Consider the following 56,902-nt stretch of genomic DNA (forward strand, 5'->3'; position numbering starts at 1 on the left):
ACGCGAACCACTCGACGGCGAGGATCGAAACCAATCCCAGCAGCGGTCCGGCGGCATAGCCCACGCCGATCAGTCCTTCGTGGGTGCCGCCCGCGTCCACCGACTGGTGCCCCACGCTCATCACGTAGTACAGCGCGGCGTAGTAGGTCACGCCCTGTCCGAGTCCGAAGAGGGCCAGCCCGACGAACATGACAGGGGCGTTGGGGGCGAGGATCAGTCCCAGAAACCCCAGCGTCATCGACGCCCCCGCGAACAGGAGCGTGCCCCACCGACCATGCCAGAAGGGCAGTTGCCACATCGCCACGATCGCAGCCACCCGCGCCAGCATCCACGTGGCGGTGAACGCCGTCCGCCAGGTCGGGTCCACGCCGATGGCGCTCATGCGATACGGCATGAGCGGCGAGATCATCGCCACCAGAATGTAACTGACAGGGAGCAGGATGCGGGCCGAATGCAGCAGGTCGGCGTACTCCGGCCCGATCTCCGCTCCGGCGGATTCATCGCCATGCGCCATGGGCCTGGCGTTGAACCAGAACAGCGTGAGCAGCCCGAGCAGGTTGACGCCGCCCAGCACCACGATGGCCCAGCGGGCGTCGCCCCCTTGGCGCATGAATGGAGCCATGAGGATCAGCGAGATGGCCACCGCGCTCGTCCATGCCACGTTCCACAGCCCGATGGCGAAACGCAGACGCGCCCCCGCCTTGCCCGCGGCGAGATATCCTTCGACCACCGGCCAGAAGAACGCGGAAAGCGCGCTGATGGCCATGGTGACGACCCACACGATCCACGAGGCGTCCACGATCGCCACCGAGCACGCCGCCCCCTGCAGTACGATGATTCCTCCCAGCACGGATCGCGGTCTGACCCGCCCTTCCAACGCGCGCAGCATCGTGCCCGCCCCCAGCGCCGCGGCCACGTAGATCAGCCCCACCACCAGGAACAGCAGGAAGTTGTCGAACTCGGTGAACTGGTAGTCCTTCTCGGCGATGAATGGCATGCCGTTCCAGAACACGCCGGTGCTGAACGACGCCAGCACCGTGAGCGACAGGACGGCGGCCACCGGGGTGGGACGGCGGGGCGAGGAGGTGACGGAAGCGGACATCGGGAGCGATGGTAGGCGCACCCGCGCCGTGTTCCGGCGCTGTGGCGCTGCGCCACGGCGCGTTTGCCGCCGCGTTGTCCGTGGGGATGGTGGCCCGTACCATCAGACCGATCGACCCGAGCGGTTCCGGGACGGTCGGGAGATTGAAGTCCGCGTAGCTCAATTGGATAGAGCGCTGCCCTCCGAAGGCAGAGGTTGCAGGTTCGAGTCCTGCCGCGGACGTTGGCGTTGGGGTGTGGCTCGAGGGCAACCACGGAGTTCACGTGACGCTCGCCGACTTTCAGCAGTTCATCCGTGACCGCTACCACGCCACCGATTCACAGCGCGGCCCGGCGGCGACGTTCGTCTGGTTCGCCGAGGAGTTCGGCGAACTGGCCGAGGCCATCGGCAAGCACCAGCGGGGCGACGGCGACCCGGACAATCTCGCCGAGGAGTTCGCCGACGTGCTGGCCTGGCTGGCGACGCTCGCCAACATCACCGGCGTGGACCTGACCGAGGCGATCCGTCGCAAGTACCTGACGAACGGCGGTCCGAAAGGCACGAAGTAGCGCGATCCCGTATCATCCGGCCACGCTTTCCTCGAGCTCCACGCGGGCTCACGCGGTGGATTCATTCTGATGTCGAGAATTGATCGCTGCTTCGCCGCACTTCGCGCCTCGGGACGCACCGCGCTCATGCCCTTCGTCACGGGCGGCTATCCATCGCTTGAGGTCACGCGGCAGGTGCTTCCCGCGCTGGAGAAGGCGGGCGCGTCGATCGTCGAGATCGGCTTCCCCTTCTCCGATCCCATCGCGGACGGCCCGGTGATCGCCGCATCGATGCACGAGGCCCTGCTCTCGGGCGTCACCCCCGCCGCGATCTTCGACGTGGTGAAATCCGTGCGGCCGTCTCTTTCAATGGGACTGGTGGCGATGGTGAGCGCCTCGATCATCCACCGCATGGGCGAGCGTGCATTCATTGAGCAGGCCGCGACCAGCGGGTTTGACGGACTGATCATCCCCGACGCCGACACGATCGGCGGGCGTGATGGACCGGCCGGGTCGCTGGCCGACGCCTCCGCGCGGAACGGACTGAGCTGCTCGTTCCTCATCGCCCCCACTTCCACCGAGCAACGCATCGCCGAGATCGCCTCGCTCTGCTCGGGCTTCATCTACGTGCTGGCCCGGACGGGGCTGACGGGCGAGCAGCGCGAGGCGCCGGAGATCGCCGAGCGGGTGCGGCAAATCCGCCGTCACACGGATCTCCCTGTCGCGGTGGGGTTCGGCATCTCGACGGCGGCCCACGTGGCCGCCGTCACGCGGCACGCCGACGCCGCCATCGTGGGCTCTGCGCTGGTTCGGCGCATGGGCGAAGCCAAGGATCCCATGGGGGCGGCGGCGACCTTCGTCCGTGATCTGTCGCGCGGACTGACGGCCCGCGCCGTCGTCGCCTGATTCCGTTTTCCCCGACCCTGCGTGTTCTCATGCCGTCATTGCCGACCTATCCCGAAGCACTCAGCGCCGCGCTGTCGCTCGTGGAGTCCTCGCTCGGCGTTGAAACGGTTCCGCTGAATCAGGCCGCGGACCGCGTGCTCGCCGAGCCGATCCTTGCCGACCGCGATACGCCGCCCTTCGACCGCGCCATGATGGACGGCTACGCCCTGCGTGCGGCGGAGCTGAAACCCGGCGTGCCGATGCCGGTGGCGGGGGCGATAGCCGCCGGAACAGCGGCGGATGCGTCGATCCCGCCTGGCGCGTGCGTGAAGATCGCCACCGGGGCGCCCGTGCCGCCCGGACTGGACGCGGTCATCCGACACGAATGGTCTGATCGCGCTGACCCCGTACGTTTCACCGTCGGCTCCATCAACAAGGGTCACGCCATTCACCCGCGCGGCGCGGATGCCAGGCGAGGCGACGTGGTGGTCCCCGGCTCGACCGTGCTGCGCCCTGAACACCTCGGCATCGCGGCGGCGATGGGCGCGACGCTGTTGAGCGTGCGCCGCCGCCCGCGCGTGGCGATTCTGACCAGCGGCGACGAGGTCCGCCCGGCGGATGCCACGGTGCTGGATCACCAGATCCGCAACTCCAACGCCCCCATGCTGGCGGATGCCGCGCGTCGCTTCGGCGCGATGGTGACGCACGTTGAGCACGTGCCCGACGACGATGCCCTCACCGCCGCCGCGTTTGAACACGCGCTGGCCCGGTGCGATCTCCTGCTCAGCGTGGGAGGCGTGAGCGCGGGCGAGCGGGATCACTTCCCCTCCGCGTACCGACGGGGGGGCGTCACGATGGCTGTCTCGGGCGCGGCGATTCAACCGGGACGGCCGATCACTGTCGGACGGGCGCCGAACGGCGTCATCGTCGCGGGATTGCCGGGCAATCCTGTGTCGGCGCTGGCATGTGCTCACCTGTTCGTCTGGCCCATCGTGCGTTCCATGCTGGGGCTGGATCCCTGGCTTCGATGGGAAGCGCGAACCCTGGCTCAGCCGGTCACGCCCAATGCGCAGCGACAGGCCTTCCGTCCGGCGCGGCTCAACCGCGACGGCACGATCGCGGTGCCGCGGTGGGCTGGTTCAGGCGACCTGGTTCACACGGGGCAGACCGACGGGCTGGCCGAACTGCCGGTGCAGGTGGACGATGTCCCCACGGGCGCCGCGGTGCGGTTCGTGGCGTGGGCGTCATGAACCTTCGGCGAGGCCGTCGCCGCCGTCTCGGATGCGATTCGCCGCATCCCGAGCGGAACATCAGAGCCCGATCGCCGAGTATCCCGCATCGACGTAGATATTCTGCCCGGTGACGCCCGACCCGAGATCACTCAGCAGGTAGAGCGCGGTGTCGCCGACCTCGCTGCCCTCGATGTTGCGCCGCAGCGGGGCCTTTTTCTGCATCCAGTCGAGAATCTCGCCGAACCCCCCCACCGCCATGGCCGACATGGTGCGCAGGGGCCCGCCTGAAATGGTGTTGACGCGGATCTTCTTCTCACCCAGTTCCATGGCGAGGTAGCGGGCCGCCGCCTCCAGTGCGGCCTTGGCCACGCCCATGACGTTGTAGCCGGGCACGGCCTTCTCCGCCCCGTAGTAGCTCATGGCGATCATGGACCCGCCATTGGGCATGATCGCCGCCGCCCGGTGCGCCATGGCGACGTAGGTGTACGCGCTGATGTCCAGCGCCTGGGTGAAGACCTGTCTCGGCGTGGCCGTGAAACTGCCCGGCTTGAGCCAGTCCTTGTCGGCGAAGGCGATCGAATGGACGAGGAAGTCAATCGACCCGAAGTCCGAGCCGAGTCGCGCGAAGACCTGATCGAGTTGTTCATCGGACGACGCATCCAGCGGCATCAGCCACGGATCGGTCACGCCCAGCGACTCGATGGCCCCGCGGCAGCGACGCTCCATCTTCTCGCCCGGCAGGTGCGTGAACAGGCAGGTCGCCCCATGCTTGAGCAGCGATTGGGCGATGTACCAGGCGTACGACCGCTCGTTGGCGATGCCCACGATCAATCCCCGCTTGCCGTCCATCAGGCCCATTTGCGTGCTCCTGTCTCAGCCCCGCCGCAGCAGGCGGAGTGGACCGCAAGCGTAGCGACGGGCGCCGCCGGGGACCAGCATCGCCCGCCGTGTGCCCCGTGTCTGAGCATCGCTTGACGGCCTGACGGGTCGATGCGGCCGTGGCCGATCGAGCCGCCTTCGACTACGATCTTTTCCTGCCGTTCCTTCGGGGAGTCACCCCCCTCCGTCCGCGGACGACAGGGTTGTCCCCCTTGGATCGAATGGAGATCGAGCACGCGTAGCTCAATTGGATAGAGCATCGGCCTTCGAAGCCGAGGGTTGCAGGTTCGAGTCCTGCCGCGTGCGTTCAAAAACGGGGTTTTCGGGGGGTCCGCCTACCCCGTTCCAACAAGATTCCAACAAACGAAACGGCCCGCCTGTTGGGGCGGGCCGCGTCGGGGGAACGGGCGATGAACCATCGTCCGGGGTCATGCTACCAGCCGTGCCCGTGTCTCGGGGGCCGTCACCGCGTCAAACTCGCCGGGCGTCGGCGCGACGTAGTGCTTCCGACTGACGGTCGGCGAATGCCCGATCCACGCCGCGTACGTCGCCTCAGCGAATCCAGCCATCTTCCAATCGTTCTCGCACGATGAGCGTATCGACTGGTACACCTTCGCCCACGCCGTCAGCCCGGCCCGCTCGATATGGGCTTGTGCCCGTCGCGTCAGATTGAACGCGGGCAGCCCGCACACGGTCCCGCTCGCGTCGTCACCGCCAGCCGCCTCGCGTGCCTCATTCAGCAGCGTGAGCAGGCGCGGGCAGATTGGAACCTCGCGGTAGCGATGCACGGTCTTGGCGTTGCCGACGATGCACACCCGCCGCCGCCCGAAGTCGATGCCCACGCGATGCACCACGCCGTCAGAGTCGGCGGCCTCGCCATCCCAAGGCAGCGATACGGCCTCACCGCGCCGCAACCCGGCGAGCCGTTGCAGGGCGTAGAACACACGCCAGCCGGGCGAATCCACCGCCGACAGAAGCCGCTCGAAGTCGGCCAGCGGCAGGTAGTGATTCGGGCGGGAGTGTCCGGGCGCGCCGTTGAAGTCATCGAATGGGTTGACGTGGATGATGCGCCGCGACTTCGCCCACGCGAAGATGGCTTTGCAGTTGCGAATATGCCCGCGCACGGTTTCCGTCGTGAGCGTGTAGGTCTGCCGCGCTTCGCGTGCCGCCGCCAGCGTGCCCGCTTCCAGTGCCGCGATGAACCGCTCGGCGTCGTCCGCGTCGATGGCATCGAGCCGCCGCGTTGGGCCGAAGTGTTGCGCCATGTACCGGAGCGTCATCGAGTGCTTCGCCAGCGTCGGGCGCTTCAGCCCGTGCGCGCCCTTGCGGTATCCGGTCCCTTGCTCAGAGTGCTTCCGACGGTCGATGTAGAACGGGGTGAACGCTTCCAACGTCGTGGTTTCGAGCCGGTCCCGTGGGGCTTCGCCCGTGCCCAACGCCAGTTCCTTCGCCCGACGTGCGGCCTCGGCATCGCGCGCCGTCACGGTCCCGCCCGTCGCCTTGGTCCGCCCGATGGATTCCTCCCGGTACTTCCCGTTTGAGTCGGGCCAACGCACGATGTAGTACGCGACCACGCGACCATCCTTGAGCCGCTTCGGGGTCTGAATCAGATACACCTTCGGAGTTGTCGTCATGGCAGGGACTCCACCGCGCGCAGCGGGCCGCCGTTGTCGGCGCGGTCCCTGCCAAGGTAGACGCCAACGCGGGCGGCCCGTTGCTCGCGGTTCGGTTGAGTTGTGAGTCGGGGGTTTGGCAGGGACCGACTTGGGAGCATCATCCCACGCCGGGCCGCTTGTGTCAACGGGCTTCGGTCGAGAATGCTGGGCGGCATCCGCCGCACGTACCACGCCGCCGACGATGCCGCGTGCCGCGTTGGGCGTGTCGCCGACGTGCGGGGCCTCGATGATGCGGCGGGCTTGCTGGCGGGCGTCGTGGTCATCGGCGTGGGCGTCGTCACGGTCCACCACTCCCAGCCCGGCGGCCGCGCCCTTCGGCGAGTTCAATCTCCACCTCGCGCAGCCGGTCAACCGCCGTCGTCACCGATTCGGTCATCGTGCGCACCTCAGTGCGCACCTCGATGAGCGCGCGATCGTGGTCCCGCCACGCGACGAATCCAGCGCCGACGATGGACGCGACGATGCCGACAGCGGCAAGGGCGAGTTTCACCCAGTCACCACGGGCAAGCGTGACAACCTCGCACGGGTCCGATGATGGAGAGCGCCGCCGCGTCATGCTTCACCCGCTCCCGTGTCCACCGCCACGGCCTTGCGGGTCCGACGTTGACGACGTGGCCGCGTGGCACGCTTGGGCGTCGCGTTCGCATCGTCGGGCGTCGCCGGGTCCGACGCCTTGGGCGGCATCGTGGCGGGCGTGGATGCCGACTCGGCGGGGGTCGCCTTGGGGGCGGCCTCGGGTGTCGCCGTGGTCGTGGTCGTGGTCGTGACAGCCGCGCGTCCGGGCGGGGGCGGCACGTAGTCCGGGTCGGCCTCGGGGGGGAGTTCGCCCGCTTGAATCATCGCGCGCCGCACGTCGGCCTCGTGGTGATTCATCACGCCTCCGCCCTCGGGCAGCCCAAGTAGCGCCGGATATCCGCGTCGCCGGGCAAGGGTCCAGCATTCGAGCCAGCGTTGAAACTGAGTCGTGTACGCCGCGCGCGCCACCTTCATCGAGTTTTCGAGCCGGGTCCGATGCCGGTTGCCCTCGGGCAGCGATTGGCCTGCCCAATCGGCGCGGAGATACGCCTCGATGAATGCCCGCTCCACCGGTGGCGTCGCGTCCCTGAGCGCGTGCAAGTGCTGGATGGTGTTGGCGTCGTCACTCAGTTGGGCCGCGCTCCACCCCGTCGCCTCCACCCACGCGGAATCGGCCCATACGGCATCGTCGCCGCCGCGCTTCCACCATTCCGCCCATGTCGCCCAGTAACGATTCCGGGCCTCCACCTGTTCCGGGTCCGGCGTGCGCGCGATATCGACGGCGTGATTCATCCGCCAGCGGATGAACGAAACGCCGCCGTCATGGGCGCGCGCTTCGACGTGGGCGGCCCACGCCGCCACGTTCGCCGCGTCGCGCAAGTCACGGGGCATGTCGGCGGTTTGCACGTCCCTGATTCGCCGCCGTTGGGTTGGCGTGAGTCGGGCGAGCGCGCGCGTCCACCGCTCGCGTTTCTTGGCCGGGTCGATGTCATCGCGGTACAAGCCGGGGCAAGCGTCGGTCCACCACAAGCGCGGCAGTTCGTACGCCTGCCTTGGGTCGTCGAGAAACTCGAATGTGCCGGGTCGGTGAACGTAGTCGGGCTGAGCAATGTTCATGCTGGCGTCCCTTCGGTTGAGCCGCGTCACGCGCGGCGGGAAAGTTCCTCATTCAGAATCGCATCGAATCGCGCGATGTCGCCGTATGCGCCTTCAGCGTGGAACCGCTCCACCGCGCGGGCGTGGGCCGCCTCGCGTGCCGCGTGGGCTTCCGAGAATCGGACAGGGGCGGTCCCGGCAAGCGCGGGATGTTCGGCCAAGTCGTCAACGTCCGATGCAGCACGGGGCATCGTGCGGGCCGTGACGGCCTGCCCGCTTGGGGCGGGCTTCGGCGTGGTGCAATGGCACGCGCCGGTCTGCACGTCACAGCCGCAACCGCACGCCTTCCACGTCGCCTTGCCGCGCTTCGCCGCCTCAACGTTGCCGGGGCCGTAGAGCGCGCGCCGCTCGGCCTCGGTTGTCGGCGGGCGGTACAGCACGATCCGCTCGCCGTTGGGGCCGGTCGTGGTGACAAGATGCGAGCCGATGGGCGGCAGTCCGGGGCGTTCGTAGGTTCCGTCGATGGAGTTCTCATTGCTGGTCATGGTCGTTTCCTTCGAGAATCCCGCCCGCCGCGCGCCCTCAGCAGCGGCGAAGGGACGAATGAGCGACGCGACGGCGGGGCGGGGTTGCTTAGCTTGCTGTCGTGTGTACCTCGAATCCGGGGCGCTCGGTTGCCTTCAGTTCCCGCTCGGCGTTCACCACGTCGGCCACGGTCCACGCCGACGCCGTGTCGATGATCTTCTCGGCCATCCAGCGGAGTTTGTCGGGATCAGGCGCGTGGAGAACGGAGACAAGCACGCGCTCCACAAGTTCACCGCGCGACGCGCCGGGCACGTCGGCGATGATCTGACGGGCGTTCAGTGTGTAGAGCGTCAGCAACCGGTTGACGCGGGCGCGCGCCTCGGGCGGCAAGGTCCGGGGCGTCGCCGGGGCGATGCGGTTCACGCGATCCGCCAGTCTCTTGATTCGGCCTCTCAGTTGCATTGTTGAATCCTCCGATGGGGGCTTGCGTTGCAAGCCACTACGATTCCGTCTGCCGCGTCCGACACGCGGGGGCCGCGGGGCCGGTCACGCGACGCGACGCAGCCCAGCGGCACGTCCGCCGCCCTCGTCCAGCCGTCGTTCCATGTCATCGAGCCGGGCGAGAATCTCGGCGTTCTCAACGTCCGCGCCCATTGCGAGAACCGCATGTAATGGCGCGGAGTTGCCCGACTTCAGCGCCTTGAGAACCGCCGCCGCGATAGCGTGCCGGTCGTGGTAGAGTTGCCGCGCAGTCTCGGCCCGAAGTTGACGAACCGCCCACGGCCACGAATACCGCTTGATTCGCGCCCTTGCAGCGGAGTTGCCGGTCGTGAATCGGCCCGTGGTCGCGTCGCGTCCCGACGGTTGAGCGCCGATCGTTGCGGGCGTGTTCTCGGGGTTGTCATTGTTGGAAGTCACGTTGGAATCTCCTGAGAATCCGCCTTGGCGCGGTCACGACGCGGGGGAACCCTCGGCATGGGAATCCGATGCAGCGTCCACGCGCTCAGTCTCGGCACGGGCGAACCGCTCCAGTTCATCGACGTGGAACCTGTAACTCGGGCCAACGCCACGAAGGGGGCGAAGCCGCCCGGCCCGGACAAGGCGATGCAGAGCGCGGGTCGCCGCCGCCGGGTCGCCGGGGTAGTCATCGTCCAGCCGAAGCCAGCGGGCGGCCTCAGCGTTGGTGAGAATCGGCGTTGTCATCGGCCACCCCCTCCCCCCTCGGCGGGGCCAGCGGCGGGCGGGGGTGCAGCCACCTCCCGCGCGTCCACGCAAACCAGCCCGAAGTCCCGCCGCAGCGACTTGAGCGCGCGTCGAAGGTCGATGATGGAGAACCGGACGCCGCCCTCCACGATGATGGAGAACCGGCGGGGCGCGGGCTTCGGTCGGGGGCCGCCGAAGTGGGCCGCGCCAGACTGGCGGATGGGAAGTCTGTCAGCCACGGGGGGGCTCCCCGGTGACACCAGTGACGGCTAGTGACGCCTTTAGCCGTTCGACGCCCACGCGCGGGAAAATCGTGTTCATAGGCGAAGTGCCGTCACCTACTGTCACACCGTCACAGAATCCGCCTTGGCGGGGTCGAAAACGCGGTTTCTGGTGACACCAGCCGTCACCACTGGCGCGCTCGAATCGCACGAATTGCGCGCGTGATTCGATCATTCGACGCCCTCCGTGGTGACACTCGGCAGCGACACGCCGGACCATCCGCGGCGCTTGTTTTCACGGTCTGGGGTTGCACCCTGAGCGCGGAGTCGTTCGTGTACGTCGCGCAGGTCAAGCCGTGCGCCGTTCTCCTTCGCCCACGCCTCCGCCGCCGCCGTGATGCGCGACGACGCCACCCATGCGCCCGGCAGGAAGGTGATGCAGTCGGCCACAAATCGCCCGGCCACGTCCTCGGCCTCGCGGTACGCCGTCGTGGCGAGCAGCACGTCCGACGGGGGCGGGTTGAGTCCGTGCGCCTGCCAGCCAAGGCAGCCGCGAACAAGCCAGTTCACGATGCCGCTCGCCTCGCGTTGGAGTTTGCGCGGCAGCGCCTTGTCCTGCCGATCCTCGGGCACCACATTGGAGAACGGAATGAGCCGCAATCGTCGCCAGACGGCATTGCTCGATTCATCGACGATGGGCCGGTTGTTGGTGACGAGGATGAGTTTGTGCGTGCGCCGAAACTCAAAGAAGTCCTGCCGCATGAATCGCGCTTTGAGCGTCGCGTCACCCGTGGCGCTCTTCACGAAGGCGATGCGTAGATGCTGGTTCGATTCCGTCTCGGATGCAATCACCATCCGCTTGCCCAGCAGGTCCGCGAGTTCCGTAGGATGAGCATCACCGCCGCGCCGCGCCACCAGCAGGCCAGGGGCGGCCACGCCCGCGTAGTCGCCGAGAACGTGCATCACGGCCTCGCACAGCACGCTCTTTCCGTTCGCGCCGACGCCGTGGAAGATCGGCAGGATGTGTTCTGACGTGTCGCCGGTCATCGCCATGCCCAGCAGGCGCTGAACGTACCACGTCAGTTCATCGTGCCCTTGGAGTGTCTCCGCGATGAACCGCTCCCACGTCGGCGCGGTCGCGTCCGGATCGAATGTCACCGGGGCGAGTTTGGTCAACAGGTCGGCGGGGTCATGCGGATGGAGTTCACCAGTTCGTAGGTCGATAGTCCCGCTCTTGCAGTTGAGCAGCCACGGATCGGAGTCGAAAGCATCGACGCCCACCGCGATGCCCGGTTCACTGCGCGCCAGCGTCACCATCGCCGCGATGCGCGACGCCTTCTCACTCTCCAGCGCGTGCCCGAGTAGGTCGTGCCGGTCGCCGTCGGGCAGGTTCACCGCCTCGGCGTACATGGCCGCAATGGTTTCCTTCGCCAGTCGCACCACGGCCTCGGTCGAATCCTCCACCCACCGCGTCCCGTCGAAGATGTACCACCGCCCGGTCTGCGCGCAGAATCGCATGGCGTCGCCGTGCAGGTCCACCATCCGCCGCGCGTTGCCAAGATCGGAAAGATTCGCGCCGTGGTCCGAAGGCGCGGCAGTCGTGGGGTTCACCTTTCGTCGCCCGCTACGCTTGAATCCCGGTCGGTCCTGATTCAGCCGCGCGCCGCGCTCGTGCGCCGCGTGAGCGTGCGCCGACTTCGCCTTGTGTCGCAGTTCTGCATCCGACCACGGGGGCGCGCATCGCGCGTTGTAATGCGTCAGCACGCGCAGAGTTGCCGCCTCGTCCAGCCCGAATCGCACACACTCACAAGCCACCCGATAGGTCGCATCGTGGCCGCCCTCACCCGACACGGCAGGGGGCAGTTTGTCAACGTAAGCCATCGCGCGCCGCTCGGCATCGGCGGGGGTCGCCGCGTTGCTCGGCGCGTGTCCGTTGAATGTCGGATTTGCGGGGGCGAAGTATTCGCCGAGAACATCGGCGATGTTGGCCTCGGCGATGGTCGGGGTCGGAGTTGCGTTCAAAATGTCACCGCCCTTCCCGTGACCGCGAAGTACCGCCCGACTTCGTAGACTTCGATCCAGCCGAATGTCCGCGCCTTCCGCCTGCACGGCCACCGGGGGGGCTTCGTGCCGCGTGCCCAACACTTCACTCCCTCCCCGCTTGGGGAGACTTCGCAGTAACAGCCGCCAAGCCGCGCGATGATGGCGCGCGCTTCCTCCACCACTTCGCCCGTCTCGGGGCAGCGGCAGTCGTCCAAGTCGATCCCGATGTAGGGGTCATTCGGCGCAAACACGTAACCGATGCCCGCCCACGACTCGCCGACTTCGTAAGCGTCTACGACAGCGCCGAAGTCGCCCCACGTCGCCGGGTCGGTCGATGAAGCGCGGCCGCCGTGGATTGAATAGGGCATCTTCACGGGCTTCTCGCCCGGCGTGCGCGGCGGTTCGGCGCGCCACAACACCCATTGCCGCCGCGCCGTCAGTTCGGCGGGGACGCGCTCCAAGTCCTCCAGCGCGGGATGTGCGTAGGCGATGGTCACGCGCGCGCCTCCGCCGCTACAGGTTCGGCGGCCAGCGCGCCGGTCGCCCGGAGCGCGGCCTCGATTCGCGCGCGGGCGGTCGCGTCAAAAGTCTTGGTGTTCCCCACCCACGCGGTCGGCGTGACTCCGCTTCGCTCGATGGCGTGCTCAATCTGCCGCCGGGTCAGCCCGTGCCGCTTGCTGAGTTGTGAAACCGTCACGATGTTGAGCGTGTGTGTCATTGCCCAACACAATGACGCCCGACGCGCGCGCAGACTACACCGCCGCCCCGACTTTCCGGGGGGAAGTCACTTACTTGGTGCAAAAGTCACTTGTCGGCCCGGCGGTACCGGCCTCGGGCAATATCGTGGGCGTGCCGCTCCACGTCCGATGCCACCACCTTGCGCCCTCGCACGCGCCCATCGGGCGGGTCGATGCACGCGAGCAGTCCCGCTTCTACCCATCGGCGGATTGTGCGCGCGCTCACGTTCTTGCGCCCGCTCACGTTTTTGCTCGTTCTTTGCTGCACCAGTGCCGCCGCTTCCTCGAACGTCACCGCCTTGGCGTCCACCACGCGCCCAATCATCCGGGCGATGGTCCGCAGCGCGCTTTCATCGTCCAACGACGTCAGCCCGCCGCGTGCGGCCCGCGTGGGCGGCCTGAATGCCGCCTGAGCCGCACGGGTGAACAGGTCTGACAGGAATGGCCTCGCCGCGTCCATCGCCTTGGCGAGCGTTCTAGACCAGCCCGTGACGGGCTGTAGCGCGGCCCACGTCGTCGCCAGTGCGCCGACAGCCCGCCGCGCTTTGTCGGCGGCCTCGGCGTGGATCGCGTGCGCCAGTATCGACGCGGGGTCATCGTCGCCCGTCGTCAGCGGGATGGATACGCACCAGCCGCGCACCTCGTTGGCGGCATCGTCGAGCCGGTCGAGTAGTTCGCGGAGTTGCGATTCGGTCGGCGCGCGTCGAGTGCGGCGGGGCTTCCGCTTGGGCTTCGCCTTCATCGGCGCGGGCGGGGTCGAGTTGTCCATCGGTCGGTCCTCCGGCGAGCCGCAGCGCGGGAGAGGACCATCGTCCCGCGCCGCGGCACCGCCAAGCGTCGGTAGCGAGCCGACGCCAGTTCAACGGGCCGCCCTCTGGAGTCAACAGGGACGGCCACTCGCAGAGCATAACGCACCAGCCGCCGCGATTGTTGCGGCAACAGGTTGTCCACCACGCAGCGTTTCGAGCCACGTTTGCACCTGAGCCGTGACGAATCGACGGGCCTTGCCGATGCGAACCGACGGCAGACCGTGGGCCTCGCACAGGTGATCCAGTGACTTCACCGCGTCCGCCATGTCGCGTGGATGGCCGTCGGCATCTTCGATGAGTCGAAGGTACGTGGCGGCCTCAACCGCCGTCAGCACGTCGGGCAGCGTGTCGGCACGAAGGGAGTCGGGATTCATCCCGCCAGCGTACCGCCAGTCCGCCCGTTCCAACAAGGATTCCAACAAGGGCGGGGTCCGCGTGCCTTCATCGGCGATACACTCAGGTTGTCGGAAGTGCGTTTGGATGCAGCCACGCGGGGTTTGGGGTCGCCGCAGGGGGTCCGGGTCGGCCTTCGAAGCCGAGGGTTGCAGGTTCGAGTCCTGCCGCGTGCGTTGAGGTCGCTCTCCCAGCCCCGCCCCTGAACGCGGATTCGCCTGGAGAATCCGGCAGGTGGGGGCTTGCTCAAACCGGGCTCGTCTGCTGCAATGGGTGATGGGCTGACCCTCGGGGGGCGATGGGTCGGCTCAGAAAGCCGCCATGCCGCACCTCGAGATTCACAAGGAAGGACGCAAGGGCGCGCGTCTCATCGCGCTGACGCAGGAACCCTGTACGATCGGACGATCGTCCAGCAGCCGCCTGGCGCTGTCGCACTACAGCGTCAGCCGTCATCACGCGGTCATCGAACCGCACGGCGACGGCTACCGCGTGCGTGATCTTGGCTCGTCGCACGGGCTGAAGGTCAATCACGTGCGGACCGAGTCCGCCGACCTGAAGGACGGCGACGTGGTGCGTATCGGTCCGTACCAGATGTTCTTCCGTGTCGGCAGTGCGTCAAGCTCCACCGCCCCACCGCTGCAGGACGATGATGATGACATCCGCGCCAGCTCCGGCGCGCCGGACGCCACGGGCGAACATCTGACCGCGCAGCAGCGCGAGGTGGAGACGCTGCGAACCGAACTCGAGCGCGCCAGGCGCGACGCCGAGCGCGACCGCGCGATCGCGGCGGAGGTGAAGGGGCTGGAAGCACGGGCCCGCGCGCTCACCGAGGACGTGAACTCGCTCAAGGCGGAACGCGATCGGGCGCTGGCGGAGATGGAGCGTGCGCGAGAGGAGCTGCTGCTGGTCCGATCGGACCTCGAGCACCATCGCCGGACAGCCGCCGCCGCACAGCAGGCGCTGGATGAGGCGCGCTCCGCCGCCACGGAGCGTGATCGCCAGCTCGCCGCAGCACGTCAGGAACTGGACGAGGTGCGTCGCGGCCTCGGTGAGGCGGCCGAACACGAACGACGGCAACGGGAGCTGAATCAGCGCGTCGAGGAAGTCGAGCGCCTGCTGAAGGAACGCACCGATCTGCTCGATGCGACCAGCGCAGAACGGGACTCCCTGCGTCAGGCCGCTCAGGCCGCGGCCGAGACCGCCGCCCGTCTGGCCGGCGTGGAAACGGAACTGGCCGCTTCGCGCCAGCGCGTGGAATCGCTCACGGTCGAAGCCCGGCGAGGAAGCGAAGCCGCCGCTCAGATCGAGCCGCTGCGCCGGCAGCTGGCGGACGCCGAGTCGGCCTGGCTGGCGTCGCAGCAGGAACTGGAGGCGCAGCGCCAGCGTGCGACGGCCGCCGAGGGCGAGGCGGCCTCGACCCGACTGGTCCGCGAGCGTCTCGAAGAACTCGAAGGCACGCTTGCATCACTCCGGCGACAGTCCGAGGAGATGACCCGACTGGCCGGCGAGCGTCAGGCGCGGCTCGAACAACAGGAAGCCGAATTGTCGTCGCTTCGCGTCGCGGCGGAAGCTCCGTCGGAATCGAACCCGGAGATGGCGCTGCTGCGCGAAGAGGTCGAATCGCTTCGCGCCGGCGCAGAGGCGGCGACGGAGCGAGCCGACGCGGCGGAGCGGCAGGCGGCCCTGCTGCGGGCGGAACTGGAAGAGGCGCTGGCGGCCCGCGCCCAGCTTGAATCGCAGGCGAGCGACCTGGGGGAGCGACTGGCGGGCGTCGAAAACGTGCTGCAACTGGCGCGTCGATCGCTCAACGAGTACGAACATCGCGCTCGAACCGCCGAGTCGCGGGCGGACGAGGCGGCCTCGCGCCTGGAGGAACAGGCGCGCATCCACGCCGATTCGTTCGAGCGTCTCACGCGCGATCGCCAGTCGGCGGTTGAGGAGACGGAGCGGGCGCTGCACGAGATTCGAGCGTCGCACGCGCGGCTGCTCGAACAGCACGAGCAGGACGCCGCCGCGCTGTCCACGCTGCGTGAAACGGTGACCTCGGCGATGGCGGAGAGTGAGACAGCGCGGTCGGACGCCGACGCGGCGCGTCGTGATCTGGCGGCGGCGGAATCCCTTCTGGCCGAGGGCGAGCGACAGCGCGAGGCGCTGCAGGCGGAAATCGGAGCCCTGCGCGCTGGCGCCATCGCGGCGGCGGACCGGATCGCCTCGCTCGAGGCGGAGATCGCGCGGCTCAGTTCGCTGGACGGCGCGGCGCTGCGCGTCGAGTGCGATCGCGCGCAGGCGTCCTTGCTGGAGGCGCTTCGTGATCGTGACGAGGCCCGCGAGCGGCTGCGGGCCATGGACGAAGAAGTCGCACAGCTGCGGCGCGATCGGGACGCCGCCGCCGCCCGGGCTCACGAGGTGTCGGCGCGGTTCGCCGCGCTGGAGGCCGCGCTTCGCGAGGCGCTGGACGAGCGCGATCGCGGCCGGACCGATCTGGCCGCCGCAAGGGCGGAGCGTCAGTCCGTTGAAAACCAGGCCGCCGCGCTTCGACAGCACGCCGCGGCGCTGGAATCGGAGGCCGCCGATCTGCGCTCGCAGTTGGAAGCCGCGGAATCCGCGCTGCTGGACCTGCAGACGTCGGCCTCGCCCGCCTCGGAGGGCGAGTCAAACGAGGAAGTCGCGGCGCTGCGTCTCCGCGTCGAGCGACTGGAGCTGGATCTGCAGATGGCGGAGGATCGTCGCCGACAGGCGGAGCGTCAGTCCACCGCGGTGCTGCAGGGGCGGGATGAGCTGAAGCAGCGCATCAAGGAGCTGGAAGCCGCCCGTGCGGACCTGCAGCAGCGCGCCAAGGCCGCCCTCACGGAGCTGGAATCCACGCGCCAGGCGCTGGCCCAGTCGCGCCGCGAACTGCAGGAGAACCAGGCGATGCTGGTCAAGCAGCTGCTGAATCTGGAATCGACCGACGACATTGAGACGGTGGTCGTGGAGATGACGCCGGAGGAACTCGCCCGCGCCAGAGCCACGGGCGCCACGGTGGTGGAGCTCAACGTCCCGCGCGGATGACGCCGCGGGGTTGGGCGCGGCGTCGCATCGGGCTCAGCCGGCGGCCTTGTAGAACGGCAGCCCGCACACCGTCGCCGGGGCGTTGAGTTTCTCCGTGTCAATGGTGAACGTCGCTCCCTCGGCGCTCAACGCGGCGTCCACGTACGCCATGGCGATCGACTTCTCCAGCGTGGGGCTCCAGCATCCGCTGGTGATGAATCCGACTTCGGCTCCGTGGTGCATCACCTTCATGCCCTGCCGCGCGGCCCGCTTGCCTTCGAGAACCAGCCCGACCAGCTTGCGCCTCGGCCCGGCCTTGGCGATGGTCTGCAGCGCGTCCTGACCGATGAAACGTCCGGCCTCCGGGTTGTCCTCTCCCTTGTTGAGCTTGATGGCGAAAAGCAGCCCGGCGGAGACGGGATCGAGGTGCTCCTCGATTTCATGGCCGTAGAGCGGCATGCCCGCTTCGAGCCGCAGCGAGTCGCGTGCGCCCAGCCCGCAGGGCTTGATGAGATCGGGATCGGGCGAGTTCTTCATCATCATGTCCACGGCGCGATTGGCGAGCATGGTGGGCAGGATGACTTCCACGCCATCCTCGCCGGTGTACCCGGTGCGAGACACCAGCACCTTGGCCAGCAGAAGATCCTTCGTGGTGAATCGGTATCGCTTCAGCGCCGGAATCTCGCTGGAGAACTGGGCGATCAGGCCCATCACCTTCGGCCCCTGCAGGGCGATCATGGCGGTGGACTGCGTTTCATCCTTCACCTTGAAGACCAGGTCGCCGCGCACGCGCTCGAAGTGATCCAGCAGCTTGAGCCGGTTGCTGGCGTTGCAGACCATCAGGAACTCGCTCTCGGCGATTCGGTAGATGAGCACGTCGTCGCGGCAGCCGCCCTGCTCGTTGCACACCAGCGAGTAGCGCACCATGCCGGGCTGCATGTCGATGATCTGGCGCGTGCAGAGACGGTCCAGGAACCGCCGGGCGTCGCGTCCGGTGAAGCGCACGCGGCCCATGTGCGACACGTCGAACATGCCGCCGCTGCGCCGCGTCTGGTGATGCTCCTCGATGATGGAGCCGTAGCGGATGGGCATCTCCCATCCGGCGAAGGGCACCATCTTGCCGCCGTGATCGAGGTGGTACTGGTGGAAGGGCGTGCGCAGCAAGGGGGCGTCGGCGACGGAGGCGGTGGTGCTCATGCGGGAAGGATACGCCGGGGGAGCAGCCGATCGAGGATCAACCCCCTTCCGCGTGTCCGTTCTGCGTCACCGCGTCCGGCTCAACGCACGCGCACAGCCGAACCTCCTCGTCTTCATCCATCGTGGCGTACCCCAGCCCGATGAGCGCGTTGAGGGCCGCCTGCTGCTCGGCGGCCTTCTTGGATCGCCCCCAACTGGACGGAAACCGCTGGGCTCCCACCTCCACGCAGATCTCGAAGCACTTGGCGTGGTCCGGCCCCTTCTCGTCCAGCAGCAGATATTGCGGCGATATTCCCATGTTCTGCTGCACCAGCTGCTGCAGCACGGACTTGAAATTCTGCTGGTGCCCGGAGCGAACCGCGGAACGGATGAGTCCCTTGACGCCGCCCAGCACGAACGATCGCGTGAACTCCAGACCGGCGTCGAGAAAGAGCGCGCCGATCACCGCTTCGTAGACCCCGGCGCTCAGGGAGCGCGGAATCGCCCCGCGGTTGCTCATTCCCTTGCCGAGCACGATGAGGTCGGTCAACCCCAGATCGTCCGCCACCCGGGCGCAGGTGTCGCGGCTGACGACCGCCGACTTGATCTTGGTCAGGTCGCCTTCCTGCAGCTCGGGGTAATGCGCGAAGAGATACTCGCACACGATCAATCCGAGCACGGCGTCGCCAAGAAACTCCAGCCGCTCGTTGCTCGCCAGCCGGTGGTCGGCGGACGAGGCATGCGTCAGGGCCAGCCCCAGGAGCGAGCGATCGACGAAGGCGCGGCCCAGAATGGACTCCGCCCGGGCGATGAGATCCTGTGACGATGCGATGATTGCCTGTGACATGCGAACCTGCCCCGTGGCCGAAGGACGGCCGAGGTCTGGGAAGCCGGTCGCTGGGCAGGTGGTTCAGACGCCCGATCCCCGCGTGCTCGTCGGACGGGGGCGTCTGAAATACTTGCGCAGCCGGGGCTTCGGCCCCGTGATTCGAGTATACCTCTCCTTCGGACTGATGCGAACGGTCCGTTGAACGATTCACGCCCAGTGGCCTTGGTCCGACGACGGGGATATGCTCTTGGCCCTCCCGGATCGCGTTCACCTCGCCCGGGTTTCTGACGGAGTCGGCCATGCATCATCCGAAACGAGTCAGTCGCATCAAGAAGCTCCGCCAGCACGGCTTCCGCGCCCGCATGAAGACGCGCAAGGGTCGCAACATCATCAACCGCAAGCGGAAGATGGGTCGCCGACTGACCGCCGCCTGAGATCGGTTATCCGCTCACTGGAAGGCGCTTCATGGCGCCGGAACTCCCACGCCACGTCGTCTTCATCGGAATGCGGGGTAGCGGCAAGACGACCATCGGCCGCCTGGTGGCGGAATCGCTGCGAATACAGTTCTCGGACCTCGACGACCTGGTTCTCGCATCCCTCCACAGGCCGAGTGTCGTGGATGTGTGGAACAGGTACGGCGAGCGGACTTGGCGCCAGGCGGAAGCCCATTGCCTGAGAATCGACCTCAACGCTCCCCCGCACGTCCTTTCCATCGGGGGCGGAGCGCCGACGTTCGCTGATTCTCGCGCGATGCTCGCTGACGCCCGACGTGCAGGAAAGGCCTGGTTCGTCCACCTGATCGCCCGGCTGGACGTGCTGGCTGACCGCATCCGAAGCGGGAACGACCGCCCCAGCGTTACGGGTGATGACCCGGTTGACGAGCTGGCGCGGCTGCTGGACGCCCGCCTGCCGATCTACGAATCCCTGGCGGACGTGACAATCGACACGTCCGACGGATCACCGCAGGATGCGGTTCGGGCGATTCTGTCGCGCCTGGGTCTCACCGCCGTGTGACGCGATTGCCTTGGCGCCTCATCGTCGCCGATGAGTGTACGCTTCATGGCGACCCTGTCCCGTGCGCCGATCGCTACACTGACACGCCATTGTTTCTCCCCCGTCCGTTTGACCGGGTTCGCGCGATCATGGACCAGCGTCAGGCACGAAAGCGCGTCGAGGAGCTCCGCGAACTGCTCGCACGGGCGGATCGGGCGTACTACGTCGACGCCGCGCCGTTCATGGCCGACTCGGAGTACGACGCGCTGATGCGGGAGCTCAAGGAGCTGGAGGCAGCCCACCCCGAGCTCCACGACCCCAACAGCCCCAGTCAGCGGCTCGGCGACCGCCCGGTGGAGGGCTTCGTCACGGTGGCGCACACCGTGCCGATGATGTCGATTGACAACACCTATTCGGTCGAGGATCTGCGTGCATGGTATCGGCGCGTGCTCAAGGGACTGGAACTGGAGGACAACGGCCTCTTCCCCGGCGGCGCTCAGGTTCCCCTCTACTGCGACCCCAAGGTGGACGGCGTCGCCATCAATCTGCGCTACGAGAGCGGTGAACTGATCCGGGCGGTGACGCGCGGCGACGGAACCAGGGGCGATGACGTGACCGCCCAGGCGCGCACCATCCGCGCGATTCCTCTGCGGCTTGGAACGTGCGATCCGCCGGTTCCCGACGTCCTGGAGGTACGGGGCGAGATCTTCATGCCCAACGCCGAGTTCGAGCGCATCAACGCGGAACGCGAGGCCGCCGGCGAACCGGTCTTCGCCAACGCCCGCAATTCCACCGCGGGCACGCTCAAGAACCTCGATCCCCGCGTGGCGGCGGCGCGTCGGCTGAGCTTCGTCGCTCACGGGCGGGGTGAGGTGTCCGGCTGGGACGATCTGGAGCGCAGCAGCCAGTTCTTCCGACGCATCCAGACGATCGGCATTCCGGTCAGCCCGCTGGCGCACGTGTGCGAGACCATCGACGAGACCATCGGCGTCATCGAGTCGTTCGCGGCCACACGCCACTCACTGCCCTACGGCGTGGACGGCATGGTGGTGCGGGTGGACCGCTTCGACCAGCAGGAGCAGCTGGGCGTCACCAGCAAGGCGCCCCGGTGGTGCATCGCCTTCAAGTATCCCGCCGAGCAGGGCGTCACCCGGCTGCTGAAGGTGGACTGGCAGGTGGGCAAGAACGGCACGCTCACGCCCAGGGCCACGATGGAGCCGGTGTTCCTCGCGGGCACCACGGTGTCGCACGCCACGCTGCACAACATCGAGGAGATTCGCCGCAAGGACATCCGCGTGGGCGACCGCGTGGTCATTGAGAAGGCGGGCGAGATCATCCCGCAGGTCGTGCGGGTGCTCGCCGATGAGCGCTCGGGCCGCGAGCACGTCATTCACCCGCCGAAGGAGTGCCCGGAGTGCGGCGGCCCAACCGAACAGGACGGGCCGAAGCTCTTCTGCGTCAACCCTGAATGCCCGGCACAGTTCCGCGAGAAGCTCAAGTGGTTCGTGGGCCGCGGGCAGATGGACATCGACGGCATGGGCGAGAAGCTCGTGGATCAGCTGGTCGACGCCGGGCTGGTGCATCATTTCGCCGACATCTTCGCCCTCACGCGTGAACAGGTGCTGGGGCTGGAGCGCATGGGCGACAAGTCGGCGGACAACCTGATGCGGGCCATCGCCGAGGCGAAGGGGCGCGGACTGACGCGCGTCATCGCCGGGCTGGGCATCCCGCAGATCGGCGCGTCCGCCGCCAAGCGGCTGGCGAGGCGGTTCCGCAGCGCCGACGAACTGCTGGCGGCGTCCGCCGACGACATTCTCGCGCTGGAGGACTTCGGCCAGATCACCACCGAGATTCTCCACGGCTGGCTGCACTCCGAGGCGGGGCGCGACGCGTTCCGCCGCCTGGCGAAGGTCGGGGTGGATCTGACCTCGCATGACTGGCGCGACCCCGGCGCCGTGGTCGATTCTCCCTTCGCGGGCAAGACCATCGTACTGACGGGAACGCTGGAAAACTTCGAACGCCGTGCGTTGCAGGAGAAGCTGGAGGCGCTCGGGGCCAGGGTGAGCGGCTCGGTGTCGAAGAAAACGAATCTGGTCATTGCCGGTGAGTCCGCGGGTTCGAAACTCGACAAGGCGCGCGAACTGGGGGTGGAGGTGTGGGACGAGTCGCAACTGCTCAAGGCGCTGGGGCGGGCGGGCTGACCCAGGGAGAGATCATGCAGAACGTCGAGTTCAAGGCGGAACTCCGCGATCCGGAACTGGCCCGCGCCCAGTGCCGGCTCATCGGCGCGGGCCTGGTCGGCACGTTCCGCCAGCAGGACACCTACTACCGCATGCCCGATGGGCGGCTCAAGAAGCGGGAAACAGCGGGCGCGCCAGTCGAGTGGATCTTCTACCACCGTCCGAACCTGGTGCGCCCGAAGCTGTCGAACTTCACCATTCTCACCGACGCCCAGGCGACGACGCGATGGGGCACCGCGTCGCTGCGTCCGTGGCTGGTCGTCCGCAAGACCCGCGAGCTGTGGATGATCGACAACACCCGCATCCATTTCGATGACGTGGAGGGGCTGGGGCGGTTTCTCGAGTTCGAGGCCCGCGCATCGGCCAAATACAGCGTGGCGGAGTGCCACCGCATCGTCGATCATCTGCGCGAACAGTTCGGCCCCGCGCTGGGAGAGCCGATCAGCGTGGGGTACTGCGACCTCGTCGACGCCGAGCGCCGCAACGCGGAGAAGCAGCCGCGCGAGTGAGCCGCGGCGCGACGGAGCGCCGGCCCTATCGGATCAGGGCCGGGGCGTCATCGGCAGGCGTCGCCGACTTCGGTTCGATCTTCAGCCGCCCATCCAGAATCAGCACCGCCAGGGTTCCGGCGAGCACGATTCGATACCACCCGAAGAGCGCCAGACCGTGGCGGTTGAGGTAGCCGATCATCCACTTGACCGCGATGGCCGCCGACGCCGCCGCCACCAGCGCCCCCAGCAACACCTCGGCTGCACCGAGCACCTCGAAGACCGAGTGCTCATCGACGAAGAACGTGCGGTACCCCTTGTAGGCGCACGCCCCGCCCAGCGTGGGCACGCCCAGCAGAAAGGAGTACTCCGCCGCGTGCCTCGGCCGCATCCCGACCAGCATGCCGCCGATGATGGTCATCATCGAGCGACTGGTGCCGGGCCACATGGCCAGACATTGCAACAGGCCGATGACGAGCGCCCGACGCCACGAGAGGTGTTCAAGATCGACATAGGCGTGCGCATCGATGGTCGCTTCGCCAGGCCCGGAATCGTGATAGACGCGCCGTTGCCATTTTCGCAGCAGGATGAGCACCACGCCCCCCAGGAACAACGCCAGCGTCACCGGCGCAGGGCGGAACAGCCGCTCCTCGATCCAGTCATTGAGCAGCACGCCCATCACCGCGGCCGGAAGGAATGACAGGCCCAGATTGATCAGGAGCCGCAGCCCCGCGCCGTCGCGCCCCAGCAGGCCCCGCAGCATCTGCATCACGCGCGGCCAGAACAGTCCCAGCACCGCCAGGATCGCGCCGCCCTGGATGATGATGTTGAAGGCGTTGACCGCATGTCGCGCGGCGGGATCGTCATCCAGCCCCAGCCAGTGAGACACCAGAATGAGATGTCCCGTCGAGCTGACGGGCAGAAACTCCGTCAGTCCTTCCACAAGTCCGAGAATGATGGCGTCCCATAGATTCACTCGATCTCAACTCCCTCCGCCCCGCTCGACCAGGCATGGTCATGCCTGCCGCCGGGATACACCGGTCGTACGTCGTACATCGGACATCGTGCGTCCCGAATCGTCTGTATTCACGGGTTGGGCGCGTCGGATCCGTTCGTCGGCTCCTGCAGCCACGGCATCAGGGATCGAATGACCTTGCCCGCCGGTTCGATCGGGTGCGACCGCAGTGCCCGCCGACGGGCCTCAAGCCAGGGCGATCCCGCGGCGGCATCTCTCCGCATTCGCTCGGCGAAACCACCGCTGCGGATGTCCGCCAGCATCGCCCGAAGCCGGTCTCGCACGTTGTGATCGACGAGACGCGGTCCGGCGTCGAAGGAACCGAACTCCGCCGTGCTGCTGATGGCCTCGTTCATACCCGAAGGTCCGCGGGCGTAGAGCAGGTCAGCCACCTGCTTGAGCTCGTGGCAGCATTCCAGATACGCCAGTTCCGGCGGGTAGCCCGCCTCCACCAGCGTCTCGAACGCCGCCAGCACCAGGGCCGTCATCCCGCCGCACAGCACCGCCTGTTCGCCGAACAGGTCGGAGACGGTTTCATCGGCGAAGGTCGTGCGGATGACCGCCGACCTTCCGGCCCCGATGCCCGTCGCCCACGCCAGGGCCAGGCGGCTCGCATCGTCGCCCGCCGACTCGCGCTCCACCGCGAGCAGACACGGGAGCCCCCGGCCCGCGCGGAAGAGCTCCCGAAGCGTCGTGCCAGGCCCCTTGGGCGCCACCATCACCACGCCGACGCCCGGCGCGGGCTCGATGAAGCGGTGATGGATGTTGAAGCCGTGGATGAAGCCGATGGTCGCACCCGGTCGCAGTCGCGGCGCAATCTGCTCGACGTAGACACGCGGCTGCACCTCGTCCGGGAGGGCGAGGATGACCAGGTCGGCCCCGGCCGCCGCATCGGGGATGGCCTGCACGACGAACCCGTCGCCCCGGGCAGTTGCCGTGCCGAGCGACTCTTCCCGCGATCCCACGACGACTTCAACCCCGCTGTCGCGCAGGTTCAGCGCGTGGGCGCGCCCCTGATTGCCGTACCCCAGCACCGCCACCGGGCGGCCGCGCAGCGGCTGAAGCGTCAGCAGCACGGCGTCGTCGGGGAGTCGCAGAATCTCAATCGCCACGGTGGTGAGAATAGCCCCGGTGCATGACGGGTGCGCCGAAGTATTCGGAATTGTCCCGTCTTCCTTCGTCCGCCAATAATCACCCAGGTGGGTGAAGCCGATACGAACGGAGTACGGCCCGGGGCAGGACGTACCGATGAACGTGCTTCGCGCCAGATTCGCACGACACGGTCTTCGCTGCACGAAGCAGCGTGTGGCGCTGCTGCGCGTGCTGGAAGGATGCACGCATCATCCCACCGCGGATGAACTGCACCAGATGCTCCGGGACGGTCCGACGCCGATGAGTCTGGCCACCGTGTACAACGCTCTGGAAGCCATGTGCCGCGCCGGACTGTGCCGCAAACTGCCCACCACGTCCGGCTCGATCCGCTACGACGCCGACATCACCGACCACCCCCATCTGCGACTTCGAGAAACCGGCTCCATCGAAGACGTGCCGCACGATCTGGGACGGCGCCTCATCCAGAATCTGCCCCAGGACATCCTCGATGAGATCGAAGACCGCATGGGGGTCCGCATCCACGGGGTGCAGGTGCAGCTGATTGGTGACCGAAGCGGAACCGCCGCGTCTGACCGCCGCTCTCCCCGTCGCATTTCCGCCTGAAGTCGATCCCGCCAGGGACCGATATCTCCACTGGCCTTGACACAACGCCAGATTGGAGATCGCCATGTCGCTTGCGATGATCGACCGTCGTCGGCACGAGCGCTTCGCCCTTCCCCCCATGTGCAACGAGGTGCGCGTGCAGCGCATCCGAAGCGGACGCATGGAGCTGCTCACCGGCTCGGCGTACGACGTAAGCGAGGGTGGACTTCGCATCGAACTGGATGACCGGCTTGAGCCGGGCGAACACGTCAACGCCACGTTGGTCCTGCCGGGAACGGGCGATGACGCGCACCCGCGCGAGGTCTACGTGGCCTGCGATGTCAAGTGGGTCAACCCCGAGGACGATGACCCCGCCATGCCGCGCATGGCGCTGGGGATCGTTCGATTCCTCGACGAACCCAGCCGCGCCCGGCTGCTCACGTTCCTGGGCGCCAGACCGGCCCTCCGCGCGGCGTAAGGAAGTCCACACACCCCGTGCGGTTCCCTCGCGGAGCTCGCAATGAAGCGCGTGAAGCGAATGATGCAGTCCCGCATCCGGGGACGGGTGTGCCGACGCCCGTGCTGGCTCCAGACCTGATGATCGTCCGTTGAACAGGACGCCTCTCCACAGAGCAGGCCCTGCGGCGTACACTCAGGAAGCCAAGGAATGCCCGATGCTCTTGTCACACCCCACACTGTCGCATCCCGCTGGCGTTCAACGACGCCCGCTGCGACTTCGGTCGATCACTTGTTCATGCGCCGCCGTTCTCACGATCATCTCGTGCGGCTGCTCCAAGCCGCTCAACAATCTCGACCCAGCCATCGGGGCGGGCGAACCGGTGCTCACGCCCGGCGCCGCGGCGTCGCCTTCGCTGGAAGGCCTGTCGCGCGACCACTGGCCTCACACAGCCGTCCACTGGACGGACGGGCGGGTGGCGCACGACGCATCCATGCCGGTGTCGCTCGCATCGTGCCGGAGCACGCCGCGCCAGGTCGGCACGTTCCCCACGATCGATTCGGTGTCGGACGAATCCACCCATCGCCGTCAGCGGGCCGCCGAGGGTCTGCTCGCGCCCGTGCATGGCCTGGGCATGATCGCGCTGTCGCCGTGGGAGATCGTCAAGGGTCGTGCGCCGTGGGTGACCGAATACTCCCCCGCTTTCTCGTACGACCGCTCTGACATGTCCCTCGGGGGCCATGACATCGGTGTCCGTCCGGCAGCCCCCGCATCACCCGAAGACGCGACTCCGCCTTCGTGGTGATGTCACCAGCGCGTTCCGAGGAGCGGCGCGTCAACAGTCAGAACCTGACCTCGATCCGCTCGTGGAATCGGAGGGCTCCACGATCGGCGATCGCGCTATTTCTTCGCCAGGGCCGGCGCTTCGGTTTTGAGATACAGGATCCGCCGGCACGAGCCGCACCGCACCAGGGTGTCCGGCTTGCCGCGAAGGAGCGAGTAGGTTTCCAGCGGCACGTGCATGTTGCACGCCGCGCAGGCGAACTCCTTGCTGCGAAGGTCGATCACCTCGAGGGCGGCCATGGGCTCGCCATCGTAGGTGTCCGCCATCTGCTCGAAGATCTTGAGCGCTTCGCCCGGCACGTGAACCACCGCGGCGGCGCGCTCTTTCTCCAGTTCGCTCAGGCGCTCGGCCACGTCGTGTCGGCGCTCCTCCAGCTCCTTCGCCGCCAGATCGCGGTGCCGGGTTCGGTCCTCCACCTGCTGCTGCAGCTCGGGCAATTGCCTGGAGAGCGTTTCGACCTGCTCCATGTCGGTCAGAATACCGTTCTCGAGCGCCGTCTTCTGCTGCTTGAGCGTGTTCACCTCGGTCAGCAGGGCGGTGTACTGCTTGTTCGTGGCGGCGTTGTTCAACTCCGTCCGCACCTTGTCGATGCGGGCGTTGAGCGACCCCGTCTCCACCTCGACGTTGGCGATCTTCGCCTTCAGCTGGCGCAGCCGCGCTTCCGCCTCGTGCAACTGTTCAAGGGCGGTCTTGAGTTTCGCTTCCTGCGCGGCCAGAAACCGCTCGGCGGACTTCACCCGTCCCGTCAGACCGCGTACCTGTGCGTCCACCCGGAACAGGTTCAGCAGATTCTCCATCAGCGTCATTGAGCGCTCCGAAACCCCGTGGGAGTCTATGCCTGACCGGCGACTTGGACGAGCGGCCCCCTCACTCCTTCACTTGATACTTCACCGACTCGCTTCCGGCTCCTGCCGACACCCTGAGCTGGCGCTGCGGTGTTTCGACAACGGGCATTCGATCGTGGCGCCATCTTCCCCAGCGGATTGCGGACGGTACACTACCGCCCGCGCATGGGGAGCCGCCCTGATGAAGCAACGACTGATCGTGGGCCTGCCGCTGGCACTGCTGTTCCTGGCGATGTTCTGGCTGGACGATCGTCTGGACGGCATGGCGGTGCCGTCGTGGCTGGAATGGCTTTTCCCAGGCCGTGCGCACCCGCCACGCGGCGTGCTGCTGTTCGTGGTGGCGCTGGTCATCACGCCCCTGGCGGCCCGCGAGCTGGCGGCGATTCTTCGGGGCGGCGGCATCGCCGCGCGCACCTGGCTGACAACCGCCGCGGCGCTGCTCGGCCTGATCCTGAGCTTCGTCATCCCCACCAAGGCGGTGGCGGGTCAGGATCTGGCCATCTCCCTGGCCATCGTACCGACCGGGCTGATCGTGGCGTTCGTCGCCTCGCTCTTCACCTTCAGCCAGAACCGCAACGTGCAGGGTGTGGCGGCGGCGGCCGGTGGCGTGGTCTTCGCCATGGTCTACCTGGGACTCATGACCGGGTTTCTTCTGGCAATCCGTCGCTGGCACTCCGCCTGGTGGATCGTCGGGATCATCGCCACCACCAAGATGTGCGACACCGGCGCCTACTTCACCGGCAAGGCCATCGGGCGGAGAAAACTCATCCCCTGGCTCAGCCCCGGCAAGACCTGGGAGGGGCTGGTGGGCGGCATCGTCGTCGCCGCGCTCACCGGAACGGGTCTGGCGGCGGCCAGTTCGTACCTGCCCTCGCCCCAGGATCATCTGCCCTGGTGGATGGGCACGATCTGCGGAGTGATCTTCGCGCTGGTGGGGCAGTTCGGCGACCTCGCCATGTCGCTCTTCAAGCGCGGCGCGGGCGTCAAGGACTCCTCTAGCATACTGCCCGGCATGGGAGGCGTGCTGGATGTGCTCGACTCGCCTCTGATGGTGGCCCCGGTGGCGTTCTGGCTGCTGGTCGTCTTCTGGTGAACGACTCGCGAGCGGCCGGTCATCGCACCTGTGAAAAGGTTCGTTCCTGCGGCGCAAGCGTGGCAAGGTTCAGGCCGCCCGCCGCATCCACGGTGAGTTCGAGGGATTGCCCCGCCCGTACCGGCTTGTAGACAACTTCGCCCTGGGCGACGCGGACGCCGTATTCGCGGGCCACATCAGGATTGGCGGCGATCTCCCAGAATCGCTTCCAGATGGCCTGCTCGAGCCGCCCCTCCGCGGAGGCGGCATACCCGGGTGGAATCGCCCCGGGTGTGTCGATGGGAAACCCATCTCGAGGCGCCATGCGGTCGGAGTAGACCCGGCGGAAGAGCACCAGCGTGCGCCCGCGGAAGGGATGCCCCAAGGCCACATCCTCGTGACTGAACTTGGCGGTCCACGTGTCGATGAAGAGGATGTCGCCGGGAATGGTGAACCGCTGGCGTGCGAGTTCGGCGCCCCGATCGTCCAGTTCGATGAAATCGAACGTCGTGTGGGTCACCTGGCCCGTTCCGTCCACGATCTGATCGGTGATGTGAACATGGGCGACCCGCCGGGAGCGCGACAGACGTTCGAGCATGGCCTCCTTCTCCGCCAGCCGCTTGGTCATGTCCGCGTTGATGGCTTCGAGTTCAGCGATCAGCCGCGCCTGCTGGCTGTCCCGCAGCATGTACATCGCCGCCAGCAGCACGCCGACGGCGATGGCGGAGATGACGACGGTTCGGAGGATGGAGGACAGCATGATGGCGCGCCGCAGGTGACATCGGCAAACATGCAGGGAGTCGGCCAATTGGCCGATAAATCCGGCGTGGAGACCGCTTACGCACGACGGTTGATGAGCACGCTGGGGGCAGCGGGGTTGTGGTTCGCGTTCGCCGCGTCGGCTGGCGGCGGGGATGGGACAGGCGTCCGGTCGGACAATGGACGCACCCGCGAAATCAGGCGATTCGACTTCGAAGAAGTGGATCGCAATCCCGTCTCCTTTCCCATCGACTTTTACCGGCTGGAGGACGGGGGGTTCGCATCCGACCCCGCCGCCGCGAGAGTGCGTGGCGGCTTTCCTCCCTTCGGAACAATGGGTTTCGCGGCTGACCAGGCCCGGTCAGGGCGATGGTCGTTCAAGTTCACGCTGGAAGGCGGCTCAATGGGAGCCGCGACCACGCCGCGATGCGCCCCGATCATTCCCGGCGGCGACTACCTGGTGACGGCGTGGGTGCGCACGGAAGGGCTGCGCCATGCCCGCGCCCGCGTCGCCGCTACGGTGTTTGACCAGCATCGACGTCCGATTCCCGGCTCGCACGTCACCGGAGAACTGCTCGACACCCGAGGCGCCTGGGCGCCGGTCGCGCTGCGCGTGCCCGCTCGGGAGGCCGAGGCCGCCATGCTTGGCGTGGAGTTGCTCCTGCTCCAGCCGGACCAGTGGTCCGGAAGGACGCGCGATCGGGACGAACCGATGCTGGAGGATCTGTCCGGGTCCGTCTGGTTTGACGACGTGGCCATCTGGCACGTTCCGCGGTTCGACGTGCGTACAACCAGCGAGCCCGGCCGCGGCAACCTGATCGTGCCGCCGGAGGAGCCAGGCCTGTTGATTCACGTCGGGGATCTCTCGGCGGAACCGCTCACGGTGAACGTGACAGTCGTGGACCTCTTCGATCGCATCGTGCATCAGGAGTCGTTCGAGGTGGCCAGCGGGCGAACCGATCGGCGCATCGCTCTTCCCGGACTGCGGTACGGGTGGTACCGAGCCACCATCGATCTGAACGCGTCCCGTGACTGGTTGGGTCGGGATGTCGTCAACTTCGGATATCTGCCTCCCGGCGCCGTGATCGGCGCCGCGGGTTCTCAACGATCGACGACGCTCGGCCTGGCCTTGGACGACGAGCCGACCATCGACGCGGCGGCGGCCGCGGCGCGCATCGCGGCGGAACTCGGCTGCACGCCGGTCATCCTGCCCGCGTGGGATGCCGCCCACAACGCCAGACGACCCAGAGAGGCGTTCGAACCCCTGCGGACCGCGGCGGAACGAATCAGTCAGGGCGGCGGCGAGGTCGTCTTCGCGCTGCCCCTCGTACCCAACGATCTGGCGTCCACCCTCGCCCTGCGGCGCGATGACGTGCTGGCCCTCTTCACCACCAATTCCGAGAGCACCCGTCCGAGCATGGAGCGGATGCTCTTCGTCCTCGGCCAGCGCGTGGCACGATGGCAGATCGGAGCCACGGGAGGCCAGGCGGCGCTGTGGCGCGACGATCTCGGCGTCATTCACGACCAGATGCACGCCACCCTGGCCCGCCTGGTGCCCGGCCCGATCGTGGTGTATCCGTGGTCCATCGAATACCCGATCAATTCCGGCGATCCGGTCTCCGCGATGTCGATGCACGTCCCGTGGAAGATTCCCCCAGCGGCGATTGGCGACCTGCTCCAGTCGTGGCCTGCGGGGACGGACATCACCCTTGTGATTGAGCCGCTTCCAGAAGGCGACTTCACCAATGACGACCGGATCACGGACCTGACGCTCCGCGTGCTCCATGCCCGGCGCGCGGGAGCGGAACGACTGGTCATCGCCCGACCATGGACGCGTCTCGCCGAGACGGATGAGCCGATGCCCGAGCCGTGGCTTCCGGCCTGGCTGGAAGTCGGGCGACGGCTCCACGGGCTTTCATTCGCAGGTGAAGTTCCCCTGGGTCGAGGACTCAACTGCTGGCTCTTCGATGGTCCTTCAGGCCCGGTGCTGGCGGTCTGGAACAACAACGCCACCGGACCGGATGCGACACTCGCCGAACAGCTGGCGGCCGGACCGGTGACGGTCATCGACCCCCTGGGCAACCGGCGGACGGTTCCACTGGAGCGAGGCGTCCATCGCGTGGCGCTCGAGGCGGGCCGACCGGTTTTCATCGGCGGGGTGGACTCGGGCCTGGCGAGATTCCGCCAGCGTTTCGCGCTGACGCCCGATTCAGCGCCATCCATGCAGCGGGAGCATCGGCATGAACTGGTGCTGGCCAACCCGTGGGGAACGACCATCTCCGGCGTGGTGCGGATCGTCGAGCCGCAGCACTGGCGGTTCACACCCACGCGCATTCCGTTCACGATCGCCGCCGGGGCCGAGGCGCGTCTGCCGTTCTCGCTCTCCTTCGGTCCGAACGAGTTGGCCGGCCCGAAGCGCATCGAGGCGGAGATCGAACTGACCTCCGGTCAGCGCAGCGCCTTCCGGGTTTCCACGTCGTTTGAACTGGGCGCGGCCGGTCTGGTGCTCGAACCGTTGTGGCGCGTGATGGGCGAACCGGGAACCTCGCCCACCGACCTGCTGATCACCGCCCACGTGACCAACACCGGCGATCAACCGGTTTCACTGGAATCCTTCGTGCGCGCCCCGGGCTATCCACGCATGAGCCGCAGCATCGCGCGACTGGGGCCCGGCGAGACCACCATCCGCACCTTCCACCTGGCCGGTGGAGCGACGACGCTGGCCGGTCAGTCCGTCATCGTGGGTCTGACGGAAGTGGACGGTCCGCTTCGCCTGAACCGCGAGATCACCCTGCCCTCCCGCATGGTCAACGATGATTCAGGCCAGGGCGCCTTGACGCGCGAGACCGGCGTTGATCCGCGGCATTGAGTCGTCGCCGACTCATTTCATGGGGACACAAGCCGGCCGATCATCGCAGCATGTCCCGCGTCGGGGTCTGGTTGAGATTCACCCTGGTCCACGTCAGGTGGGTGATGACCCACGAATCATCCGGCTGTCGCTCGATGCGGGCGATCCACGAGGTCGGGATGGCGTATCCGTAGCCGGCCTCCAGGTCGGTCACCACTGAAAAGTCCACCGTGGCCTGCGACCACGAGTCCGACCTGGCGTCACGCCGGGTCAGCGAGGCCGAGGCGATCCGGTAGCGGGTTCGCAGCAGTTCCAGCCGCGCTTGAATCACCTCGATCGACTCGCCCGGGTTGGACGGACTGCCGATCGACATGGTGGCGCGATCCGAAAAGAGGCCCCGCGCCGTCTCCACGTCGGCGTCTTCGGCGGCCTTGACCAGCGTGCGGACAACCAGCAGACCGCGCTCGGCGGGCGTTGTCACCGCCATCGACGCCGTGACGAGCAGCACCGCGAAGGCCGCCGGCGCTGCGGAGGCATGCATCAGGCGACGATCGTCCCGATGGATTCCTGTCAATCCCAGGATGGCCGTCATCCCCAGAAGGGCCAGAGCGATCGGCCAGGGGTTGTCAAGCAGGGACAGGAGCATGAGGGGCGTTGGTTGATGGTAGTCGATTGTCGGATGTCGGTTGGCGCCCGCGAGTCACGCGGAATATGGAGATGGGCACGCGGAGTCATCGAGGAGCGGACATCAGCCATTGACGCCTTGAGTGACAGGCGTCCAGACCCTCCGATCAGACCCGCCATGGCACCTTCCCATCGGTTGGGATTGCAGCGCGTCACATCCACTGTCCGATATCAGATGCTGACCGGTTGCAAGGATTGCGGCGAGCGTGACATCGGGCAACACTGCCGAAGCGTGCTCGCCCGAGGACGCATGGATGACCCTCGCCGCGCCCCCACACACATCCTCCCACTCATCGCCGCACGCATCGCCGGGTTCTGTCCCCGCCGCAACGACGCTCGAGCGCAACCTCTCGTGCCTGGGCGAGCGTCAGGCCGACCTGGCGAGGCGGCTGCGCGAGACGCAGGCGGCGAACATCGCGTTCGAGCAGGCGGCGGATGGACTCTTCACCGCCCAGCATCAGGGACGCTGGCTGGCCAGCCGACACCGCCCCCGGGCGGAAGCCGAGCGAATCGCCGCTTCGGTGGACATCGTCGAACATGCCCTGTTCGTGGTCGGCGGCTTTGGGGTGGGGCATCATGTCGCGGAGCTGGCGAGGCGGATCGACCGGACCGGGGTCATCATCGTCTACGAGCCGGACCTCGGTCTGCTGCGGGCGGTGCTGGAGCGCATCGACCACTCTGACTGGCTGCGCGGCGCACTGATCGTGTTCCTGACCGACCCGACCGATCGTGCCGCGCTGCCCCGGCGTCTGGCGGGGGCCGAATCCATCGTGGCGCAGGGCGTTGCGTTTCTTGAACATCCGGCGGATCGCGCCCGGCTGCAATCAGACCTTCCCGCGGTCGCCGACCTGGTGCGCGAGTTCGTCGCCGCCACGAAAACGACGCTCCTGACCACGCTGGTGCGGGCGGCGGACACCACGCGCAACCTGCTCGGCAACCTGGATCATTACGCACTTGGGCCCGGCATTGCGCCCCTGCGCGACGCCGCCAAGGACCGACCGGCGGTCGTCGTCTCCGCGGGCCCGTCGCTGCAACGCAATCTTGACGAACTCGCCAGGCCGGGCGTGCGCGACCGCTGCGTCATCGTCGCGGTCCAGACCGTTCTCAAGCCACTGCTGCAGGCGGGCGTGCGTCCGCACTTCGTCACCGCGCTCGACTACCACGAGATTTCCCGCCGCTTCTACGAAGGGTTGACCCCGTCCGATGTGCAGGACGTGACTTTGGTCGCCGACCCCAAGGCGCACCCGGCGATTCTCGACGCCTTCCCCGGCCGCGTGCGCTGCATGGCCAACGGCTTTCTCGACCGCGTGCTCGGACCGCTGGCGCGCGACATGGGCGCTCTGCCCGCGGGCGCCACCGTGGCGCACCTGTCGTTCTACCTGGCTCGACACCTCGGATGCAACCCCATCGCCTTGGTGGGGCAGGATCTCGGCTTCAGCGACGGGTTGTACTATGCGCGCGGCACCGCCATCGACGATGTGTGGGCGCCGGAACTCAATCCGTTCAACACCATGGAGATGATGGAGTGGTCGCGCATTGCACGGCACCGGCTGCATCTGCAGCGATTGACTGATCACGAGGGCAAGACCATTCTCTCCGACGCCCAGATGGTCGCCTACCTGCAGCAGTTTGAGCGTGATTTCGCCGAGGCGAGAGAACGGGGCGTTCGCGTCATCGACGCCAGCGAGGGCGGCGTGCGCAAGCAGCACGCAGAGTCGATGCGGCTGGCCGAACTGCTCGCCGCCCATGCCGCCACCCCCCTGCCGCACCTGCCCCCCGTGAGCGAGGACGAACGTCGCCCTGCGAACGCCGTCTCCGAGCGGTTGGCGGCCGTGCGGTGCGACGTGGCGCGCATCGCGTCGGTATCGGGTGAAACCGAGTCGATCCTGCGTGAGATACTGGAGCACCAGCGCGATGCATCGCGCATCAGCCGACTGTTCAAGCGGCTGGATGAACGGCGGCACGAGGTCGAGCGGATCTTCGAGGCCTTTGAACTGGTCAACCACGTCAATCAGATGGCCGTTTTCCGCCGCATGAAGCGTGATCGGCGCATTCATCTGTCGCGCGGCGCGGACGATCTGACGAAGCAGCGTCTGCAGCTCGAGCGCGACCTGGACAACGTGGTCTGGACGCGCGACGCCGCCAGCGAGTTGGCGGCCATGCTCGATGACGCGATCGAAACGGTCACTGGCGACGCGCGTCCCGGCGCCGCCCGTCGGCGGCACGTCACGCCGCCACGCCCGGCATCCGAACATGCGGCATCGGTCGAACTGGCCGGATCGGACGTTCGTACGCCGTCGCATGTCGCCGCCATGATCGCCATCGATCCGTCGCGGCGAGGCGGCGAGGCGTCGGCGCCCTGCGCGGCCACGCTCCACGGCCGCACCCTGCTGCAACGCACGCTGGAGCGAATCTCCCGCTCCCGGCGGCTCGATTCCATCATCCTGCTCGCGCCGATCGGCTTCGACGTGGAATCACTCCTCGACCGATCGCGAGTGACGCGACCGCTGCTCATCGAACGATGCGAGCAGTCCCCCTTCGGACCGGAGCGGGAGGCCATCGCTGCGGCGCGCCGCTGGTCTCGAACCTGCTGGCGAGGCGGAATCTCCGGAATGAGCGCCTGGGATGAGTCGATCGCCCCACAGGCGATGCACCACGTCATGGCGCAGCGCGGCGTCACGGCCGCGGTGATCGTCGCGCCGGTCTGGCCGCTGGTCGCCGTCGATGGGGAAGGCGGGATCGACTCGCTCGTCGAGCGCCATCTGCGGCATCCCAGCCAGCACAACCTGGTGTTCAGTCAGCACCCGCCGGGATTCGGCGCCTGCCTCGTGAGCGCCTCCCTGATGCGGGAGCTGGCGTTGCGCAACCGGCTGGCCACGATCGGCGCGCTCCTCGTCTATCAGCCGCGCGCTCCGCAGGGCGACCCCATCGCCCGCGACGCCAACGTGCAGATTGATCATCGCGTCCGGGGCGCGCTGGGCCACGGGTTGGTCCAGACGCCGGCTGACCGCGCCATGGTTGAGCGCCTTCCCGAGTCGCTTCTTGAGCGGGGCACGTCGGTGGAGATCGTTGAAGCACTTGAACGGGCAAGCGCCGATGTCGACCCCGCCCTGGAGCATGTGATTCTGGAGATCACGACGGCCCGAGACGACGCCGGACATTACGCGACCCTGCGCGGCGGGAGCGGCGCCATCCATCACATGTCGCTCGACGAGGCGCGGCGCGTGATCGATCAGGTCGCGGCGCGGGGCGCAACCGCGCTCACCCTCGATGGACGGGGCGATCCCCTGCTCCACCCGCGGTTCGCGGAGATCATCGAGCACGCCCGGAGCGTTGGTGTTGCCGGCGTCCACGTGCGCACAACCCTGCGGATGGACGCCTCGGCCATCGACCTGCTCGCCGCGCCGCCCATCGAGGTCGTCAGCGTTGATCTGCACGCCGATCGCGCCGCAACCTATCGCGTCATGATGGGCGATGACGGCTTCCGCCGGACCCTTGAGAATGTCGAGCGGCTGCTCCAGCACCGACGCCGTCTCACCGACCATCCCGGCAGCGCGGCGTTCTCGCTCCCCTGGGTCGTACCGCGCCTGCTCCGCTGCCGCGCGACGTACGAGGACATCGAGTCATTCTTTGACCGATGGGTCAACGCGCTGGGGTGCGCGGTGATCGAAGGCGCGCCGGCGGCGCTGCGTCACGAGGGCGAACGCACCGATTCACTGCCGTTGGCGTGGGAGTCATCGTCGCTCGCTTCCGCCGCCCCGCCCGCCAAGGTTGTTCGGCGTGAACTGCTCCGCCGCATGATGATCCGCGTGGATGGAGCAGCCCCGATCTCGGAAGTGAATGCCTGGAGTTCCCCCGTCGCGGGCAACGTGTTCGAGCAGCCATTGCATGACGTGTGGCGGGAACTGGTCGAGCAGCGAACCGCGTGGATCGACGCCCCGGCTCGACGCATCGTTCCCTTGGGAATCGACCGACCATGATCGACTCGAAGCGCGTGCTCGCGGTGGTGATCGGCCGGGCCGGCAGCAAGGGACTGCCCGGCAAGAACGCCATGCGGCTGGCGGGCCGGCCTGCTGTCGCATATTCCGTGCGGGATGCGCTGCTGGCATGCACGGTGGACCGCGTCATCGTTTCAACCGACGGCGAACCAATCGCCCAGGTCGCCCGCGAGGCGGGCGCCGAGATCATCCAGCGGCCGCCCCACCTGGCCAACGACACGGCCACGGTGGATGCCGCGGTGCGGCACGCCGTCGAAACCGCCGCAGACCCCGCCGACATCATCGTGATTCTCTACGCCAACGTACCCGTTCGTCCCGACGGGCTGATTGATCGCGCCGTTGAGCGACTTGTTGAAACGCGCGCCGACAGCGTGCAGAGTTACGCCGACGTGGGCAAGCACCACCCCTGGTGGATGGTGAAGATCGATGATGACGGCCGCGTCAGCCCGAACGTACCCAACACGGTCTACCGCCGACAGGAACTGCCCCCGCTGTTCCTTCCGGACGGCGGCGTGATCGCGGTCACGCGCCAATCGCTGTTCCGCGTCGATCCCGCCCAGCCGCACGCCTTTCTCGGCACGGACCGTCGAGGGATCATCAACCCGGCGGGGAGCGTGGTGGACATTGACTGCGAAGCGGACGCGCGGGTGGCTGAGGCGATGCTGCTCGATCGGGCCGTCCGCGCCGCGACCATTCATGCCTGATCCGTCATTTTGCCGATCGCGCAAGCCATGCGCATCGGTTCACGGGACATCGGGGTCGGGCTTCGGCCCTACGTGATCGCCGAAGTGGGCGTCAACCACGATGGTGATCCCGCACGCGCGGTTTCGCTCATTGAGGCCGCCGCCCGGGCCGGCGCCGATGCGGTCAAATTCCAGTGCTTCCGCGCCGACCTGCTGCTGAGCGGCGCAGCGCGTCTGGCCTTGTATCAGCGCGCCGCGGGGGCGCGTGATCCCTTCGACCTGCTTTCGAAGCTGGAGCTTGACGAGGCAGCGCTGTCGCAGGCGATTGATCGGGCGCATGCCCTCGACCTGCATGCGATCGTCACGGTGTTTTCCGTCGAGCTGGTCGAGTCAATGGCTCGACTGGGATGGGACGCCTTCAAGACCGCCTCGCCGGACATCATCAACAAGCCGCTCATCGACTCGCTGCTCGACCTCGGGCGGCCCCTGATCCTCAGCACCGGCGCGGCGACAGTCGCCGAGATCGAGCGCGCGCTTGGCTGGGTTCATGGCGCCGCCAACGTCGCATTGATGCAGTGCGTGAGCGCCTATCCAACGCCGGACTGCTCGGCAGCCCTGGGTGGAATTCGCGCCTTGTCGAGACTGACGGATGCTCCGATCGGCTACAGCGACCACACGAGCGCCATCGACACCGGCGCCTTGGCGGTGGCGTCAGGCGCCCGCCTGCTGGAGAAGCACCTGACGCATGACCGGGCTGCTCCCGGCCCGGATCACGCAGCGTCCCTTGATCCGGCACAGTTCGCCGAGTACGTCCGCCTGGCCCGCCGCGCGTGGGAGATGCTGGGGGCTGAAGCCAAGCTCGTCCTGCCCATTGAGGGCGACGTGCGGGAGGTTTCTCGCCAGTCCATCGTCACCGCACGAGCGATGGCGCGTGGACAGCGCCTGTCGCGCGAGGACGTCACCATCAAGCGGCCCGGCGGCGGGATCGAACCCTGGCGGCTGGAGGAACTGATCGGTCTGGTTGCGGCACGCGATCTTCCCGCGGATAGGCCGATCCTGCCGGGCGACCTATCGTGCGCGCCGGCGCCGGTCGCGTTGAGCCGGTAAGGTGCGAACGAGGCCGTCATGGACGCGGATGGATGCAGACGAATCGCGGTGGTGACCGGCTCCCGGGCGGAGTTCGGGCTGCTGCGTCCACTGATGCGCGCCATCCGCAAGTACCGTGACCTGAAGCTTCAGACAATCGTCACCGGCACGCATCTGCTGCCGCCTCATCGCACGATGGACGAGGTCGCCTCGGAGTTCTCCGTCGACGCGACCGTGGAGATGCAGCGTCCGGGCGAGACCGGACGCTTCGCCGACGCCCGCGCCATGGGCCGGGGCGTGATCGGCATCGCCGAGCACCTGGAGCGACTGAAGCCCGACGTCGTCGTCGTGCTGGGTGACCGTATCGAGGCGTTCGCCGGCGCGGCCGCGGGATCAATCGCGGGCATTCGCGTCGCTCACATCCACGGCGGCGACCGGGCGGAAGGAATCGCCGATGAATCCATCCGTCACGCCGTCACCAAGCTGGCTCACATTCACTTCGTCGCCACGGCGCGATCGGCGGAACGTGTGATCGCCATGGGCGAGGAACCGCGGACGGTTCACCTGGTGGGGTCTCCGGCGCTGGATGATCTGCCCGGCTTTCCGCCGCTGACCGATGAGGCCTACACAGCACTCGGCTCGCCGGAGATCGTCGTCCTGCTGCATCCGCTCGGTCGAGGCGAGCGGGTGGAGCATGACATCGCTCGCGGGATCCTGAGCGCGTGCATGGATGCCGGTCGCGTCCTGGTCCTGGACCCCAACTTCGACCCGGGGCGTGAAGGGATCGTCAAGGCCATCGAGTCGCTCAAGTGCCCTCGCCGGACTCACCTGCCCAGGGCGCAATTCATCGGGTTGCTCAAACGTGTGCGGCTGATCGTGGGCAACTCCAGCGCGGGGCTGATTGAGTGTGCGGCGCTTCGGCTGCCGTGCGTCAACGTCGGCTCGCGCCAGGCGGGGCGCGAGCGGGCGGGCAACGTGTTCGACGTGGAGGACGACCGCGACGACTCCGCCGTGGCCAAGGCCGTTCTGAAGGCCCTCAACTCCCCTCGCAGCACGGGTCGCCACCCCTATGGCGAGGGACGTTCGGGGGAGCGCATGGCGTCGATCCTGGCTTCATTCGAACCGGCGGCGCATCCGCTGAACAAGCGCATTTCCTACTGATGTCGCGTTATCAGACCGGAGACGACCGGGTTCCCCGGTTCCGGGCGCCGCGCCAGGCATGGAGTTTTCCTCCGCCCTTTCCGGACATGCCGATCAAGTCGCCCGGCTGACGGGTCGATGCTGGGGACGATCCCTGGCCAGAGGACCCACGCATGTCCACCATCACGCAAGACAAGGCCGCCGTCGTCGCCTCGACGATCCAGTCGATCTCGCACATCGCCACGCTGCCCGAGATCACGCTCAAGATCATCGAGTTGGTGGAAGACCCATCGAGCACCGCGCAGGATCTGCACGCCGTCATTTCCAATGATCCGGCGCTGTGCAGCCGCATCCTCAAAGTCGTCAACAGTGCGTTCTACGGTCTGCCCCGGCAGATCGGGTCGATCAACCGGGCCATCGTGCTGCTGGGGCTGAACGCGGTGAAGAACATCGCCATCGCCGCCTCGCTGGCCAAGCTGTTCCGCGGCGGCGATCTCTGCGATCGCTTCTCGGCGCGTGACCTGTGGATGCACTCGATCGCCTCCGCCACCTGCGCCAAGCTCATCGCCGATCAGCTCAAGATGGGGCTGCCGGACGAGGCCTTCCTCGCCGGGCTGATCCACGACATCGGCATCGTGGTCGAGTTTCAGAGCGACCGTCACAAGCTGGCGGACGTCTTCGCCCGCATGACGTACGACGCCAACGGCGTGCCGCAGTCCAACATGCTGGACGTGGAGACCGAGGTGTTCGGCGCCAACCACCAGGACTTCGGCGCCGGGTTGTGCGAGGCGTGGAAGTTCCCCAAGTCGTTCGGGTTCGTCGCCGGCCATCACCACAACCCGAAGGGGCTGCCGGAGCCCAACCGCCCGCTGGCATGGGTGGTGTTCCTGGCGGATCGAATCGTCGCCGAACTGGAGCGCGGCTTCCGCGGCGACCTCGCCGACACGGGCATTCCCGCCGACGCGATGAGCGCCATCGGGCTGACCGGCGAGCACCTGAATGAGATTCGACGCCGGCTCCCCGAGGCGATCGCGGACGTGGAGGCGACCTTCTCTACGTCCGGCTGACCGCGCTGCACCTGGAACCGAGCATCCCTCGGCTGACCGGCGTCGCCTCTTCCGAGTGGTCGCGCTGCACCGCCACCCGCGTCATGCCTCTGGGTATGATGCCAGTGCATGGAAGGGACGATTCAGGTCAACTTCAACCGACTTCTGCCGATCTTTCCGCTGGCTGACGTGGTGCTGCTGCCCCACACCGTGCAGCACCTGCACATCTTCGAGAAGCGGTACCGGCAGATGATCGCCCACTGCCTCGATCAGGCGGGCCAGTTCGCCCTGGCCACCTATGCCGACGGCGACGGGCAGCCAGGCGCGGCAGAATCCGCCCGCCCGCTGCGCCCGGCGGTGTGCATCGCCCAGATCATCCAGCACCAGGCGCTGGCTGACGGACGGTACAACATTCTGGTGGTGGGTGTCTGCCGCGCCGCCATCGAGCGCATCGACGAACCGCGCGGCGAACGTCTCTACCGGCTGGCCCGGTTCTCCCTGCTGGAGAGGCCGTCCGGGCACGCTGACCTGACCGACGTGCGCGAACAACTGCGAGGGCTGCTCACCACGCCCACCCTCAGTTCCGTGCGGGGCGTGCGCGGCGTGGCCCAGTTACTCACGCGCGAAGACGTCTCCACCGAGGCGGTGCTGGAGGCCATCGGCTCCACCCTCGTCGAAGACCCGTCCGTCCGGTACGAACTGCTGGCCTCGCCCGATCCGGCGCGACGGGCCGCCATCATCCGACGTGAACTGCGCGGCATGGACCGGCTCATCCGCAGCGCCCAGTGGCAGATGCACGCCAACTGGCCGAAGTATCTGAGTTGGAACTGATCGCCAGAAACGCGGAGGAATACGAGACTTGACGATCGCCGGTCGAGGTAGGCTGACCTGCGCAGTTGTGCGCCCGGAGGCTCTCGTGACGAAGTCCATCCTGCTGCTCTGCCTGGTCGTCGTGCTTGCTGTGCTGGTCGTGTTCTATCCGTTTCTGCCGGGACAATACGACGCGTCCGCAGTGGCGCTGTCGATGTCCACGCAAGTGGCGGGGTGGATCGGGCTGGTCCTGCTGACGCCGATCGGGATGGTGTGGCTGGTTCATGAACTCCGCAGGCGCGCCGCCCTCGTTCGCAGAGAACCCGCGACCGATCGAGGCCGGGCCTTTGCGATCGCCGCGTGCGTCGCCTCGGTCGCCGTCGCGGGGGGCGCCGCCGCCATCGCGGTCGAGGAATCGGGGTTCGCGCTCGCGATCATCCTGTTGTCGTTGTGGGGCGCGATCGTTGCGCGGTGCCTCCGTTCAACGCGAGCGGGCGATGGCGGGACGCAGCGACTCCGATTCGTTCCGCTGTACTTGACTCTGCTGCCGGGGCTGATCGTGCTCGTCCGGGTGGCCTTCGTCGAACAGGCCGCCCAGTGGAGCCGAAACCGCGTGATCGCCGCCTGCGAGTCGTACATCGCGGACATCGAAGCCTACCGGGTGGCGCACGGCCGCTATCCCGACTCCGTGGCGTCGCTGAACCCAGATTACCCGACCCGCACCGTCGGCGTCGACCGCTTTCGCTACGAGCCCGCGGGCGACACCTACAACGTCTGGTTCGAGCACGTCTCGCCCCGCTTCGACGTCAACGAGATCGTCATGTTCAACCCGCGCGACGAGCAGCAGGCGACGAGCCACGACGCCGACATCCTTCAGTTCTCGCTCGAACGCCTGAACCAGACACGGGGATACTTCGCGGTGCACGAGACCGGCACGCCGCACTGGAAGGTGTTCCTGTTCGATTGAGAACCGAGGCGCGCTGGTCGATCGCAGGCCGTTGACCACGTGATTTCACAATAGCCCCGTACCGCATTGCGAGACTCGGGAGAGCAATCGGGGTGGCCGGATTTGAACCGACGACTTCCTGCTCCCAAAGCAGGCGCTCTACCAAACTGAGCTACACCCCGTGAGAGGGCTGTCGGCTTTCGGCTGTCATCTGTTGGCTGGAAGGGCGAGGGGTATCGCCTTTGCTCACCACCAGAAACGGAGAACCGAAAACCGACAACGCACCAGCGACAGCCCATCATATGCCGCTTCGCCCCACCCACTCACCGCTGCACGACGACCACGCGCTTGGATCGTCCGTGCGAGGCGTTGCCGCCGAGGATGCCCAGGTCGATCAGCACCGCGAAGACCACCACCACCAGGTACAGGCCGCTCACCGAGCCGTTCTGGTTGATGGCGAAGGCATACGCCAGCGTGGTCAGGGGCGCGAAGAAGAACCCCAGCACGGGCCAGATGGTTGTTTCGTAGGCGCGGGCCAGGTAGTCGCTGAACAGGAACACCAGCACGATGGCGAGCCGGGGCATGAACAGCGCGAGCAGACCGACGAGGCATGGCATGGCGGTAGTGTCCTCTGAAACGGCGCGGAACGCAACCACTCTTTCCATGATTCGGCAATGGTCCACCGGGCTTTCTCCCGCCTGGCCCGATGCCGTGGCGGCGTTCGGCTCCTGACTACCGGCCTTCGATGGAACGCTCGGGCGATCAGTTCATCCACGACGGCGCCGGGGCGTGTCGCTCGCCGGATCGGCTACCGGCCGCAGCATCCGCCGCCGCAACCGGCATCGGGACGAACCGTGCATTGGAGCGAGAACTCGATGGCGACGGCTTGGCCAGAGAGAGCGCTTGGCGGCGCCGGAACGGGAAGGCGTCCCCCCAACCCGTCGCGTTGCCCGCACTGTCCAATCTACCCCCGGGATCAGGCGTCTGCAAAGGTGAATCCCGGAGTTTTTCCCGGTTGGGACGCGCCGGAGGGCGTGGGAGAGGGCTGGACAACCAATCCATCAACGCCTTGGTCCCGAGGCGCGCGGCAGCAGCCGCCGCGGCTTGAGCCCTCGCCCGAATGGCCGTACCATCCGCGCGTGACCTTGGACCCATGCAGGAACCACCCGTGCCCGCGACCATCACGCTCGCCGAACTGAACCTCAACGCCTACCTGCCCATCGGGCTGCTGCTCATCATGGCCATCGTGTTCGCGGCGGTGAACATCATCGCCTCGCACGTGATCGGCCCCACCCGCCGCGGCGCCACCAAGGAGACGGCGTACGAGTCGGGCATGGAGCCGATCGACACCGCCCGCAAGCGGTTCAACGTTCGCTTCTACATCCTGGCGATGACCTTCCTCGTGTTCGACGTGGAGATCATCTTCCTCTATCCGTGGGCCCGCAGTTTCACGGAACTTCAGCCGGGCAGCGGCGAGTCGGCCCTGTTCCTCGGCCGCATCATGTTCTTCATCGGCACCTCGGTCATCGCGTACATCTACGCGTGGCGGAAGGGCGTCTTCCGGTGGGATTGAGGCCGCCGCCGGCGGCGCCTCCACGGCGGCTGCGACCTGCGCGGCAACGCCCCCGGACGGACGGGCTGCCCCGAGTGCGGGGGGCGCGAGGACCGGGGGGGCGGGAGGAGTGGGGGGGGCGGCTTCACGAAAGAGAGGAGCGGCATAACGAAAGGAAGGGATTCCGTTCTGCCGGGCAGGGATTTCGTTATGCCAGGCAGGGATTCTGTTATGCCAGGCAGGGATTTCGTGATGCGGGAGTGCGTTTTCGGGCCGCTGTGAAGGGTTTTGCAGGTATTCGGACGGAGCGCTTCAGTCGCGGCGGGGCGGCGCCGATATCAGTCGCATGGCCGGAAGGAATCCGCCCCCCATGTCGAACACGGAGCGGCAGCGGCTGTTCCGCGAGCGCTCACGCCTCGCTCACGCCTCCGCTCCCTCACGGTCGCGGCTCGCTGTCCCGCGAGCGCTCACGTCCTCGCTCACGCCTCCGCTCCCTCACGGTCGCGGCTCGCTGTCCCGCTCACGCTCACGTCCTCGCTCACGCCTCCGCTCCTCACGGTCGCGGCTCGCTGTTCCGCGAGCGCTCACGCCTCGCTCACGCCAAGGAATCCGCCCCCCATGTCGAACACGGAGCGGCAGCGGCTGTTCCGCGAGCGCTCACGCCTCGCTCACGCCTCCGCTCCCTCACGGTCGCGGCTCGCTGTCCCGCGAGCGCTCACGTCCTCGCTCACGCCTCCGCTCCCTCACGGTCGCGGCTCGCTGTCCCGCTCACGCTCACGTCCTCGCTCACGCCTCCGCTCCCTCACGGTCGCGGCTCGCTCACGTCCTCGCTCACGCCTCGCTCACGCCTCCGCTCCCTCACGGTCGCGGCTCGCTCACGTCCTCGCTCACGGTCGCGGCTCGCTGTCCCGCTCACGGTCGCGTCTCGCTGACCCGCCCGCGGCCTACTGCGGCTGCGAGAACTTTAGCCGCGACGGCTCGGTCACCATGTCCCGGGCGATGGCGGTGGTCAGGTCGAGGATGCGGACAGCGCCGTGCGGGTTGACGGTCCAGCCGTGGTCGCCGGGGCGGTGGTACGACTCGTGGGTGCCCGTGAACATGAAGAGCACGGGGATGCCCGCCCCGTAGAAGCGGGCGTGGTCGGACGGGCCCTGGCCGATGGGGTCGGCGTAGATCGTCAGTCCGCTGGCCAGCAGGTGGGGCGTGATGCGGTCGAGCAGGCCCTCGGCCGAGTGGACGCCCTGGACCATGAGTGAGTCGGTGCGCAGGCGGCCGATCATGTCGAGGTTGATCATCAGGTTGATCGAGTCGGCGTCGAGCGTGGAGTGGCGCACGTAGTGGGCGGCCCCGAGCAGGCCCATCTCCTCGCCGGAGAAGCCCATGAAGAGGATGGAACGGAGGTCGGCCCCCTCTTCGGAAGCGGCGTACATCTCGGTGAAGCGCCTGGCGAGGATCAACATGCCAGCGGTGCCGCTGGCGTTGTCATCGGCGCCGGGGTTGAGGGGGCGCGGGGCATCGGGGTTGGTCCGGCGGCCCCCGCCGCTGTAGCCGACGTGATCGAAGTGGGCGCCGATGACGACCCACTCGTTCGCCAGAGCGCCCTTGCCGCGCAGCACGCCGCCCACGTTGGCGGTGTTGAGCGTGCGCTCGCCGCGTCCGACGGTGAAGGGCTGGCGGTAGGAGACCCAGTTGCCTGCGGCGGCGGCGTTGGCTTCCGCGTCCGCCGCGGCGCCGCCCGGCTCTTCCGTCGCCGCTTCCGCCGGTTCGGGGAAGGCCGGCTCCAGCCCGTACTTCCTGAACCAGAACTCCAGGTAGTCCGCGGCCCGCTCGTTGCCGGGGGTTCCCGTGGCGCGGCCCTCGAAGTAGGGGTTGGAGAGGGTCATCACGTGCTGGTACCAGAGCCGGGCGTCGTCGCCGAGATCGGCGAGCACCTTGGCGATGTTGATGGCCGTGGCGTCCACGTCCAGCCCCGGGTCGTCCGGCTGGGTGTTCTGGAAGCCGTGGGCGTTGACGCGCCCGATGATGATCTTCTCGTGGGCGTTTTTCGGGGCTTCGGTGGCGGCCCCGGTCGCAGCCGAACCACCCGCCGGATCCTGCAACGGCCACGCCGCCATGCCGCCAAGCGCGAGGGCGCCGGAGAGAATCATGACCGTGGCGAGAGGGCGGCTGAACCATGCACGAATCGTCAGGGAACGCGGCATCGAAGGCCTCCAGACAAGGAACGGCGGACTGCACCCGATCGGACCCCCATCTTACCCATCCACGCCGTTGACGCTGCGGTCTGAACCGTTGGAGAACCCGATCGCCCCCTCTATACTCACATCGCCTACGGACGCCTTCCTTCCATGCCAACCCCCTGCTGAACCGACCCGGCGGCTCCCACCCCACGCCCGGTCGGCGCGGCTGTCGGAACACTCCCACCCATGACCCCCGCCACCATGACGATGCAGCCCCCCTCCCAGGCCGCCTGCCCATCGCCCGACCCGCTGGCCCCGACCGACACCTTCATCCACCGTCACATCGGTCCGGATGAGAAGGACATCCGGGCGATGCTCGACACGCTGGGGCTGCCGTCGCTGGAGGCCCTGGTCGATCGGACCATTCCCGCGTCAATCCGGCTGAAGCAGCCGCTCAATCTCGGCAAGCCGCGCGGCGAGCACGAGTTGCTCAGCGAACTGCGCGCGATGGCGAACAAGAACAAGGTCTTTCGCTCGTTCATCGGGCAGGGGTACTACGGCACGATCACGCCGCCCGTGATCCTGCGCAACATCATGGAGAACCCCGGCTGGTACACGCAGTACACGCCCTACCAGGCGGAGATCGCGCAGGGGCGGCTCGAGGCGCTGCTGAACTTTCAGACCATGGTGGCCGACCTGACGGGCCTGCCCGTGGCCAACGCCTCGCTGCTGGATGAAGGCACCGCCGCGGCGGAGGCGCTCACGATGGCGATCCGCATTGTGGATGGTCGTGAGGCCGTGTTCGTCTCCAACGGCTGCCATCCGCAGACCATCAACGTGGTGCGCACGCGCATGGAGTCGCTGAGCATCCGCGTGGATGTGGGGAACGTGCATGATGACCGGCTGGACTTCTCGAAGTACGCGGGCGTGCTCGTGCAGTACCCCCGCACGGACGGACGAATCGAGTGCTACGACGCCGTGACGACCAAGGCGCACGAACACGGCGCCATCGTGGTGGCGGCGACCGACCTGCTGGCGCTCACGCTCATCAAGCCGCCGGGAGAGTGGGCGTCTGGAACTTCCGGGGGCGGGGGGGCGGACATCGCGGTCGGCTCCAGCCAGCGGTTCGGCGTGCCGATGGGCTTCGGCGGCCCGCACGCGGCCTTCATGGCCACGCGCGAGGAGCACGTGCGCAAGATGCCGGGGCGGCTGATCGGCGTGTCCAAGGATGCCCACGGCAACCCCGCGCTGCGCATGGCCATCCAGACCCGCGAGCAGCACATCAAGCGCGACCGCGCCACCAGCAACATCTGCACCGCGCAGGTGCTGCTGGCGGTGATGGCCGGCATGTACGCGGTCTATCACGGGCCGCAGGGGCTGAAGACCATCGCGCTGCGAGTCCATCGGGCCGCCTGCACGCTGGCGGAGCTGTTGCGGCGTCTCGGACACGACGTCGACGGCGGATTCTTCGACACCCTGCACGTGACGCCCGGCAACGGTCTGTCGAGCGCCGTCGCACGTGAGCGGGCGATCAAGCGAGGAATCAACGTCCGCGACTTCGGCAACGGATCAGTCGGGATCTCGCTGGACGAGACGATCACTCCGTCCGATCTGCAAGCCCTCTACGAAATCTTCGGCGGCACGTCGGCTGATGCGATTGATCCGGCTGACATTCTCGACGGCGTGGACCTGGAGTACGAGTCGTTCTCGCGCGAGAGTTCGTACCTCACCCACCCCGTCTTCAACACGCACCACTCCGAAACGGAGATGCTGCGATACATCACCAAGCTCCAGTCGCGCGACCTGTCGCTGGCCCAGTCGATGATCCCCCTGGGATCATGCACCATGAAGCTCAACGCCACGAGCGAGATGATTCCCGTCACGTGGCCTGAGTTCGGGCAGATGCACCCGTTCGCGCCCGCCGACCAGACCGAGGGCTACCGCGAACTCTTCCGCACGCTCGAGGCGTGGCTGGCGGAGATCACCGGCTTCGCGGCCGTGTCGCTGCAGCCCAACGCCGGTTCGCAGGGCGAGTACGCGGGGCTGCTGGCGATTCGCGGCTATCACCACAGCCGAGGCGACACCCGGCGCGACGTCTGCCTCATCCCCACCTCCGCCCACGGCACCAACCCGGCCAGCGCCATCGTCGCGGGCATGAAGGTCGTCGCCGTCGAGTGCGATGACCACGGCAACATCGATGTCGCCGACCTGCGCGCCAAGGCCGAGCAGCACAAGGACACGCTCGCCGCGCTCATGATCACCTATCCCTCCACGCACGGCGTGTTCGAGGATGCGGTGAAGGAGATCTGCGCCATCGTGCATCAGCATGGCGGGCTGGTCTACATGGACGGCGCCAACATGAACGCCCAGGTCGGGCTGACCCGCCCCGCCGACATCGGCGCGGATGTCTGCCACCTGAACCTGCACAAGACCTTCTGCATCCCGCACGGCGGCGGCGGGCCGGGCATGGGCCCGATCGGCGTGGCCAGGCGCCTGGCGCCGTTTCTGCCGGGCGAACCGCTCGCCTCCGAATCACCGGTCGGCCCGGTCTCCTCCGCCAACTGGGGCAGCGCCTCGATCCTGCCCATTTCGTGGGTCTACATCGCGCTGATGGGCGGCGAAGGGCTCACCCGCGCCACGCAGGTCGCCATCCTCAACGCCAACTACATGGCCAGGCGGCTGGAGAACCACTACCCCGTTCTCTACAAGGGCCGCAACGGCACCGTGGCGCACGAGTTCATCCTCGACTGCCGCCACTTCGAGAAGTCCGCCGGCATCAAGATTGATGACATCGCCAAGCGGCTCATGGACTACGGCTTCCACGCCCCCACCATGTCCTTCCCCGTGCCCGGCACGCTCATGATCGAGCCGACGGAGAGCGAATCGAAGGCGGAGCTGGACCGCTTCTGCGACGCCATGATCGCCATCCGCGAGGAGATTCGCGCCATCGAGGAAGGCCGTCTTTCCCGCACCGACAACCCGCTCAAGCACGCGCCGCACACCATCGCCGCGGTGTCCAGCGACTCCTGGTCCCACGCCTACCCGCGCGAGCAGGCGGCGTACCCGCTGCCCTACCTGCGCGACAGCAAGTTCTGGCCGCACGTGGGCCGCGTGGACAACCCCTACGGCGACCGCAACCTGATCTGCACGTGCCCGCCGATGTCGGAGATGGCGTAACGAGCCCCACGCTGGGGTTCTCGCCCTCAACCCGGTCCTCTCCCGATGAGAGAGGGAGTTTATTCATCGCGCGCCAAGTTCCGACGGCTTTCGAAACACCAGAAAGTGCTGCCACGGCAGGAAGTCCTTCGTCTCCACCCACTCCAGCCCCGCCGCTTCCATTTCCTTCCGCACTTGCAGCACGGTCATCTTGTGCAGCGGCTTGATGGGCACGTCCGGGTCCTCGCCGCGGTATTCGAGCAGGATCACCCGCCCGCCCGGCTTGAGCCCGCGCACGATTGACCGCATCATCTCCCACGGGTGCGAGAACTCGTGGTACGCATCCACCATCAGCACCACATCGACCGACCCTGCCGCCAGCCGCGTGTCCTCGATCGTCCCCAGCAGCGTCTGGATGTTGCCCGCGTGCTCCTGCTGGTTCTTCTCGACGATGAAGTCCAGCATCTCCTGCTGAATGTCCACCGCGATCACCCGCCCCCGGGGCACGCGCGGCGCGAGGCGGAACGTGAAGTACCCCGACCCCGCGCCGATGTCCGCCACCACATCCGTCTCGCGCAGGTCCATCGCGTGCACCACCAGGTCAGTCCGCTCCTCCCGCTCCCGGCCGCGCCGCTCCAGCCAGTCGATGGCCTGATGCCCCATCACGTGGGCGATCTCGCGTCCGAGGTAGACCTTGCCCGTGCCGTCGCGCGTGGGGGTGATGAACTCGTATCCCGGCGCATCGCGCTCCTTGATGGTTGCCTGGTCGCCGCGCTCCGCCGGTGGGGCTTCGGCCGCGGCGGGCTGCGTCGGCGCGTTCGCCTTGCGCGCTTCCGGCCGCGGGCAGCCGCCCAGCGCGGCCAACGAACCCATGAACAGGAAACCGAGCATGATCCGCCAGATAACTCGATTCGTGATCATGATCAAACCCTTCGTGTTGCTCGCGTCCAACCCCGCCGCGATGCTGGAGAGACGATCCCACACGCTCCAAGAAGACTTCACCGCAGAGTCGCGGAGAGCGCAGAGTGGGGAGACCAGGCAGTCTTCTCTCCGCGCCCTCTGCGACTCAGCGGCGAGTCTGGATTTCCGGAAAGCCCTCGGTAGGATGGGCGCGGAGACGCCTTCATGTCAAACCGAATCGCGCCCATCCTGCTCATCCTCGCCCTTCTCGCGCTCGGGTTCGTGTCCCTCGCCGCCGCCCAGGAAGCCGCCCCCGCGCAGAACGGCGCCGCCGCCCAGGACGAGGCCGCCCTCCGCGCCCGCGTCATGCGCCTCCTCCAGAAAGTCCCCCTCATCGACGGCCACAACGACACGCCGGGGCAGTTTCGCCGCCGCGTGGCGGGCCACGTCGATCAACTGAACTTCCGCGACACCACCACCCTCACCCCGCCCATGCACACCGACCTGACCCGCCTGCGCGCCGGCGGCGTGGGCGGGCAGTTCTGGAGCGTCTTCATCCCCATCTCCAGGTTCGGCGGCGAGCCGGGCGACGTGCAGCGCGTCATCGAGCAGATGGACCTCGTCCGCCGCCTGGTGGCCGCCTACCCCGATGACCTCGAACTCGCCTTCACCGCCGATGACATCGTCCGCATCCACCGGCAGGGCAAGATCGCCTCCCTCATGGGCATGGAGGGCGGCCACTCCATCGAGAACTCCCTCGCGGCCCTTCGCGCCCTCTACCACCTGGGCGCGCGGTACATGTCCATCACCCACGCCAAGAATCTCGCCTGGGCCGACTCCGCCACCGATGAGCCGCTGCACGGCGGCCTCACCCCCTTCGGAAAAGAAGTCATCCGCGAAATGAACCGGCTGGGCATGCTCGTCGATCTCGCCCATGTCTCGCCCGACACCATGCACGACGCCCTCGATGTCGCCGAGGCGCCCGTCATCTTCTCCCACTCCTCCGCCAAGACCATCTGCGGCCACGCCCGCAACGTGCCCGACGATGTGCTCACCCGCGTGAAAGACAACCGCGGCGTCGTCATGGTCTGCTTCCTCATCTCTTACGTCTCGGAAGAGTTACGACTCCACGCCGAAGCCCGCCAGCAGATGCTCGCCCAGCTGCGGCAGGAGCACCCGGACCCCTCGCAGGGCGACGCGATGGCCGCCGCCATCCGCGACTGGGACGCCGCCAACCCGGCCCCCGTCGCCACGCTCTCGCAGGTGGCCGACCACATCGACCACATTCGCGCCGTCGCCGGCATCGACTGCATCGGCATCGGCTCGGATTACGACGGCATGCCCCCCGGCCCCGCCGGTCTGGAGGATGTCTCCACCTACCCCGCCCTGTTCGTGGAACTGCTCCGCCGGGGGTACAGCGATGAGGACATCGCCAAGATCGCGGGGCTCAACGTGCTGCGCGTGATGCGCGAAGTGGAGCAGACCGCCGCCCGGCTGCAGACCGAGCGCAAGCCGTCGGATGCGCTGATCACGGAGCTGGATCGGCGGTAGCCGCTCGCCCGAAGACATTCAACACAGAGGGCCGCGGAGGACCACGGAGAGAAAGGCGTTCGTTTCGAGTCCACGGATGAACGCGGATGCACACGGACAAGTGCGGATTCCAGCGATCAGAACCCGGGCTGTCACGCCGCCAGCCGGAGCGACTCGCGCGCAGCCGCCCGACGCCGCGCCTGCCTTGCGTCACGATCGGGCGGCATCGCTTGGCGTTTTTTGCCCAGATTGCTAGCCCCGCCCCCCGACACCCCCTGTGAACAGCATGTCAATCCCACCCCAGCCCCACTCCGATCGGGGATGCTGGGGCGACCATGCCCTTCCGATCCGGCTCCATCTCGTACGCCCTGTTCCGCGTGTCTTCTGCTGGCGGTTCCGAGCCCCTGGCACCCCCCACGTCCGCCGCGGATGCAGCGTCGCTCCTCGATCGTCTGGCCGAGCACACCCTGAAGGAATCCGGCATCGGCGAGCCGCAACCCATGGAGTTCGGCTGGTGCGGCGGGCGGCACGTGCTGGATGAGGCGTTCGACCTCGAGCACGTGGTGTTCGACGATGGGCTGCTCTTCGGGCTGCGGGTGGATGTGAACCGAATCCCCGGCGAGATCCGCCGCGCCTACCTGGCCCAGGCCCAGCAGGCGATGGCGACGGACGGGCAGCCGTACCTGAGCAAGCGCGAGAAGGCGGCGGCCAGGGAGGAGGCGGAGGCCCGCTGCCGCGAGGACCTGGCGGCGGGGAAGTACCGGCGGTCGAAGATGGTCGAGGTGCTGTGGGATGTCGCCCGCGGCGTGGTGCTGGCGCCGGCGTTCGGCGATGCCATCGTGGGCGGGCTGCGCGACCTGTTCTTCGAGACCTTCGACCTGCGGCTGAGCCCGCTGTCATCCGGCGCGCTGGCGTTCGATGTGCTGTCGAAGCGCGGCCGTGGGCGCGACTACGAGGAACTGAAGCCGAGTGTGTTCACCCCCCCACCCGCCGGGGTGAATGAGGGGGACGGCGCGGAGGGCGGGGGTGCGGGAGAGCGCGGTGGTGATGGGCGGCCACCCGTGCCGTGGGCGCACGTGTCGCCCGAACCCAGCGACTTCGTGGGCAACGAGTTCCTGCTCTGGCTGCTCTGGCAGGTGGCGGAGCGCGGCGGCGAGATCAGCACCGAGGCGGGGGATGTGGCGGTGGTGATCGAGCGCGTGCTCGACATGGAGTGCCCGTGGGGCGTGACGGGGAAGCAGGGACTGCAGAGCGCGGGGCCGGGGCAGTCGCCGGAAGCGCGGCGGGGGCTGCTCAATGGCAAGTGGCCTCGCAAGGCGGGGCTGCTGGTGTCGCTGGATGGCGAGCAGTGGTCGTGCACGCTGCAGGCGGATCGTCTGCTGGTGACGGGGTTGAAGGCGCCCGCGCCGGAGGAGGCGCCGGGCTCGCCGCGGGAGCTGATCGAGTGGCGGCTGGCGTCGCTGCGGCGGTTCAATGAGGCGCTGGGGGGGCTGTTCGCGCGGTTCCTGGATGATCGGGCGGGCAGCGCCTGGGCGACGCCGCGGCAGAAGATCAGCGCGTGGATCCGCGGCGAGCGGGCGGGCCGCGCCGAAGCCGATGCCGGCGTGGCCGTCATCGAGACGAAACCGGGGGCGGGGGCGGGTCTGCGTGCGCGGGTGTAGGGACGTGGGGATGGAGGGGTGTCGCGAGCCAGCGCGGCGGCCACGGCGTGATCGGAACCCTCTCCCGCTGGGAGAGGGGCCTGAGGCGCGCGGCATACGCTTGATCCATGCAGTGCAACCTCGATGCGCGTGAACGGATGTTCCGGCTGCTGGCCGGGCTGGTGGGCGTCATCACGGGCGCGCTGCTGATCCTGTTGGCGCTGGCGGGCGTTGTCGAGGGAGCGTGGGTGTGGTGGGTGGCCGCCGCGTTGATCGTGATGGGCGGCATGGGCGTGGCGCAGGGGTACGCCGGGTGGTGCGTGATGAAGCAGCTGCTGGGCCGGAAGGGAGGATCGGTGCGATGAGCGGCGCGGCGATGGCTCGACCGGTGGACGTGGCCGCGCTGCGCCGGCACGTTCCCTCGCTGGCGGGCGGCACGGTGCTGCTGGAGAACGCGGGCGGGTCGCAGGCGCCCGCGTGCGTGTCCGACGCGATCCGCGACTACATGCGGACGACCTACGTGCAGCTCGGCGCCGGGTACGACATGTCGCGCCGCGCCACGACCACCGTCGAACTGGCCCACACGTTCATCAACCGGCTGATGAACGGCGAGGGCGACGGCGCCGTCATCCTCGGCTCGTCCAGCACGGTGCTGTGCACGATCGTCGCGGACTGCTATTCGGAAGTGCTGCGGCCCGGCGATGAGATCGTGCTGGCCGAGTGCGGGCACGAGGCGAACATCGGCCCGTGGCTGCGGGCGGCGAAGCGGTCGGGAGCGGCGGTGAAGTGGTGGCCCATTGATCGCGCCACGACCGCAACCACGGTGGAAGCGCTCACGCCGCTGCTGAGCGAACGAACCCGGCTGGTGTGCTTCCCCCACGTCTCCAACCTGCTGGGCGAGATTCTGGATGTGCCGGCAATCGTCGCGGCGGCGCGCGACAGGGCGCCGGGGGCGCGGGCCGTCGTGGACGGCGTGGCCTTCGCCCCTCACCGCCCCATCGACGTGGCGGCGTGGGGCGTGGACTGGTACTTCTACTCCACCTACAAGGTGTACGGTCCGCACATGGCGGCGCTGTTCGGGCGTCACGACGCGCTCGCCGAGTTGACCGGCCCCAACCACTTCTTCATCCCGAAGGACCAGGTGCCCTACAAGTTCGAACTTGGCGGCTGCTCGCACGAGGGCTGCGCCGGGCTGCTGGCGCTGCAGGATTACCTGGCGGACATCGTGCGGCTGATGGACGGTGCGGCGCCGCGTCGAACGGGCGGACTGCTCGACCGCGAGACGATCCGCCGGGCGTTCGAGATCATGGGCGAGTGCGAGATCCCGCTTCAGCGGCGGGTGATCGAGTACCTGCGGTCCAAACCCGCGGTGCGGATCATCGGCCCCTCGCACGGCGAACCCTCGCGCGTAGGTACGATCAGCTTCGTTCACCGCTCGCGCTCATCGCACGAGATCGCCCAGCACGCCAACGATCGCGGCATCGGCATCCGCCACGGCCACATGTACGCCCACCGGCTCTGCACGGCGCTGGGCATCGAACCCGAGGACGGCGTGGTGCGCGTGTCGCTGGTCCACTACAACTCGATGGATGACCTGGAGCGGCTCTTCGTGGTGCTGGACGAGGTGCTGTAGGCAACGGATGCGGGCCTGCCGCTCCCTCACGGTCGCGGCTCGCTTCCCGCGTGCGGGCCTGCCGCTCCCTCACGGTCGCGGCTCGCTTCACGCGTGCGGGCCTGCCGCTCCCTCACGGTCGCGGCTCGCCTGGCGGTGCAAGGGTCATCACCATCGAATCGCCTGCACCACGGCTCCCCCCAGCGGGAGAGGGAGTCGGCGATGTGTTCCTACGAACCCTTGACCGTGGCGCGCACCTGGGCGGCCATCTGGTTCTGCCCGGCTTCCTCCAGCTTGCCCGCGTAGAGCATGCCGACGCGGTACCAGTTGCTCTGCACCGCGAACTGCCCCGCCATGTCCTCGGGCCGTTGAATCGACTGCCAGGCGGCGGCATAGAGCGCGGGGACTTCCGCGGCGCGGTTGGAGTCGCGCAGCAGTTTCTCCGCCTTGGCCAGGGCGGTGATGACGAACGGACCCGCGTTGGCGTAGCGGCGGATGACATCCAGGTAACAGTCGCCGGCGCGGTTGACCTCGCCGCGCTTCTCCCACATCTCGGCCTGCTTCATGCGCACCTCGGCGGCCAGGTCGTGCCGCCCCTGGTAGGAGCGGAAGACATTGTTCCAGAGCGTGTCCTGCTCCTTCACATCCTCCACGCTTTCGATCATGGGGATGAGGATGGAGAGCGAGAAGTCGGGGAAGCGCTGGCCGCACAGGCGGTCGAGCACGCCCGCCCAGGTCTTCTTGTCGTCGAGCGAAAGAAGGCCGTCAGCGGCCATCCCGCGCAGCAGGAACCATCCATCCGCGTACCCCGGGCTGGCCTTGAGCCCCGCTTCCAGGAGGGCGAGCTGGTCCTTGACGACGGTTGAGCGGATCGGCCTGGGAGCGCGTCCGCCGGGCGGAGGCGAGAGCGGGCGCGGATCGAACGAGGCCTTGTCCCGTGACAGCCCGTTCAGCCGCGCGGCTGCGTCAACGAAGGCGGCGGCGGTGCAGCGATCCTCCGGCCTGCTCAGGGCGAAGGCCGCGAGCAGGGCCACCTGGCTGTCATTGACGGGACGCCGGATCTGCGGATCGAAGACCAGGCCCTTGAGCCCGATGTAGGCGTCATAGCGTCCCGTCTCGAAGTTCCACCACGCCTGTCTCTTGTCCGCCTGCAGGAAGCCCACCCACGCGTGGCTCACGTCAGCCCCCACGCCGATGGTGTAGGCGGTGGGGACGCCGATGGCCTTGCCCACGGTGACGGCGTAGTAGGCCTGATCGGCGCAGACGCCGCCGTAGCGCAGAATGTTGGGCAGGTTCCACCCCGCCTGCGTGCTCTTCTTGGGCGCGCCGGTGCGGTAGTGGTCGTAGTCGTACTGAATGTCGAAGAAAAGCGAGCCCACGGCGGGGTGGCCGGCGTACTTGGCGGCGGCCCAGTGCAACTCCTCGATGGAGGCCGTAGCGTCCACCACGTAGATCAGCAGTTCGGCGGGCACGCCTGTCAGGCCGAACGTCATGCGCTTCTCATTGGCGAGGAAGAAGTCGAAGAGCGCGATGGGGTCGGGCGCGGAGACGACATTCTCGTTGTAGTTGCGCCGGAGCGGCCGGTCATGCACCACGCAGATGGCCGCCGCGAGGTTGGCGTACTTCTCCACGCGATCGCCTCGCTCCTGGCGGAAGCGGTCCACCAGCGCGTAGACCTCCTTCATCTTCTCCTGGTCCGGCCTGGCGGCGAAGGCCAGCGCCCGCGCGAAGGTCGGGTTGTCCCTGAGGAACGTGATCGTGTCGATGGGCCACTGGAGATCGGCCGCCTTGAGCTGACGCACCAGTCG

The 56,902-nt window shown here is 67.8% G+C and carries 51 protein-coding genes, 3 tRNA genes and 1 pseudogene (1 of these 55 cut by a window edge); 28 read left to right on the forward strand and 27 right to left on the reverse strand.

Annotated elements, in window-relative coordinates; all coding sequences use genetic code 11:
• Nucleotide 1: 1 nt before the first annotated feature.
• Nucleotides 2-1,102: pseudogene (locus tag HRU76_00005) on the reverse strand (MFS transporter).
• 148 nt (nt 1,103-1,250) lie between these two features.
• On the opposite strand from HRU76_00005, the gene HRU76_00010 reads away from it, so the two are divergent.
• From HRU76_00010 to HRU76_00025, 4 genes are all read left to right on the forward strand, one after another.
• Nucleotides 1,251-1,324 (forward strand) — tRNA-Arg (locus HRU76_00010).
• Nucleotides 1,325-1,365: 41 nt separating this feature from the next.
• Nucleotides 1,366-1,650, forward strand: coding sequence for a nucleotide pyrophosphohydrolase (locus HRU76_00015; GenBank protein ID QOJ16078.1), 285 nt, complete (start codon nt 1,366-1,368; stop codon nt 1,648-1,650).
• A 69-nt stretch (nt 1,651-1,719) separates the two neighbouring features.
• On the forward strand, nt 1,720-2,535 hold the full coding sequence (locus tag HRU76_00020) for a tryptophan synthase subunit alpha (GenBank protein QOJ16079.1): 816 nt from the start codon (nt 1,720-1,722) through the stop codon (nt 2,533-2,535).
• A 29-nt stretch (nt 2,536-2,564) separates the two neighbouring features.
• Nucleotides 2,565-3,764: a molybdopterin molybdotransferase MoeA gene (locus HRU76_00025; GenBank protein ID QOJ16080.1), complete on the forward strand. Its 1,200-nt coding sequence runs from the start codon at nt 2,565-2,567 to the stop codon at nt 3,762-3,764.
• Between the two features lie 60 nt (nt 3,765-3,824).
• On the opposite strand, the gene HRU76_00030 is transcribed toward HRU76_00025, so the two are convergent.
• Complete coding sequence (locus HRU76_00030) at nt 3,825-4,604, reverse strand: enoyl-ACP reductase (GenBank protein ID QOJ16081.1); 780 nt, start codon at nt 4,602-4,604, stop codon at nt 3,825-3,827.
• 253 nt (nt 4,605-4,857) lie between these two features.
• Between HRU76_00030 and HRU76_00035 the strand changes: the two genes are divergently transcribed.
• Nucleotides 4,858-4,931 (forward strand) — tRNA-Arg (locus HRU76_00035).
• Between the two features lie 122 nt (nt 4,932-5,053).
• On the opposite strand, the gene HRU76_00040 is transcribed toward HRU76_00035, so the two are convergent.
• From HRU76_00040 to HRU76_00100, 13 genes are all read right to left on the reverse strand, one after another.
• Complete coding sequence (locus HRU76_00040; GenBank protein ID QOJ16082.1) at nt 5,054-6,259, reverse strand: hypothetical protein; 1,206 nt, start codon at nt 6,257-6,259, stop codon at nt 5,054-5,056.
• Nucleotides 6,260-6,578: 319 nt separating this feature from the next.
• Nucleotides 6,579-6,857: a hypothetical protein gene (locus HRU76_00045; protein QOJ16083.1), complete on the reverse strand. Its 279-nt coding sequence runs from the start codon at nt 6,855-6,857 to the stop codon at nt 6,579-6,581.
• A complete protein-coding gene (locus tag HRU76_00050) occupies nt 6,854-7,933 on the reverse strand; it encodes a hypothetical protein (GenBank protein ID QOJ16084.1) in 1,080 nt (359 codons plus the stop codon). The genes HRU76_00045 and HRU76_00050 overlap by 4 nt, the downstream gene beginning before the upstream one ends.
• Nucleotides 7,934-7,959: 26 nt before the next feature.
• Nucleotides 7,960-8,457, reverse strand: a complete 498-nt coding sequence (locus HRU76_00055; GenBank protein QOJ16085.1) for a hypothetical protein — start codon at nt 8,455-8,457, stop codon at nt 7,960-7,962.
• An 88-nt stretch (nt 8,458-8,545) separates the two neighbouring features.
• Entirely contained in the window at nt 8,546-8,899 is a 354-nt protein-coding gene (locus tag HRU76_00060) for a hypothetical protein (protein QOJ16086.1), read from the reverse strand.
• 84 nt (nt 8,900-8,983) lie between these two features.
• A complete protein-coding gene (locus HRU76_00065) occupies nt 8,984-9,355 on the reverse strand; it encodes a hypothetical protein (GenBank protein ID QOJ16087.1) in 372 nt (123 codons plus the stop codon).
• Between the two features lie 33 nt (nt 9,356-9,388).
• Nucleotides 9,389-9,640, reverse strand: a complete 252-nt coding sequence (locus HRU76_00070; protein ID QOJ16088.1) for a helix-turn-helix domain-containing protein — start codon at nt 9,638-9,640, stop codon at nt 9,389-9,391.
• Entirely contained in the window at nt 9,637-9,879 is a 243-nt protein-coding gene (locus tag HRU76_00075) for a hypothetical protein (protein QOJ16089.1), read from the reverse strand. Before HRU76_00075 ends, HRU76_00070 begins: the two co-directional genes overlap by 4 nt.
• A 213-nt stretch (nt 9,880-10,092) precedes the next feature.
• Complete coding sequence (locus HRU76_00080) at nt 10,093-11,976, reverse strand: DNA primase (protein ID QOJ16090.1); 1,884 nt, start codon at nt 11,974-11,976, stop codon at nt 10,093-10,095.
• Nucleotides 11,880-12,401 (reverse strand): hypothetical protein, encoded by a 522-nt coding sequence (locus HRU76_00085; GenBank protein ID QOJ16091.1) that lies wholly within the window; start codon nt 12,399-12,401, stop codon nt 11,880-11,882. The genes HRU76_00080 and HRU76_00085 overlap by 97 nt, the downstream gene beginning before the upstream one ends.
• Nucleotides 12,398-12,622 (reverse strand): hypothetical protein, encoded by a 225-nt coding sequence (locus HRU76_00090; protein ID QOJ16092.1) that lies wholly within the window; start codon nt 12,620-12,622, stop codon nt 12,398-12,400. Before HRU76_00090 ends, HRU76_00085 begins: the two co-directional genes overlap by 4 nt.
• A gap of 86 nt (nt 12,623-12,708) precedes the next feature.
• The gene (locus HRU76_00095) at nt 12,709-13,410 is read right to left on the reverse strand and encodes a hypothetical protein (GenBank protein QOJ16093.1); all 702 of its coding nucleotides are present in this window, start codon (nt 13,408-13,410) and stop codon (nt 12,709-12,711) included.
• Between the two features lie 111 nt (nt 13,411-13,521).
• On the reverse strand, nt 13,522-13,824 hold the full coding sequence (locus HRU76_00100) for a hypothetical protein (GenBank protein QOJ16094.1): 303 nt from the start codon (nt 13,822-13,824) through the stop codon (nt 13,522-13,524).
• Between the two features lie 340 nt (nt 13,825-14,164).
• On the opposite strand from HRU76_00100, the gene HRU76_00105 reads away from it, so the two are divergent.
• The gene (locus HRU76_00105) at nt 14,165-16,894 is read left to right on the forward strand and encodes an FHA domain-containing protein (GenBank protein ID QOJ16095.1); all 2,730 of its coding nucleotides are present in this window, start codon (nt 14,165-14,167) and stop codon (nt 16,892-16,894) included.
• A gap of 33 nt (nt 16,895-16,927) precedes the next feature.
• On the opposite strand, the gene gcvT is transcribed toward HRU76_00105, so the two are convergent.
• Entirely contained in the window at nt 16,928-18,070 is a 1,143-nt protein-coding gene (gcvT, locus tag HRU76_00110) for a glycine cleavage system aminomethyltransferase GcvT (GenBank protein QOJ16096.1), read from the reverse strand.
• Between the two features lie 37 nt (nt 18,071-18,107).
• Nucleotides 18,108-18,896: a ribonuclease III gene (gene rnc / locus HRU76_00115; protein QOJ16097.1), complete on the reverse strand. Its 789-nt coding sequence runs from the start codon at nt 18,894-18,896 to the stop codon at nt 18,108-18,110.
• A 281-nt stretch (nt 18,897-19,177) separates the two neighbouring features.
• Here rnc and rpmH point away from each other — a divergent pair, with 281 nt between their 5' ends.
• The 4 genes from rpmH to HRU76_00135 all read left to right on the forward strand — a co-directional run bounded on the left by rpmH (nt 19,178) and on the right by HRU76_00135 (nt 22,620).
• Nucleotides 19,178-19,312, forward strand: coding sequence for a 50S ribosomal protein L34 (rpmH, locus tag HRU76_00120; GenBank protein ID QOJ16098.1), 135 nt, complete (start codon nt 19,178-19,180; stop codon nt 19,310-19,312).
• Between the two features lie 31 nt (nt 19,313-19,343).
• Nucleotides 19,344-19,892 (forward strand): shikimate kinase, encoded by a 549-nt coding sequence (locus HRU76_00125; protein QOJ16099.1) that lies wholly within the window; start codon nt 19,344-19,346, stop codon nt 19,890-19,892.
• Between the two features lie 128 nt (nt 19,893-20,020).
• Entirely contained in the window at nt 20,021-22,072 is a 2,052-nt protein-coding gene (gene ligA, locus HRU76_00130; GenBank protein QOJ16100.1) for an NAD-dependent DNA ligase LigA, read from the forward strand.
• 14 nt (nt 22,073-22,086) lie between these two features.
• Nucleotides 22,087-22,620 (forward strand): class IV adenylate cyclase, encoded by a 534-nt coding sequence (locus tag HRU76_00135; protein ID QOJ16101.1) that lies wholly within the window; start codon nt 22,087-22,089, stop codon nt 22,618-22,620.
• Nucleotides 22,621-22,645: 25 nt separating this feature from the next.
• On the opposite strand, the gene HRU76_00140 is transcribed toward HRU76_00135, so the two are convergent.
• Nucleotides 22,646-23,575 (reverse strand): undecaprenyl-diphosphate phosphatase, encoded by a 930-nt coding sequence (locus HRU76_00140; protein QOJ16102.1) that lies wholly within the window; start codon nt 23,573-23,575, stop codon nt 22,646-22,648.
• A 110-nt stretch (nt 23,576-23,685) separates the two neighbouring features.
• Nucleotides 23,686-24,726 (reverse strand): ketol-acid reductoisomerase, encoded by a 1,041-nt coding sequence (gene ilvC, locus HRU76_00145; protein ID QOJ16103.1) that lies wholly within the window; start codon nt 24,724-24,726, stop codon nt 23,686-23,688.
• A gap of 136 nt (nt 24,727-24,862) precedes the next feature.
• On the opposite strand from ilvC, the gene HRU76_00150 reads away from it, so the two are divergent.
• From HRU76_00150 to HRU76_00160, 3 genes are all read left to right on the forward strand, one after another.
• Nucleotides 24,863-25,330 (forward strand): transcriptional repressor, encoded by a 468-nt coding sequence (locus HRU76_00150; protein ID QOJ16104.1) that lies wholly within the window; start codon nt 24,863-24,865, stop codon nt 25,328-25,330.
• Between the two features lie 64 nt (nt 25,331-25,394).
• Nucleotides 25,395-25,787, forward strand: coding sequence for a PilZ domain-containing protein (locus tag HRU76_00155; protein ID QOJ16105.1), 393 nt, complete (start codon nt 25,395-25,397; stop codon nt 25,785-25,787).
• 196 nt (nt 25,788-25,983) lie between these two features.
• Nucleotides 25,984-26,571, forward strand: a complete 588-nt coding sequence (locus tag HRU76_00160; protein QOJ16106.1) for a hypothetical protein — start codon at nt 25,984-25,986, stop codon at nt 26,569-26,571.
• A 95-nt stretch (nt 26,572-26,666) separates the two neighbouring features.
• Here HRU76_00160 and HRU76_00165 read toward each other — a convergent pair whose 3' ends face one another.
• Nucleotides 26,667-27,416, reverse strand: coding sequence for a hypothetical protein (locus HRU76_00165; protein QOJ16107.1), 750 nt, complete (start codon nt 27,414-27,416; stop codon nt 26,667-26,669).
• A 301-nt stretch (nt 27,417-27,717) separates the two neighbouring features.
• Here HRU76_00165 and HRU76_00170 point away from each other — a divergent pair, with 301 nt between their 5' ends.
• On the forward strand, nt 27,718-28,548 hold the full coding sequence (locus tag HRU76_00170; GenBank protein QOJ19044.1) for a phosphatidate cytidylyltransferase: 831 nt from the start codon (nt 27,718-27,720) through the stop codon (nt 28,546-28,548).
• A gap of 19 nt (nt 28,549-28,567) precedes the next feature.
• On the opposite strand, the gene HRU76_00175 is transcribed toward HRU76_00170, so the two are convergent.
• The gene (locus tag HRU76_00175) at nt 28,568-29,287 is read right to left on the reverse strand and encodes a hypothetical protein (GenBank protein QOJ16108.1); all 720 of its coding nucleotides are present in this window, start codon (nt 29,285-29,287) and stop codon (nt 28,568-28,570) included.
• 66 nt (nt 29,288-29,353) lie between these two features.
• Between HRU76_00175 and HRU76_00180 the strand changes: the two genes are divergently transcribed.
• A complete protein-coding gene (locus HRU76_00180) occupies nt 29,354-32,155 on the forward strand; it encodes a hypothetical protein (GenBank protein ID QOJ16109.1) in 2,802 nt (933 codons plus the stop codon).
• Nucleotides 32,156-32,195: 40 nt separating this feature from the next.
• Here the strand turns inward: HRU76_00180 and HRU76_00185 are convergent, their stop codons facing one another.
• The gene (locus HRU76_00185; GenBank protein ID QOJ16110.1) at nt 32,196-32,780 is read right to left on the reverse strand and encodes a hypothetical protein; all 585 of its coding nucleotides are present in this window, start codon (nt 32,778-32,780) and stop codon (nt 32,196-32,198) included.
• A gap of 292 nt (nt 32,781-33,072) precedes the next feature.
• Between HRU76_00185 and HRU76_00190 the strand changes: the two genes are divergently transcribed.
• The 7 genes from HRU76_00190 to HRU76_00220 all read left to right on the forward strand — a co-directional run bounded on the left by HRU76_00190 (nt 33,073) and on the right by HRU76_00220 (nt 42,548).
• A complete protein-coding gene (locus HRU76_00190; protein QOJ16111.1) occupies nt 33,073-36,798 on the forward strand; it encodes a DUF115 domain-containing protein in 3,726 nt (1,241 codons plus the stop codon).
• A complete protein-coding gene (locus HRU76_00195) occupies nt 36,795-37,520 on the forward strand; it encodes an acylneuraminate cytidylyltransferase family protein (protein QOJ16112.1) in 726 nt (241 codons plus the stop codon). The genes HRU76_00190 and HRU76_00195 overlap by 4 nt, the downstream gene beginning before the upstream one ends.
• A gap of 27 nt (nt 37,521-37,547) precedes the next feature.
• A complete protein-coding gene (locus HRU76_00200; protein QOJ16113.1) occupies nt 37,548-38,606 on the forward strand; it encodes an N-acetylneuraminate synthase family protein in 1,059 nt (352 codons plus the stop codon).
• An 18-nt stretch (nt 38,607-38,624) separates the two neighbouring features.
• Nucleotides 38,625-39,746, forward strand: coding sequence for a UDP-N-acetylglucosamine 2-epimerase (hydrolyzing) (gene neuC / locus HRU76_00205; GenBank protein ID QOJ16114.1), 1,122 nt, complete (start codon nt 38,625-38,627; stop codon nt 39,744-39,746).
• A gap of 152 nt (nt 39,747-39,898) precedes the next feature.
• Complete coding sequence (locus HRU76_00210; GenBank protein ID QOJ16115.1) at nt 39,899-40,792, forward strand: HDOD domain-containing protein; 894 nt, start codon at nt 39,899-39,901, stop codon at nt 40,790-40,792.
• Nucleotides 40,793-40,900: 108 nt separating this feature from the next.
• Entirely contained in the window at nt 40,901-41,602 is a 702-nt protein-coding gene (locus tag HRU76_00215; GenBank protein QOJ16116.1) for an LON peptidase substrate-binding domain-containing protein, read from the forward strand.
• An 85-nt stretch (nt 41,603-41,687) separates the two neighbouring features.
• Nucleotides 41,688-42,548 carry a hypothetical protein gene (locus tag HRU76_00220; GenBank protein QOJ16117.1) on the forward strand — a complete coding sequence of 287 codons (861 nt, stop codon included), beginning with the start codon at nt 41,688-41,690 and terminating at the stop codon, nt 42,546-42,548.
• A gap of 87 nt (nt 42,549-42,635) precedes the next feature.
• Here HRU76_00220 and HRU76_00225 read toward each other — a convergent pair.
• Both HRU76_00225 and HRU76_00230 read right to left on the reverse strand, forming a co-directional pair.
• Nucleotides 42,636-42,709 (reverse strand) — tRNA-Pro (locus HRU76_00225).
• A gap of 141 nt (nt 42,710-42,850) precedes the next feature.
• Nucleotides 42,851-43,144 (reverse strand): hypothetical protein, encoded by a 294-nt coding sequence (locus tag HRU76_00230; GenBank protein QOJ16118.1) that lies wholly within the window; start codon nt 43,142-43,144, stop codon nt 42,851-42,853.
• A 551-nt stretch (nt 43,145-43,695) separates the two neighbouring features.
• Between HRU76_00230 and ndhC the strand changes: the two genes are divergently transcribed.
• A complete protein-coding gene (gene ndhC, locus HRU76_00235; GenBank protein QOJ16119.1) occupies nt 43,696-44,100 on the forward strand; it encodes an NADH-quinone oxidoreductase subunit A in 405 nt (134 codons plus the stop codon).
• A gap of 923 nt (nt 44,101-45,023) precedes the next feature.
• Here ndhC and HRU76_00240 read toward each other — a convergent pair.
• Nucleotides 45,024-46,280 carry a M28 family peptidase gene (locus HRU76_00240; protein ID QOJ16120.1) on the reverse strand — a complete coding sequence of 419 codons (1,257 nt, stop codon included), beginning with the start codon at nt 46,278-46,280 and terminating at the stop codon, nt 45,024-45,026.
• 222 nt (nt 46,281-46,502) lie between these two features.
• Between HRU76_00240 and gcvP the strand changes: the two genes are divergently transcribed.
• The gene (gene gcvP, locus HRU76_00245; GenBank protein QOJ16121.1) at nt 46,503-49,433 is read left to right on the forward strand and encodes an aminomethyl-transferring glycine dehydrogenase; all 2,931 of its coding nucleotides are present in this window, start codon (nt 46,503-46,505) and stop codon (nt 49,431-49,433) included.
• Nucleotides 49,434-49,496: 63 nt separating this feature from the next.
• Here gcvP and HRU76_00250 read toward each other — a convergent pair whose 3' ends face one another.
• Nucleotides 49,497-50,285, reverse strand: coding sequence for a class I SAM-dependent methyltransferase (locus HRU76_00250; protein ID QOJ19045.1), 789 nt, complete (start codon nt 50,283-50,285; stop codon nt 49,497-49,499).
• Nucleotides 50,286-50,537: 252 nt separating this feature from the next.
• On the opposite strand from HRU76_00250, the gene HRU76_00255 reads away from it, so the two are divergent.
• From HRU76_00255 to HRU76_00270, 4 genes are all read left to right on the forward strand, one after another.
• The gene (locus HRU76_00255; GenBank protein QOJ16122.1) at nt 50,538-51,863 is read left to right on the forward strand and encodes a membrane dipeptidase; all 1,326 of its coding nucleotides are present in this window, start codon (nt 50,538-50,540) and stop codon (nt 51,861-51,863) included.
• A 314-nt stretch (nt 51,864-52,177) separates the two neighbouring features.
• Nucleotides 52,178-53,503: a hypothetical protein gene (locus tag HRU76_00260; GenBank protein QOJ16123.1), complete on the forward strand. Its 1,326-nt coding sequence runs from the start codon at nt 52,178-52,180 to the stop codon at nt 53,501-53,503.
• A 107-nt stretch (nt 53,504-53,610) separates the two neighbouring features.
• Entirely contained in the window at nt 53,611-53,847 is a 237-nt protein-coding gene (locus tag HRU76_00265) for a hypothetical protein (GenBank protein QOJ16124.1), read from the forward strand.
• The gene (locus tag HRU76_00270; GenBank protein ID QOJ16125.1) at nt 53,844-55,115 is read left to right on the forward strand and encodes an aminotransferase class V-fold PLP-dependent enzyme; all 1,272 of its coding nucleotides are present in this window, start codon (nt 53,844-53,846) and stop codon (nt 55,113-55,115) included. The genes HRU76_00265 and HRU76_00270 overlap by 4 nt, the downstream gene beginning before the upstream one ends.
• 209 nt (nt 55,116-55,324) lie before the next feature.
• On the opposite strand, the gene HRU76_00275 is transcribed toward HRU76_00270, so the two are convergent.
• On the reverse strand, nt 55,325-56,902 hold the 3' portion of the coding sequence (locus HRU76_00275) for a hypothetical protein (protein QOJ16126.1). Its footprint extends 255 nt past the window's final position; the window shows 1,578 of its 1,833 coding nt (coding positions 256-1,833); the start codon falls outside the window, past its right edge — the gene reads right to left on this strand; the stop codon is at nt 55,325-55,327.

It is taken from the genome of Phycisphaeraceae bacterium, assembly GCA_015709595.1.
Taxonomy (GTDB): domain Bacteria; phylum Planctomycetota; class Phycisphaerae; order Phycisphaerales; family SM1A02; genus CAADGA01.

What these genes read in the sequence shown, in the direction of transcription:
- HRU76_00020 (QOJ16079.1), top strand. Translation starts at nt 1,720, where the DNA reads ATGTCGAGAATTGATCGCTGCTTCGCCGCACTTCGCGCCTCGGGACGC.
- HRU76_00025 (QOJ16080.1), top strand. Translation starts at nt 2,565, where the DNA reads ATGCCGTCATTGCCGACCTATCCCGAAGCACTCAGCGCCGCGCTGTCG.
- HRU76_00030 (QOJ16081.1), bottom strand. Translation starts at nt 4,604, where the DNA reads ATGGGCCTGATGGACGGCAAGCGGGGATTGATCGTGGGCATCGCCAAC.
- HRU76_00040 (QOJ16082.1), bottom strand. Translation starts at nt 6,259, where the DNA reads ATGACGACAACTCCGAAGGTGTATCTGATTCAGACCCCGAAGCGGCTC.
- HRU76_00045 (QOJ16083.1), bottom strand. Translation starts at nt 6,857, where the DNA reads ATGACGCGGCGGCGCTCTCCATCATCGGACCCGTGCGAGGTTGTCACG.
- HRU76_00050 (QOJ16084.1), bottom strand. Translation starts at nt 7,933, where the DNA reads ATGAACATTGCTCAGCCCGACTACGTTCACCGACCCGGCACATTCGAG.
- HRU76_00055 (QOJ16085.1), bottom strand. Translation starts at nt 8,457, where the DNA reads ATGACCAGCAATGAGAACTCCATCGACGGAACCTACGAACGCCCCGGA.
- HRU76_00060 (QOJ16086.1), bottom strand. Translation starts at nt 8,899, where the DNA reads ATGCAACTGAGAGGCCGAATCAAGAGACTGGCGGATCGCGTGAACCGC.
- HRU76_00070 (QOJ16088.1), bottom strand. Translation starts at nt 9,640, where the DNA reads ATGACAACGCCGATTCTCACCAACGCTGAGGCCGCCCGCTGGCTTCGG.
- HRU76_00090 (QOJ16092.1), bottom strand. Translation starts at nt 12,622, where the DNA reads ATGACACACACGCTCAACATCGTGACGGTTTCACAACTCAGCAAGCGG.
- HRU76_00095 (QOJ16093.1), bottom strand. Translation starts at nt 13,410, where the DNA reads ATGGACAACTCGACCCCGCCCGCGCCGATGAAGGCGAAGCCCAAGCGG.
- HRU76_00100 (QOJ16094.1), bottom strand. Translation starts at nt 13,824, where the DNA reads ATGAATCCCGACTCCCTTCGTGCCGACACGCTGCCCGACGTGCTGACG.
- HRU76_00105 (QOJ16095.1), top strand. Translation starts at nt 14,165, where the DNA reads ATGCCGCACCTCGAGATTCACAAGGAAGGACGCAAGGGCGCGCGTCTC.
- gcvT (QOJ16096.1), bottom strand. Translation starts at nt 18,070, where the DNA reads ATGAGCACCACCGCCTCCGTCGCCGACGCCCCCTTGCTGCGCACGCCC.
- rnc (QOJ16097.1), bottom strand. Translation starts at nt 18,896, where the DNA reads ATGTCACAGGCAATCATCGCATCGTCACAGGATCTCATCGCCCGGGCG.
- rpmH (QOJ16098.1), top strand. Translation starts at nt 19,178, where the DNA reads ATGCATCATCCGAAACGAGTCAGTCGCATCAAGAAGCTCCGCCAGCAC.
- HRU76_00125 (QOJ16099.1), top strand. Translation starts at nt 19,344, where the DNA reads ATGGCGCCGGAACTCCCACGCCACGTCGTCTTCATCGGAATGCGGGGT.
- ligA (QOJ16100.1), top strand. Translation starts at nt 20,021, where the DNA reads ATGGACCAGCGTCAGGCACGAAAGCGCGTCGAGGAGCTCCGCGAACTG.
- HRU76_00135 (QOJ16101.1), top strand. Translation starts at nt 22,087, where the DNA reads ATGCAGAACGTCGAGTTCAAGGCGGAACTCCGCGATCCGGAACTGGCC.
- HRU76_00150 (QOJ16104.1), top strand. Translation starts at nt 24,863, where the DNA reads ATGAACGTGCTTCGCGCCAGATTCGCACGACACGGTCTTCGCTGCACG.
- HRU76_00155 (QOJ16105.1), top strand. Translation starts at nt 25,395, where the DNA reads ATGTCGCTTGCGATGATCGACCGTCGTCGGCACGAGCGCTTCGCCCTT.
- HRU76_00160 (QOJ16106.1), top strand. Translation starts at nt 25,984, where the DNA reads ATGCTCTTGTCACACCCCACACTGTCGCATCCCGCTGGCGTTCAACGA.
- HRU76_00165 (QOJ16107.1), bottom strand. Translation starts at nt 27,416, where the DNA reads ATGACGCTGATGGAGAATCTGCTGAACCTGTTCCGGGTGGACGCACAG.
- HRU76_00170 (QOJ19044.1), top strand. Translation starts at nt 27,718, where the DNA reads ATGGCGGTGCCGTCGTGGCTGGAATGGCTTTTCCCAGGCCGTGCGCAC.
- HRU76_00175 (QOJ16108.1), bottom strand. Translation starts at nt 29,287, where the DNA reads ATGCTGTCCTCCATCCTCCGAACCGTCGTCATCTCCGCCATCGCCGTC.
- HRU76_00185 (QOJ16110.1), bottom strand. Translation starts at nt 32,780, where the DNA reads ATGCTCCTGTCCCTGCTTGACAACCCCTGGCCGATCGCTCTGGCCCTT.
- HRU76_00190 (QOJ16111.1), top strand. Translation starts at nt 33,073, where the DNA reads ATGACCCTCGCCGCGCCCCCACACACATCCTCCCACTCATCGCCGCAC.
- HRU76_00195 (QOJ16112.1), top strand. Translation starts at nt 36,795, where the DNA reads ATGATCGACTCGAAGCGCGTGCTCGCGGTGGTGATCGGCCGGGCCGGC.
- HRU76_00200 (QOJ16113.1), top strand. Translation starts at nt 37,548, where the DNA reads ATGCGCATCGGTTCACGGGACATCGGGGTCGGGCTTCGGCCCTACGTG.
- neuC (QOJ16114.1), top strand. Translation starts at nt 38,625, where the DNA reads ATGGACGCGGATGGATGCAGACGAATCGCGGTGGTGACCGGCTCCCGG.
- HRU76_00210 (QOJ16115.1), top strand. Translation starts at nt 39,899, where the DNA reads ATGTCCACCATCACGCAAGACAAGGCCGCCGTCGTCGCCTCGACGATC.
- HRU76_00215 (QOJ16116.1), top strand. Translation starts at nt 40,901, where the DNA reads ATGGAAGGGACGATTCAGGTCAACTTCAACCGACTTCTGCCGATCTTT.
- HRU76_00230 (QOJ16118.1), bottom strand. Translation starts at nt 43,144, where the DNA reads ATGCCATGCCTCGTCGGTCTGCTCGCGCTGTTCATGCCCCGGCTCGCC.
- HRU76_00240 (QOJ16120.1), bottom strand. Translation starts at nt 46,280, where the DNA reads ATGCCGCGTTCCCTGACGATTCGTGCATGGTTCAGCCGCCCTCTCGCC.
- gcvP (QOJ16121.1), top strand. Translation starts at nt 46,503, where the DNA reads ATGACCCCCGCCACCATGACGATGCAGCCCCCCTCCCAGGCCGCCTGC.
- HRU76_00250 (QOJ19045.1), bottom strand. Translation starts at nt 50,285, where the DNA reads ATGGGTTCGTTGGCCGCGCTGGGCGGCTGCCCGCGGCCGGAAGCGCGC.
- HRU76_00255 (QOJ16122.1), top strand. Translation starts at nt 50,538, where the DNA reads ATGTCAAACCGAATCGCGCCCATCCTGCTCATCCTCGCCCTTCTCGCG.
- HRU76_00260 (QOJ16123.1), top strand. Translation starts at nt 52,178, where the DNA reads ATGCCCTTCCGATCCGGCTCCATCTCGTACGCCCTGTTCCGCGTGTCT.
- HRU76_00265 (QOJ16124.1), top strand. Translation starts at nt 53,611, where the DNA reads ATGCAGTGCAACCTCGATGCGCGTGAACGGATGTTCCGGCTGCTGGCC.
- HRU76_00270 (QOJ16125.1), top strand. Translation starts at nt 53,844, where the DNA reads ATGAGCGGCGCGGCGATGGCTCGACCGGTGGACGTGGCCGCGCTGCGC.